The sequence below is a fragment of the Curtobacterium sp. MCBD17_013 genome (assembly GCF_003234565.1).
In the GTDB taxonomy this organism is placed as follows: domain Bacteria; phylum Actinomycetota; class Actinomycetes; order Actinomycetales; family Microbacteriaceae; genus Curtobacterium.
This window is the reverse complement of record NZ_QKTU01000011.1, coordinates 56,181-97,921: the sequence shown is the minus strand read 5'-3', so window position 1 is coordinate 97,921 and position 41,741 is coordinate 56,181. Positions and strand designations below refer to the sequence as shown.

38 protein-coding genes (1 of these 38 only partly in view) are annotated in these 41,741 nt (G+C 71.9%); 15 read left to right on the top strand and 23 right to left on the bottom strand.

Annotated elements, in window-relative coordinates:
* Positions 1-104 precede the first annotated feature (104 nt).
* Both DEI81_RS12260 and DEI81_RS12255 read right to left on the bottom strand, forming a co-directional pair.
* On the bottom strand, positions 105-1,466 hold the full coding sequence (locus tag DEI81_RS12260; protein ID WP_111010995.1) for an NtaA/DmoA family FMN-dependent monooxygenase: 1,362 nt from the start codon (positions 1,464-1,466) through the stop codon (positions 105-107).
* Positions 1,463-2,485, bottom strand: a complete 1,023-nt coding sequence (locus DEI81_RS12255) for a hypothetical protein (RefSeq protein WP_258368702.1) — start codon at positions 2,483-2,485, stop codon at positions 1,463-1,465. Before DEI81_RS12255 ends, DEI81_RS12260 begins: the two co-directional genes overlap by 4 nt.
* Before the next feature lie 182 nt (positions 2,486-2,667).
* Here DEI81_RS12255 and DEI81_RS12250 point away from each other — a divergent pair, with 182 nt between their 5' ends.
* Entirely contained in the window at positions 2,668-3,567 is a 900-nt protein-coding gene (locus DEI81_RS12250; protein ID WP_181435408.1) for a LysR family transcriptional regulator, read from the top strand.
* Between the two features lie 117 nt (positions 3,568-3,684).
* On the opposite strand, the gene DEI81_RS12245 is transcribed toward DEI81_RS12250, so the two are convergent.
* The 3 genes from DEI81_RS12245 to DEI81_RS12235 all read right to left on the bottom strand — a co-directional run bounded on the left by DEI81_RS12245 (position 3,685) and on the right by DEI81_RS12235 (position 5,402).
* A complete protein-coding gene (locus DEI81_RS12245; RefSeq protein WP_258368699.1) occupies positions 3,685-4,197 on the bottom strand; it encodes a gluconokinase in 513 nt (170 codons plus the stop codon).
* The gene (locus tag DEI81_RS12240) at positions 4,194-4,511 is read right to left on the bottom strand and encodes a putative quinol monooxygenase (RefSeq protein ID WP_111010992.1); all 318 of its coding nucleotides are present in this window, start codon (positions 4,509-4,511) and stop codon (positions 4,194-4,196) included. Before DEI81_RS12240 ends, DEI81_RS12245 begins: the two co-directional genes overlap by 4 nt.
* A gap of 222 nt (positions 4,512-4,733) precedes the next feature.
* Complete coding sequence (locus DEI81_RS12235) at positions 4,734-5,402, bottom strand: hypothetical protein (protein WP_111010991.1); 669 nt, start codon at positions 5,400-5,402, stop codon at positions 4,734-4,736.
* A 292-nt stretch (positions 5,403-5,694) separates the two neighbouring features.
* Between DEI81_RS12235 and DEI81_RS12230 the strand changes: the two genes are divergently transcribed.
* Positions 5,695-7,272 (top strand): molybdopterin-dependent oxidoreductase, encoded by a 1,578-nt coding sequence (locus DEI81_RS12230; RefSeq protein ID WP_111011009.1) that lies wholly within the window; start codon positions 5,695-5,697, stop codon positions 7,270-7,272.
* Here the strand turns inward: DEI81_RS12230 and DEI81_RS12225 are convergent.
* Positions 7,259-7,843 (bottom strand): TetR/AcrR family transcriptional regulator, encoded by a 585-nt coding sequence (locus tag DEI81_RS12225; protein ID WP_111010990.1) that lies wholly within the window; start codon positions 7,841-7,843, stop codon positions 7,259-7,261. The two genes, DEI81_RS12230 and DEI81_RS12225, sit on opposite strands and share 14 nt — an antisense overlap.
* 91 nt (positions 7,844-7,934) lie before the next feature.
* Between DEI81_RS12225 and DEI81_RS12220 the strand changes: the two genes are divergently transcribed.
* Entirely contained in the window at positions 7,935-9,038 is a 1,104-nt protein-coding gene (locus DEI81_RS12220; protein WP_111010989.1) for a hypothetical protein, read from the top strand.
* A 30-nt stretch (positions 9,039-9,068) separates the two neighbouring features.
* On the opposite strand, the gene DEI81_RS12215 is transcribed toward DEI81_RS12220, so the two are convergent.
* Positions 9,069-10,100 carry a zinc-dependent alcohol dehydrogenase family protein gene (locus DEI81_RS12215; RefSeq protein ID WP_111010988.1) on the bottom strand — a complete coding sequence of 344 codons (1,032 nt, stop codon included), beginning with the start codon at positions 10,098-10,100 and terminating at the stop codon, positions 9,069-9,071.
* 162 nt (positions 10,101-10,262) lie between these two features.
* On the opposite strand from DEI81_RS12215, the gene DEI81_RS12210 reads away from it, so the two are divergent.
* Positions 10,263-11,243 (top strand): aldo/keto reductase, encoded by a 981-nt coding sequence (locus DEI81_RS12210; RefSeq protein ID WP_111010987.1) that lies wholly within the window; start codon positions 10,263-10,265, stop codon positions 11,241-11,243.
* 85 nt (positions 11,244-11,328) lie between these two features.
* On the opposite strand, the gene DEI81_RS12205 is transcribed toward DEI81_RS12210, so the two are convergent.
* The 8 genes from DEI81_RS12205 to DEI81_RS12170 form a co-directional block, all read right to left on the bottom strand.
* A complete protein-coding gene (locus tag DEI81_RS12205; protein ID WP_111010986.1) occupies positions 11,329-12,117 on the bottom strand; it encodes a putative protein N(5)-glutamine methyltransferase in 789 nt (262 codons plus the stop codon).
* 6 nt (positions 12,118-12,123) lie between these two features.
* Positions 12,124-13,101 (bottom strand): ribose-phosphate diphosphokinase, encoded by a 978-nt coding sequence (locus DEI81_RS12200; RefSeq protein ID WP_111010985.1) that lies wholly within the window; start codon positions 13,099-13,101, stop codon positions 12,124-12,126.
* A gap of 8 nt (positions 13,102-13,109) precedes the next feature.
* The gene (glmU, locus tag DEI81_RS12195) at positions 13,110-14,585 is read right to left on the bottom strand and encodes a bifunctional UDP-N-acetylglucosamine diphosphorylase/glucosamine-1-phosphate N-acetyltransferase GlmU (protein ID WP_111010984.1); all 1,476 of its coding nucleotides are present in this window, start codon (positions 14,583-14,585) and stop codon (positions 13,110-13,112) included.
* A 93-nt stretch (positions 14,586-14,678) separates the two neighbouring features.
* Positions 14,679-15,890 (bottom strand): zinc-dependent alcohol dehydrogenase, encoded by a 1,212-nt coding sequence (locus tag DEI81_RS12190; protein ID WP_111011008.1) that lies wholly within the window; start codon positions 15,888-15,890, stop codon positions 14,679-14,681.
* A gap of 239 nt (positions 15,891-16,129) precedes the next feature.
* Entirely contained in the window at positions 16,130-17,674 is a 1,545-nt protein-coding gene (locus DEI81_RS12185; RefSeq protein WP_111010983.1) for a Mur ligase family protein, read from the bottom strand.
* 135 nt (positions 17,675-17,809) lie between these two features.
* Complete coding sequence (locus DEI81_RS12180) at positions 17,810-19,195, bottom strand: MFS transporter (protein ID WP_111011007.1); 1,386 nt, start codon at positions 19,193-19,195, stop codon at positions 17,810-17,812.
* A gap of 135 nt (positions 19,196-19,330) precedes the next feature.
* Positions 19,331-19,822: a DUF4126 family protein gene (locus DEI81_RS12175; protein WP_111010982.1), complete on the bottom strand. Its 492-nt coding sequence runs from the start codon at positions 19,820-19,822 to the stop codon at positions 19,331-19,333.
* 170 nt (positions 19,823-19,992) lie between these two features.
* Positions 19,993-20,787 carry an HpcH/HpaI aldolase/citrate lyase family protein gene (locus DEI81_RS12170; protein ID WP_146244090.1) on the bottom strand — a complete coding sequence of 265 codons (795 nt, stop codon included), beginning with the start codon at positions 20,785-20,787 and terminating at the stop codon, positions 19,993-19,995.
* Positions 20,788-20,867: 80 nt separating this feature from the next.
* Between DEI81_RS12170 and DEI81_RS12165 the strand changes: the two genes are divergently transcribed.
* The 10 genes from DEI81_RS12165 to DEI81_RS12120 all read left to right on the top strand — a co-directional run bounded on the left by DEI81_RS12165 (position 20,868) and on the right by DEI81_RS12120 (position 31,012).
* Entirely contained in the window at positions 20,868-21,836 is a 969-nt protein-coding gene (locus DEI81_RS12165) for an amidohydrolase (protein WP_111010980.1), read from the top strand.
* Between the two features lie 142 nt (positions 21,837-21,978).
* Positions 21,979-23,598: an ABC transporter substrate-binding protein gene (locus DEI81_RS12160; RefSeq protein WP_111010979.1), complete on the top strand. Its 1,620-nt coding sequence runs from the start codon at positions 21,979-21,981 to the stop codon at positions 23,596-23,598.
* Between the two features lie 51 nt (positions 23,599-23,649).
* On the top strand, positions 23,650-24,582 hold the full coding sequence (locus DEI81_RS12155) for an ABC transporter permease (protein ID WP_111010978.1): 933 nt from the start codon (positions 23,650-23,652) through the stop codon (positions 24,580-24,582).
* Positions 24,579-25,478 carry an ABC transporter permease gene (locus tag DEI81_RS12150; RefSeq protein WP_146244089.1) on the top strand — a complete coding sequence of 300 codons (900 nt, stop codon included), beginning with the start codon at positions 24,579-24,581 and terminating at the stop codon, positions 25,476-25,478. The genes DEI81_RS12155 and DEI81_RS12150 overlap by 4 nt, the downstream gene beginning before the upstream one ends.
* Entirely contained in the window at positions 25,475-26,227 is a 753-nt protein-coding gene (locus DEI81_RS12145) for an N-acyl homoserine lactonase family protein (protein ID WP_111010976.1), read from the top strand. Before DEI81_RS12150 ends, DEI81_RS12145 begins: the two co-directional genes overlap by 4 nt.
* A gap of 32 nt (positions 26,228-26,259) precedes the next feature.
* Positions 26,260-27,471 (top strand): amidohydrolase family protein, encoded by a 1,212-nt coding sequence (locus DEI81_RS12140; RefSeq protein WP_111010975.1) that lies wholly within the window; start codon positions 26,260-26,262, stop codon positions 27,469-27,471.
* Positions 27,468-28,274: an ABC transporter ATP-binding protein gene (locus DEI81_RS12135; RefSeq protein WP_111011006.1), complete on the top strand. Its 807-nt coding sequence runs from the start codon at positions 27,468-27,470 to the stop codon at positions 28,272-28,274. Before DEI81_RS12140 ends, DEI81_RS12135 begins: the two co-directional genes overlap by 4 nt.
* On the top strand, positions 28,274-29,113 hold the full coding sequence (locus DEI81_RS12130; RefSeq protein WP_111010974.1) for an ATP-binding cassette domain-containing protein: 840 nt from the start codon (positions 28,274-28,276) through the stop codon (positions 29,111-29,113). The genes DEI81_RS12135 and DEI81_RS12130 overlap by 1 nt, the downstream gene beginning before the upstream one ends.
* A gap of 44 nt (positions 29,114-29,157) precedes the next feature.
* On the top strand, positions 29,158-30,315 hold the full coding sequence (locus tag DEI81_RS12125) for a pyridoxal phosphate-dependent aminotransferase (RefSeq protein WP_111010973.1): 1,158 nt from the start codon (positions 29,158-29,160) through the stop codon (positions 30,313-30,315).
* 145 nt (positions 30,316-30,460) lie between these two features.
* Positions 30,461-31,012, top strand: a complete 552-nt coding sequence (locus tag DEI81_RS12120; protein WP_111010972.1) for an Lrp/AsnC family transcriptional regulator — start codon at positions 30,461-30,463, stop codon at positions 31,010-31,012.
* A 302-nt stretch (positions 31,013-31,314) separates the two neighbouring features.
* On the opposite strand, the gene DEI81_RS12115 is transcribed toward DEI81_RS12120, so the two are convergent.
* The 7 genes from DEI81_RS12115 to DEI81_RS12085 all read right to left on the bottom strand — a co-directional run bounded on the left by DEI81_RS12115 (position 31,315) and on the right by DEI81_RS12085 (position 38,471).
* The gene (locus tag DEI81_RS12115; protein ID WP_258368693.1) at positions 31,315-32,046 is read right to left on the bottom strand and encodes an OBAP family protein; all 732 of its coding nucleotides are present in this window, start codon (positions 32,044-32,046) and stop codon (positions 31,315-31,317) included.
* Positions 32,047-32,156: 110 nt separating this feature from the next.
* A complete protein-coding gene (locus DEI81_RS12110) occupies positions 32,157-33,686 on the bottom strand; it encodes an alpha-L-fucosidase (RefSeq protein ID WP_258368692.1) in 1,530 nt (509 codons plus the stop codon).
* Positions 33,683-33,862: a DUF6903 family protein gene (locus DEI81_RS12105; RefSeq protein WP_111010970.1), complete on the bottom strand. Its 180-nt coding sequence runs from the start codon at positions 33,860-33,862 to the stop codon at positions 33,683-33,685. Before DEI81_RS12105 ends, DEI81_RS12110 begins: the two co-directional genes overlap by 4 nt.
* Positions 33,863-33,899: 37 nt before the next feature.
* Entirely contained in the window at positions 33,900-34,778 is an 879-nt protein-coding gene (locus DEI81_RS12100; RefSeq protein ID WP_111010969.1) for a carbohydrate ABC transporter permease, read from the bottom strand.
* A gap of 10 nt (positions 34,779-34,788) precedes the next feature.
* Positions 34,789-35,796 (bottom strand): carbohydrate ABC transporter permease, encoded by a 1,008-nt coding sequence (locus tag DEI81_RS12095; protein ID WP_258368691.1) that lies wholly within the window; start codon positions 35,794-35,796, stop codon positions 34,789-34,791.
* Positions 35,797-35,894: 98 nt separating this feature from the next.
* Positions 35,895-37,220, bottom strand: coding sequence for a carbohydrate ABC transporter substrate-binding protein (locus DEI81_RS12090; protein WP_111010968.1), 1,326 nt, complete (start codon positions 37,218-37,220; stop codon positions 35,895-35,897).
* 228 nt (positions 37,221-37,448) lie between these two features.
* A complete protein-coding gene (locus DEI81_RS12085) occupies positions 37,449-38,471 on the bottom strand; it encodes a LacI family DNA-binding transcriptional regulator (protein ID WP_111010967.1) in 1,023 nt (340 codons plus the stop codon).
* Between the two features lie 108 nt (positions 38,472-38,579).
* On the opposite strand from DEI81_RS12085, the gene DEI81_RS12080 reads away from it, so the two are divergent.
* On the top strand, positions 38,580-40,484 hold the full coding sequence (locus tag DEI81_RS12080) for a beta-galactosidase (RefSeq protein WP_258368689.1): 1,905 nt from the start codon (positions 38,580-38,582) through the stop codon (positions 40,482-40,484).
* A gap of 93 nt (positions 40,485-40,577) precedes the next feature.
* Here the strand turns inward: DEI81_RS12080 and DEI81_RS12075 are convergent, their stop codons facing one another.
* A protein-coding gene (locus tag DEI81_RS12075; protein WP_258368688.1) for a glycoside hydrolase family 2 protein crosses the window boundary here: on the bottom strand, positions 40,578-41,741 show its 3' portion. 726 nt of this gene lie beyond the right edge of the window; only the last 1,164 of its 1,890 coding nucleotides appear in the window; its start codon lies beyond the right edge, outside the window; it ends in the stop codon at positions 40,578-40,580.

Below are 41,741 nucleotides of genomic sequence, written 5' to 3'. Positions count from 1 at the left end.
CCCCACCAGCCACCGGGCGGCACGGTTCCGGCACCAGCCGGCCACCGCCTGACCAGCCGGGAGGTGCGGAGGGTGTGGGGTCCGGCCCCGCACCTCCCGGCTGGTCAGGCGGTGGCCGGCTGGTGCCGGAACCGTGCCGCCCGGTGGCTGGTGGGGAGGTGCGGGCCGCGTCCCGAGAGTCGTTCGCGGAACGTGCCCGTGCGGGGCGTCTCGGGCAGCATGCCACGACGACGGAGTTCGGGCACGACGTCGGCGATGAACGACCGGTACGAACCCGGCGTGACGTAGGGCGTGTAGTTGAAGCCGTCGAGGTCGGTGTCGGTCACCAGGGCCTCGATGCGGTCGACGACCTCGGTCGGCGTGCCGGTCAGGACGAACTCGCGCATGCCGTTCCGGATGAAGTCCGCGGTGGCCTCGCGCACGGACGTGCCCTTGTACCGCTCGACCTGGGTCCGGCCGCCCTCGGTGGTGACGTCCGAGAACGAGCCCTCGGGGTCGAGCGCGGCGAGGTCGATGCCGGTCATGCTCGCGTAGTAGACGCGTGCGGCGTCCGGGTCGACGTAGGAGAGGTACTCCTCGAGCTGGTCCTCCGCCTGCGCGGTGGACGGTGCGGTGATGACCGACAGACCGGAGACGGTGCGGATGTCGGTCCCGGCCCTCCCGGCCTGCTCGGCGCGGGTGCGGATGTCGGTGACCTGCGCGGCCAACGAGGGCGCGTCCTTGCCCTGCAGGAACACGAGCTCCGCGTTGCCCGCGGCGAAGGCCCGACCCGATGACGACGCGCCGGCCTGGAACAGCACGGGCGTGCGCTGCGGCCCGGGCTCGGTGTTGGCGTAGCCCTCGACGTCGAAGTACCGGCCGTGGTGCACCACCTTGTGCACCTTGCTCGCGTCCGCGTACCGACGTGCGCCCTTGTCGGCGAGGACGGCGTCGTCCTCCCACGAGCCCTCGAGGAGCGCGTAGCTCAGCTCGAGGTACTCCTGCGCGATCGCGTACCGCTCGTCGTGCGGCACGTAGCGGTCCTTGCCGAACAGCTCCGTGACGACCGCGCTCGACGTCGTGACGACGTTCCAGGCGATGCGGCCGCGGGTCAGGTGGTCGAGCGTGGCGAAGCGGCGTGCGTTCGCGAACGGCGGCTCGAAGCTCGTCGACGACGTCACGCCGAAGCACAGGCGTGGGGCCGCCGCGGCCATGGCGGGGACGAGGAGCATCGGGTCGTTCTTCGGGATCTCGACGCCCTGCTCGAAGGCCACGTCGGGCACGACGCCGTCGATCACCGGGTACCCGTACGAGTCGGCGAGGAACATGAAGTCGAACCCGCCGTCGTCGAGCATGCGGGCCAGGTCGGTCCAGTGCTCGAGCTCCTTGTAGCGCCACGTCGTGTTGTCCGGGTGCGCCCAGAGCCCCTGGCTCGTGAGGTTCACGCCGTTGATCTCGAACGCGCCGAGGAACAGTTCCTTCGTCATGCTCGCCCTCCTGTGAGCCACGCGGTGAGCTCACGGTCGAATCGGTCGCGGGTGTCCGCGGACATCCCGGTGGCCCGCGTGCCGGTGCGCGCGAGGTCGGCCAGGGCCTGGTCGTCGAACCCCCACGTCGTGCGGGCGATCGCGTACTGGTCGGACACGGTGGCCCCGAACCAGAGCGGGTCGTCCGCGTTCAGGGTCACCGGCACCCCGCGCTCGACGAGGATCGGGGCGGGGTGCGACGCGAGGTCGGCGACGACGCCGAGCCGCACGTTCGACACCGGGCAGACGTCGCAGACGATCCCCTCGGTCGCCAGCCGATCGGTGACGCGGGCGTCCTCGACCGCTCGGAACCCGTGCGAGATCCGGGAGGCACCGAGCACGTCGAGCACGGCCGTCACGCGGTCCGGTCCGCCGGTCTGGCCCGCGTGGCTCACGACCGGGAGGCCCGCCGCCCGTGCGGCGCGCGCCGCACCGACGAACGGGGCCAGGTCGCCGTCCTCGTCGAAGCAGGCGGTGCCGAGCGCGGTGACGCCGCTGCCGGCGAACCGGGCGGCGAGCGCACCGAGCTCGTCGGCGAGGTCCGCGTCGGCGTCGGTGTTGAGCGTCAGGTCGGCACCGACCTCGACGGGCGTGCCCGCGGCGGCGGCGTCGGCGGCCGCCTCGGCGAAGGCCGCGAGGACGGTGCGGAGGACCTGCTCGTTCCCGCCGAGACGCTCGGCGTACAGCTGCGGCTCGACGGCGGGCTCGAGGTACCGGACGCCCTCGGCGGCCTCGGCGTGCACGAGTGCCCGGCAGAGTGCGGCGAGGTCCTCGTGCGTCGCGACGAGGGCCGGGACGGTGCCGTACGCGTCGAAGAACGCCCAGACGTCGGCGAACCGCTCCGGCCGGTGGAACGGGAGGCCGCGTCGCGTCGCGAGGGCGCGGACCGCGTCGACCGGGTAGCTGCCGTCGAGGTGCGCGTGGAGATGGGTCTTCGGCAGGGCGCGGAGCCGGTCGTCGGCGGTGGGGTGGACCGGCATCTGCACGTCCGGCAGCGTAGGGCGAGGGCACCACGGCTGTCGCATAGGATGCGCCACTGGGGCCATAAGCAGCGCTGATGTGCCCGCCGACACGGGGATCGGCGCGGTGCGGCGCCGCACTCGGGCCCGGATCCGTTACACGCCGGAAACGCGCGGAGCGCGCGAGCGAGGAGGACCACGCCGTGCCCGTCGACCTCGACCTCCGGCTCCTCCGCGCGTTCGTCGTGCTCGTCGCCGAGCAGGGGTTCACCGCCGCTGCCGCCGTGACCGGGGTGTCGCAGCCGGCCCTGAGTCAGGCCATCCGACGACTCGAGGACGTCCTCGGGGTCGAACTCGTCGACCGCCGGGGCCGGACGCCCGGGAGCGGTGTGCGGCTCACCCCGGCGGGGCACGCGTTCCACGCCGACGCCGTCGCCGTCCTGGCCGCCGCGGAGCGTGCGGTGGCCCGGGCTCGTCGGGTCGCCGCCCGGCCGCGCGTCGTCGTCGGGTTCGGCACGAGCGCGCCACGGGCCCTGACCGGTCTCGCCGTGCGCGAGGGCGAGGCCGCCGACGTCGAGGTCGTGCTCGAGCACGTCCCGTGGGGTAGCGAGCACCAGCGGCTCGCGGCGGGTGAGGTCGACGTGCTCGTGGCGCAGCTCTCCCCCGGGTTCGCGGAGGCCGACTGGGTCGCCACGGTCCTCGGCACGCGCGACCTCGTCGCCGTGTTCCGCGCCGACCACCCGCTCGCCGGACGCACGGCACTGGCGCTCGCGGACCTCGACGACGAGCCGATCGTCGACGCCGCCTCGGACCGGGACTTCTGGATCGCGGCGGCACGGCCGGACGGGTGGGCTCCCGTCGTCGTCGGACCCCCGGCGCGGACGGTCGAGGAGATGCTCGCGCAGGTGGCGGCCGGGCGGGGCATGGCGTTCACGAGCACGACGGTGGCCGAGAACGCCGGGGGCACGGGACTCGCGTTCGTGCCGATGGTGGGCCTCCCGGCGGTCACCGTCGCCATGGTCCGCCGACGCGACGACGACCGCGCGCACGTCCTGGACCTGGTCGAGCGCGTCCGCCGGTCCTGGGCCGACCCGGCCGTCTGACCGGCGCTGTGGCCCCGGCGCCGGCCCCCTCGGGCCTCGCCAGCGCCGCCCCCCTCGGGCCTGGCCGGTGCCGGGGCCTTCGGGCCTCGCCGGCTCCAGCCGGCTCCGGCTGGCCGGTCAGCGGGTGACGAGGGCGCTGTCGATGCTCTGGATCACGGACTCGAGGGTCTGGTCGATCCGGACGACGAGCCCGGCCTCGTCGGCCTGCAACGGCTCGAGCGTCGCGAGCTGCGAGCCGAGCAGCGAGTCGGGCATGTACTCGTGGTGCCGACGGCGCTGCCGTTCGGCGATGACGTCCTCGTCGCCGGTGAGGAACACGAAGAACAGGTCGGGGTTCGTCGAACGGAGGCGGTCCCGGTAGACCCGCTTCAGCGCGGAGTTCGCCATGACGCAGCGCTGCCCCTGGGCCTCGATCGCGGCGATGCGGGCCGCGCAGATGTCGAGCCACGGCCAGCGGTCCTCGTCGGTCAGGGGATGCCCGGACCGCATCTTCTCCTTGTTCGCCTGGGGGTGCAGGTCGTCGGCGTCGACGAACTGGGTGCCCTCCCAGTGGCGCGCGAGGGCGGAGCCGATGGTCGTCTTGCCCGAACCGGACACCCCCATGACGACGACGGGGCGATGACCGGTCACAGCGCGCCCTTGGCGTCGTCGCCGAGCGGCACCGGGCGGAGGACCCGGACCTCGAGCGGACTCGCGAGCAACGGCTGCACGCGCTGCGTGAAGGCGGTGAACTCGGGCGCGGCGCCGTGCTGCTCGAGGGCCTGCTGGTCGCTCCACTGCTCGATGAGCACGAGGACGCCCTCGCCGGCCTCGTGCAGCGCGTAGCGGAGGTTGCCCTCGTCCTGCTGTGCGACCGGCACGTACTCCTGCACGGCGGCGGTCAGGTCCGCGACGGACTCGGGCTTCGGACGGAAGGTCGCGACGACGACGATCGGATCGGTCATGGGCCCACAGTACGAACCGGTGGGTGCGCCGCTCCCAGGGCGTCCGGAGGCTCGCGCTCGCGGCGGCGAGAGGCAATGGGATCGGCCGTGGCGGGGCGCGGCGCGAGCGCGAGAGCGCAGGACATGTCGCTCACGTCACGAGCTGAGCGGCGCGTTGTGCGATCTCGCGAGCAGTGAGCGGCGCGTTGTGCGATCTCGCGAGCAGCGGTCGGCCGGGCGTGCCTACAGGACGACGCGCTCGGCGGCGAGGTCGGCACTGAGCCGGTCGAGCGCCGGCCCACGGCCGAGCAGCCGCAGCGACCCGAGCGCGCGGCGCACCGCGAACGTCGCGACCGCGGGCGTGCCGTCCGGACGGTGGAAGTGGATGGCGATGACCGCACGGTGGGGGGACGAGGAGCCGTCGGGAAGGTCCTCGACACCGACGTGCACGACCCGCGTCCACCGGACCACGAGCACCCGCAGGGCCTGGCGGCCGTCGAGTTGCCACAGGGACGCCTCGGTCGCGCCGAACCCCCAGACGACGTGGCGCCCGAGGGCGACCTCGGGATGCGCGCGCCCGACGAGGTCGCGGAGTTCGCTCGTCGGCACCGCTGGCACGAGCCGCACGGTCGGGTCGATGCTGCGGATCGCCCGTCCGAGCGACACGTCGGTCGTCCGGACGCGCTTCGACCATGACATGCCGACGCCGAGCGCCACGATGAGCACCCCCACGAGCGTCGCGAGGAACTGCACGACCCCGAGCACACGGAGGTCCGCGGCGGGATCCGTGGTCACCACCGTCACCCGCACGACGAGCAGCGCCACCCACACCACGACGACGCCCCACCGCACGATCGCCCAGCGGTCGACGCCGCGCGCGATGCGGCGGTCCGGGCCGAGGTGGGTGGTCACCGTCCGATCCTCGCACGCAGCGGTCCCCGGCGAAGCGCCGAGTTCGGGGGGTCCGGCGACCCGGGGAACCGCCAGAGGACCCGCCTACGATCGCCCCGTGAGCACCGAGGACCCGGACCAGCGCGACGCCGCTCGACACCACCGCCCGGCGCCCGGTGCCGACCGCCCCGCGCCCGGTGCGGATCGCACGGCAACCGGTGCCGACCGCCCCGCGCCCGGTGCCGACCGCCGCGCACCCGGTACTGCCGTCGCGGCGCCCCCTGCCGCGGAATCCGTCGACCGCCCGCCGCACCTGCCCGACCGCACACGGACGATCGCCGCCGCGGCCGTGGGGCTCGTGGCCGGGATCGTGTTCCTCGCCGTCGCCGAGATCGTCGCGCTCCTGCTCAACGGTGCCGGCAGTCCGCTCGTCGCGGTCGGCTCGGCCGCGATCGACCTCGCGCCGCGGTGGGTGAAGGACCTCATGGTGACGCTGTTCGGCACGGGCGACAAGGCGGCGTTGTTCGTCCTCATGGCAGTGCTCCTCGCCCTGATCACCGCGGCGGCGGGCGTCCTCGAGCGTCGTCGTCCGCCGTTCGGCACCGTCGTGTTCGCCATCGGCGGGGTGATCGCACTCGTCGCGGTGATGACCCGTTCCGGCAGCGGGAGCCTCGACGGTGCACCCTCGGTCGTCGGGGTCCTCGCGGCGGTCGTCACGCTCCGCCTGGGCATGCAGCGGTTCCGGCGGTGGGACGCCGCCGCCGAGCAGGACGCGACCCCGACCGCAGCGAGCACGATGACGGGCTCCCCCGCGGTGCAACGCCGGGCGTTCCTCGGGTGGACGCTGACCCTCGGCGTCACCGCGCTCGTCGTCGGGGCCGGCGCGCGCGTCGTCGACGCGGCGAGCTCCGCCGCAGCGGCCGTCAAGCGCGCCGTCCACCTGCCGACACCGACCGTGCACGAGCGCGCGGTCCCGGCCGGCGCGAGTCTCGGCGTGCACGGGATCACGCCGTACGTCACCCCGAACGCCGAGTTCTACCGGATCGACACCGCGCTGCGCGTGCCGTCGGTCGATCCCGACACCTGGAAGCTCCGGATCACCGGCATGGTCGACCACGACGTCGAGATCTCGTTCGCCGACCTGCTCGCCCGGCCGCTCGAAGAGCACATGGCCACCATGAGCTGCGTCTCGAACGAGGTCGGCGGCGACCTCATCGGCAACGCGCTCTGGCTCGGGTACCCGATCCGGCACCTGCTCGCCGAGGCCGGCCCGCACGCGTCGGCGGACATGGTGCTCTCGCGGAGCGTCGACGGGTTCACCGCGGGCACACCCCTCGACGTGCTGCAGGACGCCGGCACGGACGCGATCCTGGCGGTCGGCATGAACGGCGAGCCGCTGCCCGCCGAGCACGGGTTCCCGGTCCGCATGGTGGTCCCCGGCCTGTACGGCTACGTGTCCGCCACGAAGTGGGTGACCGAGCTCACCGTCACGCGGTTCGCCGACGCCGAGGGCTACTGGACACCCCGCGGGTGGAGCGCGCACGGGCCGGTCAAGCTCGAGTCGCGGATCGACACGCCACGGTCTGGAGGCACGGTGCGCGCGGGCGAGCGGGTCGCGGTCGCCGGGGTGGCGTGGCAGCCGCACACCGGCGTGCGGGGCGTGCAGGTCCGCGTCGACGACGGAGCATGGCGCGACGCCGAGCTCGCGGACTCGGTGTCCGCGGACACTTGGCGGCAGTGGGTGCTCCGCGACTGGACGCCGACGCACGGGCCGCACACCCTGACGGTCCGGGCGATCAGCGCGGACGGCACGGTGCAGACGAGCGTCGAGCGGGCGCCGGCACCGAACGGGGCGAGCGGCTGGCACTCGGTGGGCGTCACCGCGAGCTGAGGTCGCCGCCGCCCGTCATCGCGAGGAACCGCGCCATGGTCTCGCGGACGACCGCGACCAACGCGCGGTCACCGTCCTCGTCGAGCCACCGGTCGAGCGACACCCACCACACGGCACCGCTGACCTCGGCGGCGAGCGTGGCGGACAGGTCGTCCTCGCCGCGCTCGACGAACCCGGCACGGACGGCCCGGGCGAGCGCCGCATGCTTCGTCAGCTCGCGTTCGCGCAGGCGCTCGTCGCTCCGGACCACCGCACGGTGGGTGAGCAGGTACTCGCGCAGGGGTTGGAACCGGGTCTCGGCCAGGGTCTCCAGCCCCGCTGCGATGAGGGCGATCGGCGCGAGGTCCGGCGGCGCCTGGGCGAGCAGCTCGGCCACCACCGCGGGGAACTGGTCCTCGAACCCGAACAGGACCTCGCGCTTGTCGGCGAAGTGCCGGAAGAACGTCCGGGTGGTGAGGCCGGCGCGCGCGGTGATCTGCGGGACGGTGGTCGCGGCGAACCCCTGCTCACGGAACAGCTCGAGCGCGGCCTGCTCGAGGCGCGCTCGTGCATCCGGATCCCATCGAGCCACCCGTCGATCCTACTCACGACACGGCGTGTCATCACGTGTATCGTGACGACACGACGTGTCATCGAGGCACGCGGGACGGGCGGAGCACGACATGCACGACGAGGTCATGGTCCTCGGGGCCACGGGGCGCACCGGACGGGCGATCGCGGCGGAGCTCCACGCCCGCGGTGTCCCCGTGGTGCTCGCAGCGCGCGACCGAGCGCGGCTCGAGGAGGTCCGGGACGCCCTGTCCGCCGTCGCCTCCGAGCGACACGGCCCGGCCGCGCGCAGTCCCCGGATGGTCGTCGGCGGGTTCAGCGACCTCCTCGCGGCGATCGGACGGGAACGACCCGGGGTCGTCGTCAACACCGTGGGCCCCTTCACGCGGACCGCGCTCCCGGTCGTCCGGGCGCTCCCACGCGGCACGCACTACCTCGACCTGTCGAACGAGTACGCCGCGGTCGACGACGTCCTGCGGCAGGACCGTCGCGCGGCAGTCGCGGGACAGGTCCTCGTGCCGGGCGCCGGGTTCGGGGTGGTCGCGGTCGAGAGCGTCGTCGTGCGCCTGTGCGACGGCGAGCCCCGGCCGCGGCGCGTCCGGGTCGACGCGATCGCCTCGGTCGCGACCGAAGCCGGGACCCTCGGCAGTGCCCTGGCGGAGTCCATCGCCGACGTCGCGGCCTTCGGCGGAGCGCAGGTCCAGGACGGTCGACTCGTCCGCACGCGACGGGTCGTCACGGACTACCGGACCATCACGACGCCGGACGGGGACCGGGTCGGCACCGGCAGTGGCGCGAGCGGTGAACTGCTCGCGGCCTGGCTCGCGAGCGACGCGGACGACGTGGTCGCGGCCTCGGCCCTCGCCCCCGCGAACCCCGCGGTGCGCGCCGTCCTCCCGCTCGCGACCGCCCTGTTCCGGATCGCCCCCGTGCGGCGCTTCGTCGTCGGGCGCCTGTCCGCGATCCGCTTCGAGGACCGACCTCGCCCTCGGGCGTCGTCGTGGGGCCACGCACGGGTCGAGTGGCCGGACGGCCGCGTGCGCGAGGGCTGGCTGCGGCTCGGTGACGCGTCCGTGTTCACGACCGCAGCCGCCGTCGAGGTCGCGACACGGCTCCTCCAGGGCGAGGGCCGACCGGGCGCTGCGACGCCCGGCGTGGTGTTCGGCGCCGACCTGGCGGTCGCCGCTGGCGGCGTCGTCGTCGACGCGCCTGCGTGAGCGGGGTGTCGACGACACCGGCCGCCAGGGTCAGAGCACCGCCACGGTCATCCCCGGCACCGCGGCGGGTCCGTCGAGTCCGGTGAGCGCCGCGGGCAGCTCCTCGAACCCGATGGTCCGGCCGACCGTGGTGTCCGGCCGCAGGTGCCCCGACACGATCGCGGCGAGCATGGCCGCGTACTCCGAGACGGCGATCCCGTGGCTCCCGAGCAGCTCGAGCTCCTGGGCGATGACGCGGCCCATCGCGACGGCGGGCTCGGCCTCGGCGCCGAGCAGCAGCCCGACCTGGACGTGACGCCCCCGTGGGCGGAGGCTCTCGATCGCCGCGTTCGACGTGCTCCGGCTGCCGAACGCGTCGAAGGAAACGTGGACCCCGCCCCCGGCGAGCGCGCGCACCCGCTCGACGGCGTCGGGCCCGCTCGGCACGGTCACGGCGCCGAGCGCCTGGGCCCGTTCGAGCGCCGCGGGAGCGACGTCGACCGCGATCACCTGGGCCCCCGCCGCGAGCGCGACGACGATCGTGGACAGCCCGACCCCGCCGCAGCCGTACACGGCGACCCACTCCCCTGTCTGGACCCGCCCGCGCGCGTGGACGGCGTGGTAGGCCGTGCCGAACCGGCAACCGAGCCCCGCGGCCTCGACGAACCCGATCGCGTCGGGCAGCGGCACGAGGTTGAGGTCGGCGTGCGGCACCACGACCTGCTCGGCGAACGACCCGGGCAGCGTGAACCCAGGCTGCTCCTGACGCGTGCACACCTGCGTCGCCCCGGCGCGGCACTCGTCGCACGTGCCACAGGCGAACACGAACGGCGCCGTCACCCGGTCACCGACGCGGTGCTCGTGGACGTCCGGACCGACCTGGGCCACGACGCCCGCGAACTCGTGCCCGGGGACGTGCGGCAGGTGCACCGAGTCGTCGTGTCCGCGCCAGGCGTGCCAGTCGCTGCGGCACACGCCCGTCGCCGCCACTCGGACGACCACGCCGTCGGGCGGACAGGCGGGGGCGTCGACCTCGACGACGGAGGGCTGGGCACCGAAGGCGTCGTACCGGACTGCGCGCATGCGCCAATCCTCGCAGCCCCGACGGGCGGGCGGCGTGCCCCGTTGCGCGAGATCGCAGTCGTCGCCGCTCTGGAGGCCCGCAGAACGGCGACGACTGCGATCTCGCGGAGGGGTGCGGCGTGTACACAGGGGAGCACGACGACGACGTCAGGAGACGACCGCATGGAGTACACCCACCTCGGACCGACCGGCCTGCGGGTCAGCCGCATCACCCTCGGTTGCATGAGCTTCGGCAACGGCAACGAGCAGCAGACCTGGACGCTCGACGCCGCGGCGGCGGAGCCGATCTTCCGGAGGGCGGTGGAGCTCGGCATCGACTTCTGGGACACCGCGAACGTCTACGGGCGCGGCAGCTCGGAAGAGGTCACCGGCGCGGCGATCCGCGAGTACACCCGCCGCGAGGACGTCGTCCTGGCCACGAAGGTGTTCGGTGAGATGGGCCCGGGCCCCGGCGAGTCCGGACTGAGCCGTCGGGCGATCCTGGAGCAGGTCGACAAGTCGCTGCAGCGACTCGGCACCGACTGGATCGACCTCTACCAGATCCACCGGTTCGACCCGGACACCCCCGTCGAGGAGACGATGGAGGCCCTGCACGACGTCATCCAGGCGGGCAAGGTGCGCTACATCGGTGCGTCGAGCATGTGGGCGTGGCAGTTCGCCAAGCTGCAGGCCGCAGCGGACCTCGGTGGGTGGACGCGATTCGTGTCCATGCAGAACCAGTACAGCCTCGTGCAGCGCGAGGAGGAGCGCGAGATGTTCGGGCTCCTCGCGGACCAGGGCGTCGGGTCGATCCCGTGGGGTCCCCTGCAGGCCGGCAAGCTGGCACGCCCGTGGAGCGAGCAGAACACCGCCCGTGCCGGTGACGAGCCGGAACGCGACCCGAAGGGGAACCCCGTCCGACTCGACTCGGACGAGGGCATCGTCGACGCGGTGGCGCGGATCGCCGACGAGCGCGGGGTCAGCATGGCGCAGGTCGCGCTCGCGTGGGTGCTGCGCAACCCGGTCGTGGACGCGCCCATCGTCGGCGCCACCAAGGTGCACCACATCGAGGACGCCGCGGCTGCCCTCGACGTCCACCTGACCGACGACGAGGCAGCGGCGCTCGAGGAGCACTACGTGGGCCGGCAGCCGACGTTCTTCTGACCCGGGCCCATCCCGCGAGATCGCAGTCGTTGCCGCTCAGGCCACCCTGAGAACGGCATCGACTGCGATCTCGCGGGAATGACGGTCAGGCGGGGCGGACGGCGACGACGACCGTGGCGTCACGGTCCTCGTCTCGAGCGATCCGCGCCTCCAGGCCGGCGGCCGCGAAGAGCGCGGCGGATGCGTCGGCCTGTTCCTCGCTCACCTCGATGACGACGGCGCCGCCGGGGCGGAGCCACTCGCCGACGCCCGCGGCGATCCGCCGGTGCACGTCCAGCCCGTCGGCGCCGCCGTCGAGCGCGACGCGGCGCTCGTGCTCACGCGCCTCCGGCGGCATCAGCGCGATGGCGTCCGTCGGCACGTAGGGCGCGTTCACCGCCACGACCGTGACGGCGCCGCGGAGGCGGTCCGGCAGCGGCTCGAACAGGTCGCCGACGACGGCCACGGCACGGCCGGCCAGGTTCTCGGCCGCGACCTCGACCGCGTCCGGGTCGATGTCCACCGCGACGAGGTCCAGCAGCCCCACCGTCACGATCAGGCCGACGCTGATCGCGCCGACGCCGCAGCACAGGTCCACGACGCTGTCGCCGACCTGGAGGAACGGGGCGGCCTCCTCGACGACGAGCTCGGTCCGCCGACGGGGCACGAACACGCCGGGCACCACCCGGACCCGGTGCCCGCAGAACGACGCCCACCCGACGACGACCTCGAGCGGTTCGCCCGCGAGGCGCCGTTGCAGCAGGCTCCGCAGCCGGACCGCGTCGCCGTCCGCCTCGTCGAGGATGACCGTGGCCTCGTCCTCGGCGAACACGCTGCCGGCCGCGCGGAGTCGGGCGGTCAGGGCGCGGTGCGCGGCCGGGTCGTGGTCGGGCATGCGCCGCTACGCTGCGCCGTCGAACATCGAGGTCACGGAGCCGTCGTCGAAGACCTCGTGGATGGCGCGGGCGATGAGCGGCGCGATCGGCAGGATCGTCAGGCGGTCCCAGCGCTTGTCGGGCGCGAGCGGGAGGGTGTCGGTGACGACGACCTGGTCGATGAACTCGCTCTGCAGCAGCTCGGTCGCCGGGTCGGAGAACACCGCGTGCGTGGCCGCGACCACGACGCCGACCGCCCCGTTCGCCTTGAGGGCCTCGGCCGCCTTGGCGATCGTCCGGCCGGTGTCGATGAGGTCGTCGACGAGCAGGCACCAGCGGCCCGAGACGTCGCCGACGATCTCGTGGACGGTGACCTGGTTCGGCACGAGCGGGTCGCGGCGCTTGTGGATGATCGCCAGCGGCGCGCCGAGCTTCTCGCTCCAGATGTCGGCGACGCGGACGCGGCCCATGTCGGGCGACACGACCGTGAGCGTCGAGGGGTCGAGCAGCTGCCGGAAGTGCTCGAGCAGCACGGGCATCGCGAACAGGTGGTCGACCGGGCCGTCGAAGAACCCCTGGATCTGCGGTGCGTGCAGGTCGACGCTCATGATCCGGTGGGCGCCGGCGGCCTTGAACAGGTCGGCGACGAGGCGGGCCGAGATCGGCTCACGCCCGCGGCCCTTCTTGTCCTGACGGGCGTAGGGGTAGAACGGCGCGACGACCGTGATCCGCTTGGCCGACGCGCGCTTGAGGGCGTCCACGATGATGAGCTGCTCCATGAGCCACTCGTTGATCGGCGCGGTGTGGGACTGGATGACGAAGGCGTCGCAGCCGCGGACCGACTCGTCGAACCGCGCGTAGAGCTCGCCGTTCGCGAAGGTCCGGGCGTCCGTCGGGACGAGGTCGAGCCCGAGCTCGTCCGCGATCGACTCGGCGAGCTCCGGATGCGCTCGGCCCGACACCAGCACGAGTCGCTTCTGGCCGGTCATCTTGATTCCGGACACCTGTGTGCTCACTCCTCGACCCGCGGGGTCGCGCTCTGGGGGGATGGGGCGGACGCGCGTCGTGCCCCCGCGGCCGCAGCGGCCTCGGCAGCAGGGGTTCCGGGCCGATGTTCCTCGACCCAGCCCTCGGTGATGCGCTGCGGGGCGTAGCTGATGGCGAGCGAGCCGGCGGGGACGTCCTTGCGGACCGTCGTTCCCGCTCCCGTGTACGCCCCGTCCCCAATCCTAACCGGGGCGACGAAGACGTTGTGCGAGCCGGTGCGGACGTGGGAGCCCACCTCGGTGCGGTGCTTGTGCACGCCGTCGTAGTTCGCGGTGATCGTGTTCGCGCCGATGTTCGAGCCCTCGCCCACCTCGGCGTCCCCGATGTACGACAGGTGCGGCACCTTGCTGCCGCGGCCGATGCGGGCGTTCTTCGTCTCGACGAAGGTGCCGATCTTGCCGTCGTCGCCGAGGTACGTCCCGGCCCGGAGGTACGCGAACGGCCCGACGGTCGCCCCCGCACCGACGACCGCGAGCGTCGCATCGGTCCGGACGACGGTCGCCCCGGGCCCGACCTCGGTGTCGCGGAGCGTCGTGTCCGGCCCGACGACCGCGCCGGCCGCGATCGCCGTGGCACCCTCGAGCTGCGTGCCCGGCAGGATCTCGGCGTCGGGCTCGATCGTGACGTCGAGGTCGATCCACGTCGTCGCCGGGTCCTTGATCGTGACGCCGGCGAGCTGGTGCGCGCGGACGATCCGGGCGTTGAGCTCGCGCCCCGCGTCGGCGAGCTGGGCGCGGTCGTTCACGCCGGCGACCAGCCACGGGTCGGACAGGGTGAGGACGTCGATGCGACCACCCCGGGCGGCGATGAGGGCGGGCGCGTCGGTGATGTACTTCTCGCCCTGCGCGTTGTCGGTGCCGATCGACGGCAGGACGGCGCGGAGCTGCGCGACGTCGAACGCGTAGATGCCCGCGTTCGCCTCGGTGATCATGCGCTGCTCGTCGGTGGCGTCCTTGTGCTCGACGACCCCCGTGAACGCACCCCGCTCGTCGCGGAGGATCCGTCCGAGCCCGGTCGGGTCGGGCGCGATCGCGCTGACGAAGGTCACGGCGTCGCCCGCGGTGGTGTGCTGCTGCACGAGGGCCCGGACGCTCGCCGCGTCGAGCAGCGGCACGTCCGCGCTGAGCACGACGACGACGCCGTCGAAGTCGGCCGGGAGCGCGGCGACCGCCACCTCGACGGCACGGCCGGTGCCGGGGACGTCGTCCTGGTCGACGACGAGGGCGTCCGGCATGCGCTCGGTGACCTCGGCCGCGACGCGCTCGCGCTCGTGCCGGACGACGACCGCCACGTGCGCCGGTGCGAGGGACTCCGCGGTGCGGAGCACGTGGGCGATGAGCGGGAGTCCGGCGAGCCGGTGGAGCACCTTGGGGGTCGCGGACTTCATGCGGGTGCCCTGCCCGGCGGCGAGGACGACCACGGCGATCGGCTGGTCGGTCATGCTCCCATCCTGGCCCGGTTCGCGGCCGGGAGGGACGACACACGGGCCCGGCGTCGGGTCCGGTGCCGCGCCTCCCGGCCGACACGCCGTCGGTCAGCCGACGAGCGTCAGTTCCACCTTGGTCCAGCCGTCCTCGCGCCGGTCGAACGCCTCGTACGCCGCGATCGCGTCCGTCATGGCCTCGTGCTGGGTGATCAGGGTCGTCGGGTCGAACTGCCCGCTCGCGACGAGGTCGATGAGCGGCGGCGTGACGGAGTGGTGATCGCAGTTCCCCGCACGGATCGTGAGGTTCTTGTTCATGGCCTCGCCGATCGGGTAGGCGTCGACGGTCGGCGAGTACACGCCGATGATCCCGATGCGGCCGTACTTCGCGACGACCTGCACCGCCCAGCGCGCGACCTGCGAGGGTCCGTCGCCCGGCTTCCACTGGTCGCCCCGAGGCTGCGCGTCGGGAGCGATCGAGGCGACCTCGGCGTCGAACTGCTCGGCCTCGTCGGCGGAGACCGCGGCGGGTCCCTGCTTCGGGCGCTCGGCGTCGACCCCGACCGCGTCGATGACGCAGTCCGCGCCGATCCCGTTCGTCAGGTCCATGACCGCCTGGACGGGGTCCTCGCGGTTGAAGTCGACGACCTCGGCGTGCTGCGCCAGGGCCTGGGCCAACCGGGTCTCCTGGCCGTCCACGACGATCACGCGACCCGCGCCCTGCTTGAACGCCGAGGCGATCGCGAACTGCCCGACGATGCCCGCTCCGAACACGACGACCACGTCACCACGGCTGACACCGGCCAGCTCGGCGCCGAACCACCCGGTCGGGAAGATGTCGGACAGCAGGATCGCCTGCTCGTCGCTCACGTTCTCGGGCAACCCGTGCATGGTGTTCTGCGCCCAGGGGACGCGCACGTACTCGGCCTGGAGTCCGTCCACGGGACCGGTCGACACCGGGCCACCGAAGAAACTCGTGCCGGCCTGCGGACCGTTCGGGTTCGCCACGTCGCACTGCGCCGTCTTGCCCGTCCGGCAGTACCGACAGGCGCCGCACGAGATCGTGGAGTTGATGACGACGCGGTCGCCTGCGCTGAATCCGCGGACGGCGTCGCCGACCTGCGTGACGACGCCCACGGCCTCGTGACCGAGGATCGTGCCCTCCTGCATCGGGGCCATCGTCCCGCGGACGAAGTGCAGGTCGGTGCCGCAGATCGCGCTCCGGGTGACGCGGACGATCGCGTCGTGCGGGTCCTGGATCGTCGGCTCGGGGACCTCGTCGAGTCGGATGTCGCCGATGCCGTGCCAGACGACTGCCTTCATGAGCGTGCTCCTCACGTCCTGCCGCGCCTCGTGCACGAGCGTCGCGGATCCCCGGATCTCGGGGCGCGCTGGACGGTACGCGGATGCCGGTGCGAGCCCGGGGGACGGCACTGCCAGGGTCGGCGGTCCGGCCGGGAGGCACGGCGCACGTCGGCGACGTCGGACGCGGTGCCGGGCCTCCCGGACCCGCTGCCGGGCCTCCCGGACCCGGTCCTGGCCGCGCGGGCCGCGCCGCCGCCTCAGGCCTCGACGCCGACGCCCCAACCGGCCTCGGCGAGCGCCACCCCGGCGTCCTCGTACGACGAGTAGGGGACGTGCTCGTCGCCGATGATGCGGTAGTCGGTCAGCCCGGGGCCGGCCCAGTACACGGCCCCGTCCGCTCCCGCGTGGCGGAGGGCGGCGCGGATCGCGGTGGGCGGATCGGGGATCTCGAGGATGGTCGTGTCGGTGCCCGCCCCGCACGCGCCGGCGAGGATCGCCGCACGGATGGCGTCCGGGTCCTCGTGCCGGGGGTGGTGGTCCGCGACGATGACGACGTCGGCGTGCCGGGCCCCGACCTCGCCCATGCCCGCGCGCTTGGTCGGGTCCTTGTCCCCGTCGGCGCCGACGACCATGACGAGCGGCCCGGCCGTGAACGCCCGCATCGCGATGAGGCTCTTCTCGAACGCGTCGGGGGTGTGCGCGAAGTCGACGAAGACCCGGGGCCCGGTGGCCGCGGACGCGTCCGCCATGCGCCCGGGGACGTCGACGTCGAGCCGAGCGCCGACCGCGCGCACGAGGTCCGGGAACGGCACGCCCGAGGCGGCGAGCATGACGATCGCGAGTCCCGTGTTCGCCGCCATGTGCACGCCGAGCAGGGGCACCTCGGTGGTGACGGTCGCTCCCCCGGGGCCGTCGAGCCGGAACCGCGTGGCGTCCGGGCGCTGCTCGAGGACGGTGACGTGCCAGTCGGCGGCCGTGTCCGGGCGCGAGGTGATCGTCGTCAGGGGGACCTCGGCGGACGCCGCGATGCGCGCACCGGCGGCCGAGTCGAGCGACACGACCGCGCGCCGCGATCGGTCGGGGCGGAACAGGAGCGCCTTGGCCGCCAGGTACGCGTCGAGGTCGGCGTACTCGTCGAGGTGGTCGTGGCTGAGGTTCGTGAACCCGGCGACGTCGACGACGACCCCGTCCACCCGGTGCCGGGACAGGGCCTGCGCGCTGATCTCGAGGGCGACGCCGTCGGCACCGTGCTCCAGGGCCGCGGCGAGGAACCCGTGGAGCTCGCTCGCCTCGGGGGTCGTCAGCCGGCTCGCGATGACCCGGTCGCCCACGTGGCGCTCGGCGGTGGAGGTCAGCGCGGTCCGCCACCCGAGTCGGCGCATGACCGCGTCGAGCAGGTACACGCTCGACGTCTTGCCGTTCGTGCCGGTGACGCCGAACAGGGTCGCGGACGGCGCGGACGTCCCGAACACGACCGCCGCCGTCCGACCGAGCACGGCGCGGGGTGACGGCACGACGAGGATCGGCACGGTCGACGCCGCGAGCGCCTCGGCACCCGCTGCGTCGGTGAGGACCGCGACGGCCCCCGCCGACAACGCGGCCGGGACGAACCGGACGCCGTGCGTGTGGGCACCGGGCATCGCGACGAACAGGTCCCCGGGGCGGACCTCGCCGTCCTCGACGGCGACGCCGGTCACGCGCAGGTCGTCGGGGACGGCGGTCGGCGTGGTCGCGCCGACGACCTCGGCGACGGCACGGAGCGTGGTGCCCGTCGGGTTGCGGGGCCGGAACGCATCGGACACCGGTCGACTCCTCGTCGTCGTGGCTCAGGACAGCGCGACGCTACGCCGGAGAGGTGCGGGTCGGGGTACGTGCCGTTCAGGCGACGGCGAGGAGGGGGACGCGTGCTGCCCCGCGCACCCGACTGGGGCGTCGGCTCAGGCCCGCCCGAGGGATGCCGGCTGCGCGCGCTGCACCCGGACGAAGAGCATGAGCACGAGCCCGGCGAGCAGCACCGCGACGATGCCGAGGATGCCGAACCGCGTGGATCCGCCGATCGTCACGGCGAGTCCGAACAGCGCGGGTGCCAGGAAGCTCGCCGCCCGGCCCGTGGTGGCGTACAGACCGAAGAGCTCGCCCTCGCGCCCGGGGGTCGCGAGGCGCGCGAGGTAGGCGCGGCTCGACGACTGCACCGGGCCGACGAACAGACACAGCGCGAGGCCGAGCACCCAGAATCCCTGCTGCGCGGTGCCGATGAACAGGACGCCCGTGCCGCACGCGACGAGTCCGACGAGCGCGGCGAGGATGAGCGCGCGCGAGCCGAAGCGGTCGTCGAGCCGTCCGGACACGACGGTGGCGATGCCCGCGACGACGTTCGCCGCGATCGCGAACAGGATGACCTCGGACGACGAGAACTCGAACACCTGCGCGGCGATGATCGCCCCGAACGTGAACACGGCGGCGAGGCCGTCGCGGAACACGGCGCTCGCGACGAGGAACATGAGGAGGTCGCGCCGCTCCCGCCACAGTCGGGCGACGTCGCGGCCGAGGTCGGCGTAGGCGGTGAGGACGCCGCTGCGCCGCGCCGGTCCGCGGGTGGCCTCGGGCACGACGACGAACAGCGGCACCGACGAGGCCGCGAGCCACAGCGCGGCGATGCCGATCGCGACCCGGACGCTCCACTCCCCACCCGCCACGGTCGACGGCAGGCCGAGCAGTCCCGCGCGGTCGGGCGAGCCGAAGTCCTGGATGCACAGCACGAGCAGGACGACGAGCAGCACGATGCCCCCGAAGTACCCGGCGGCCCAGCCGATGCCGGACACCCGGCCGGTCCGGCCCTCGGGGGCGACCTGCCCGAGCATCGCGTTGTAGCCGACGCTGGCGATCTCGTACGCGACCGTGCCGATGCCGAGGAGGGACGCCCCGAGCACGAGGTACGGCTGGGCGGGCGCGACGAACACCATGCACCCGATGCTCAGCACGATGCCGATCGTCGCGAGCAGCACGGACCGCTTCCGGTGCCCGGACGCGTCGGCGAACCGGCCGATCGCCGGTGCGATGAGCGCGACGACGACGCCGGCGATCGTCAGCGCGACCGACACCACGGTCGCGTTGTGGGCGAGGGCTGCCTCGACCGCCCGCCGCCCGGCTGCACCGTGCTCGTGCGCGACGAGGGCGGGGTCGACGAACGCGCGACTGGCCAGGTAGGTGCTGAAGACGAACGTCGTGACGACGGCGTTGAACGCGGCCGATCCCCAGTCCCAGAGCGCCCACGCCACGAGGCCACGCCGGTCGGTGCGCTGCGGGGGCGCCGTTGCTGCCATGGGCGAACCGTAGCGGAGCCGGGTGTCGCGCGGGTCGCGGCGCTGGCGGTCGGCGGTGATCGCACACGCTGACACGGCCGACCGGAGCCGGACGGGAGGGGCGCAGCCGCTGGCCCCGCCCCTCCCGTCCGTCGGTCAGTCGGCGGTGACCACCGCGGTCGCCCCGGCGACCGTGATCGTGTCCTCGACGAGCGCGACGACCGGGTCCGGCAGGCCGCTGACCCAGCCGAGGGCAGTGCGGCCGAGGTAGCCCGCGTAGCTCCCGATCACCGCGCCGACGCCACCGAGCACCGCGGTCTGGAGGCGCGACACACTGCTGCCGCCCACGCTCCCGATGACGAGCCCGGCGATCGCACCGGCCGTGACGCGTCCGAGGAGCGCCCCGGGCTTCAGCCGACTGGGCGTGACGGGGAGCTTGTCGGCGACGAGCTCCCCGGCCGCCGAGGCGACGAGGGCGCCTCGGCCGACGGGCGAGCGGAACACGGGCCACTGCTGCCAGGCACCCTGGAGCGAGGGGCGATCGTGCTGCAGCGCGAGGACCGCGAGGGGCGTGGCGGACCGGGCGCCCGTGAACACGCCGAGCAGCAGTGCCCGGGCCGGGATGGACAGCGTGGTGGTGCTCGGCATGGTGGCCTCCTCGTGGTGGCGGATGTGGTTCTCGCGCGAGGCTACCGACCGCGGGTCGACGGGGACCCAGCCCGCCGACGGGTGACGTGGAACGCGGCGACCGAGCGGGCTGCGGCGGCACCATCCAGCGCCCGGCACGCGGTCACCGGGCGTCGGGGCCGTGTGGACCGTCAGCGGGCGCCGGTCGCTCCGCGCTCCTCCGCACCGGCCGCGAGTCCGGCGCGGATGCCGGCCCAGCCGTCGCGGAGGATCCCGTCGTCCGTCCCGGCGACGACGAGCCCGAACCCGTGGGCCGCGAGGACCCGCGCCCGCTCGGGCGTGCCGCCGTACGCCGCGGCGAGGATCCCCGCTCGACGGCAGGCCGCGGCGATCCGGACGAGCGGCGAGGACGACGAGTGGTCGGCGAGGAGGTCGTCGAGCGCGACGCCGAGGGCCAGCGCGAGGTCGAACGGCCCGACGAAGATCCCGTCGACGCCCTCCGTCTGGGCGATCTCCTCGACGTGGGTCAACGCGGCGGCGGACTCCACCATGACGAGACACTGCGGCTCGTCCTCGGGTGCGTGTCCGCCGTACGCCGCGTCCACGCCGAACGCACGGCGGGCGGGCCCGAAGCTCCTGGCTCCGAGCGGCGGGTAATGGCATGCACGGGCCGCACTCTGCGCCTGGGACGGGTCCTCCACCATCGGGACGATGATCCCGCTCGCGCCTGCGTCGAGCGCGCGGCCGATCAGCTCCGGCCGGTTCCAGGCGACACGGACGACCATCGTGACGTCACGTGCGAGCCCGGCGCCGATCGTCGCGGCGAGGTCGTCCGGCGGGTACCCGTGCTGCTCGTCGACGCAGATCCACGGGGCCCCGGAGGCCGCGAGCGAACCGACCACCCGCGGGCTCGCGTAGTTCGACCACAGACCCCAGAGCGGATCGTCCGACGTCATCGCGGCGCTGTGCATCGTCCTCGCTGTCACGCCATCAGCTTTCCAGATGGCATGTTTCCAGCGCGTGAAGACTTGCGGCTGGAATCCCGTACCGCCCCGATACTTGCCCCATGAAAATGCAGAACGCGGTGACGCCTGACGCTCAGGCGCTCTACGACGGTCCGGTCATCGACGCGCACTTCCACATGTGGGACCTCGCCGGGGACCACTACCCGTGGCTGATGCCCGGCGGGAGCTTCGGTCCGAAGGGCCTCTTCGACTCGCTCAAGCACGACTACGTGCTCGACGACTACCGCCGCGACATCGCTGGGCAGAACGTCGTGGCGTCGGTGCACATCGAGGCACTCTGGGACGCCGAGGACAGCCCGGTGAACGAGACGCGATGGCTGGAGTCGCTCGACAAGTCCGACAACCTCGCGATCCGGTACGTCGCCGCCGTGCCGTTCGAACGACCCGACACCGAGCAGCTCATCCGGGAGCAGGCCGCCTTCGAACGGGTCGTGTCGATCCGGCAGACGATCGCGTGGAACCCCGACCCGGAGAACACGATGATGGCGGAGGCGGAGATCAGTCGACGCCCCTCGTGGCGGGCAGCCCTTCCGGTGATCGCGGAACTCGGTCTGGCGCTCGACCTCCTCATCTACCCGTGGCAGGCGGACGAGGTCGTCGAGCTCGCGGCCGCGTACCCGTCGTTGACGATCGTGGTCAACCACATCGCGAGCCCGATCGACCAGAGCCCCGATGGCCTCGCGCGGTGGCGGGACGACGTCGCCCTGCTCGCGACCGCCGCGAACGTGGTGATCAAGGTCTCGTCGGTGCACGGCTACCTCCCTGAACCGACCTACGCGCACGCCGAACCGCTGATCCGCCACGTCCTCGACCGGTTCGGCGCGGGCCGCAGCATGATCGCGAGCGACTTCCCGGTCGGTGGGATCCGCGGGATCACCTACGCCGAGGCCTTCGACCAGTACCGCCGCGCAGCCGCGCACCTGAGCGCCGACGAGCAGTTCGCGCTGTTCTGCGGCACCGCCTCCCGCGTCTACCGGATCCCGCTCGCGTCCGTGGGCGTGCAGCCTTGAGCAATCGCAATGCGTAATTCGCCGGAAACAAAACGTTCGAAAAGCGAAACGCGCTGCTACTTGCCGAACACAACTACTCCCACTTGACTCGCTTACGAAACGTCACCTCCCGCTGAGCACCACCCGACCTCAAGGAGCACCCATGTCCTCCCACCCCTCGAAACGACGCGGTGCGCGAATCGCGAGCGTGGGCGTCGCAGCCCTCGGCGTCGGTGCCCTGCTCGCCGGCTGGACGGCGGGCGGCACCGCCGTCGCGAACGCGAGCACCTCGTCGAAGACGCCGAAGGCGCTCACCGTCGCGCTCAGCCAGAACCCGGACACGCTCGACCCCGGGCAGACGGGCCTCGTCGGTTCGGTCAAGGTGGACGCGCAGATCTTCGACCCGCTGATCTGGCGGTTCTCGGGTTCGAAGAAGTACGAGCCCGGGCTGGCGACCTCGTACACGGCGAACGCCGATGCCACGGAGTACACGTTCCACCTCCGGCACGGCGTGACGTTCCAGGACGGCACCCGGTTCGACGCGAACGCCGTCAAGGCCACCTTCGACCACATCGCGGACCCCGCGACGAAGTCGGCCAGCGCGGTCACCTCGCTCGGCCCGTACAAGGGCACGACGGTCGTCGACCCGTACACCGTGAAGGTCGACTTCACCAGCTCCTACCCGGCGTTCAACACGCTCGTCGCGAGTGAGCAGTTCGGCATCGACTCCCCGACGGCGCTGAAGAAGTACGGGGCGGACTACGGGCAGCACCCGGTCGGCACCGGGCCCTTCACGTTCCAGAGCTTCACCAGCGGGTCGTCGGTCAAGCTCACGCGGAACGCGAAGTACGACTGGGGTCCCAAGCGGTTCGGCTCCGGGGCGGCGAAGCTGTCCTCGCTGACGTTCCGCATCCTGACGAGCCCGACGTCGCAGAACAACGCACTGAAGACGGGCGAGGTGCAGGTCGCCGACGGACTGGATCCGCAGGACGTGGCGAGCGCGAAGAAGGCCGGCAAGCGGACCACCACCGTCGCCGCGGCCGGGATGCCCTACGGGTGGCTCCTCAACGTCGACAAGGCACCGACGAACGACCCGCTCGTCCGCCAGGCGATCGCCCACGCCATCGACCGGAAGTCGATCATCTCGACGCTGTTCGCCGGCGAGTTCAAGCTCGCGACGAGCGTGGTCACCCGCGCCACCCCGGGGTACGCGAGTGCGGGCAGCGCGTTCTCGTACAACCAGAAGAAGGCCGGCAAGCTGCTCGACCGCGCCGGCTGGAAGATGGTCGACGGGAAGCGCCAGAAGCACGGCAAGACCCTGACGATCTCGATGATCAACATCGCGAACTTCGGCTTCGACGACATGTCGACGCTCGTCCAGTCCCAGCTCGCGTCGGTGGGCATCACGGCCAAGCTGAGCGACCAGGCGTTCCCCACCGTGGGACAGACGTACAACAACGGCGGCTCGAACACCGCCAGCTGGTTCTTCTGGTCCCTCGACCCGAACATGATCAAGTCGGTGTTCACCTGCGCGCAGGTGAAGAGCGGGTTCAACTGGTCCCACTCCTGCAGTGCGTCGCTCGACAAGCAGATCGACGCGGCCGACGCGACCACGAGCACGACCGCCCGGAACGCCGCATTCGCCTCCGTGTTCAGGAAGATCAACAAGCAGGCCGCCTTCATCCCGGTCTACGACCTCAAGGCGATCTACGTCACCAACGGGATCACGGGGCTGGCGTCCACGCCCGACGGCGACGCCTACTACGCCGGAGTCGGCAAGTGAGCGCCGCGGCGGTCGCGTCCGTCGCACCGGACGCGAGGGATCGGAGCTGACATGGCGCGGTTCCTCGGACGACGGGTCCTCGTCGCGATCCCGGTGCTCTTCGGCGTCGTCGTCCTGGTGTTCCTCATCCTGCGACTGATCCCGGGTGACCCGGCGCAGATCGTGCTCATGGGGACGAACGCCTCGCCCGCCCGGGTGGCGCAGGTGCGGCACCAGATGGGCCTCGACCGGTCGTGGATCGCACAGTTCGGGATCTACGTCGGTGGCCTCCTCCGTGGTGACCTCGGGTACTCCTACGTGTCGCACGGCACGGTGGCGGCGCAGATCGGCAGCCGCCTCCCGTCGACGCTCGTCCTCGCGGGCTCGGCGCTCGCCGTCGCGCTCGTGGTCGGGATCCCGACGGGCGTCGTCGGCGGCCTCTGGCCCGGGTCGATCGGCGACCGGCTGGCGACCGGGTTCTCGGTGCTCGGTCTCGCGGTCCCGTACTTCTGGTTGGCCCAGCTGCTCATCCTGCTGTTCGCCGTGCGGCTGCAGTGGCTCCCCGCACTCGGGGTCGGCGGTCCGCAGGCCCTCGTCCTGCCCGCGCTGTCGCTCGGACTCGGGTTCGCCGCGATCATCACGCGGATGCTGCGGAGCGCGCTCATCGACGTGTACCAGCAGCCCTACGTCATCGTGGCGCGGAGCAAGGGCCTCTCGAGCTGGCAGCTGCTCTCACGGCACGCGTTCCGCAACGCGATCTCGGCGGTGACCACCATCATCGGCCTGCAGATCGGCAACCTGCTCGCGGGCGCCGTGGCCACCGAGGTGATCTTCGGTCGGCCGGGGATCGGGAACTACCTCGTCTCGCAGATCCAGCTCAAGGACATCCCGAGCATCCAGGGCATCGTCCTGTTCATCGCCGTCTGCTACATCGTGATCAACATCCTCGTCGACGTGAGCCACGGCCTCCTCGACCCGCGTGTCCGGAAGGCGTGGACGGCATGACGACGTCAGCAGTGGAGAACGTCACGGAAGCGGCAACCCCGACCCCGGGTCGGCCCCGGCCACGACGGGTCGACGTCGGCGGCGCGGTCGTCTGCGGAGCGGCGGCGCTGCTCGTGCTCCTCGTGCTCCTCGCCCCGGTCCTCGCGGCGGCGTCCCCGACGACCGCGGTGGGGCTGGCGCGGAGCGCGCCGACCCTGGCGCATCCGTTCGGCATCGACCACCTCGGTCGCGACGTCCTGTCGCGCACGCTGTGGGGCGGACGGCTGACCCTGCTGATGGCCGCGCTCTCCACCCTGCTCGCCGCGGTCGTCGGGGTCCCCATCGGGCTCTTCGCGGGATACGTCGGGGGGATCCGGGGCGGGATCTCGATGCGGGTCATGGACGTGTTGCTCGCGTTCCCGGGCCTGCTCCTCGCGCTCATCATCATCACGATCGGCGGCACGGGCGTCCCGAGCACGATCCTCGCGGTCGGGGTCTCGTTCATCCCCGTGTTCGCCCGTGTCGTGTACGGCTCGACGCAGCGGATCCGGTCCGAGGAGTACATCGCGGCGTCGATCGTCGTCGGCGCGTCGCCGCTGCGGGTCATGATGCGCAACGTGCTCCCGGTCGTGCTGGTCGAGGTCGTCGTGCTCGTCTCGAGCGCGATCGGGTGGACGACCCTCCTCACCGCCGCCCTCAACTTCCTCGGGTTCGGGGTCGCCCCGCCGACGCCGGAGTGGGGAGCCGACCTGGGGGCCGGCACCCAGTACCTCGACCAGGCGTGGTGGATCTCTGCAGCACCGGGCCTCGCGATCACGCTGACGATCCTCATCGCCAACTTCCTCGGGGACTTCTTCGCCAAGCGCCTGTCCGCGGCCCGGGCCGACCTGCAGCCGAGCACGGAGCCCGTCGCATGAACCTCGTGATCCTCCCCCTCGGGACCTGCTGGTGCGCCCACGGCGTCGTGACACCGGGCCACCTGCACGACGAGAAGTTCTCGATCCCGGTGTCGTCGTACCTCGTCGAACTCGACGACGGACGGCTGCTCCTCATCGACACCGGGATGAGCCGCGACCACGTCACCGACCCGGACCTCACCTGGGCGGGAACCGATTTCGCGCGCATGCTGACGCCGGTCATGGCGCCCGAGGACGACATCGGCGCGCGACTCCGGGCGCTCGGCATCGAGCCGGAGCAGATCGACGTCGTGATCAACACGCACCTGCACTTCGACCACGCCGGCAACAACCACCAGTTCCGCAACGCGACGTTCCTCGCCCAGCGCGAGCACCACGCGTACGCCCTCGACAACCCGAGCTTCCCGAACCAGTACTGGAACCTCCCGGAGCTCCACTACGAGCTGCTGGACGGCGGCGGCGAGGTCCTGCCGGGCGTCGAGATCGTGGTGACGTCCGGCCACGCGCCCGGGCACCAGTCGGTGATCGTGCACCTGCCCGAGGAGGGCGACCTCGTCATCTGCGGTGACGCGATCTACCTGCAGGACAACCTCGACCTCGACAACTGGGAGGCCATGGCCGACCCGGACCAGGCGCGTGCCAGCGCCGCGCGCCTCCGCGACCTGGAGGCCGGCGGTGCGCGCCTCCTGTACGGACACGACCCCGACCAGGTCGCCGACTTCCCGCGTGCCCCGTACCGGCACCGGTGACCGCCACCCGCCCTCGACCGCAAGGACCCGCCATGACCAGCCACCTCCTCGTCTCCGACGTCACCGTCTTCGACCCGCGCGCCGCCGGCGTCGTCGAGCACCAATCCGTCCTCGTGCGGGACGACACGATCGACTGGGTCGGCCCCGCCGACCAGGCGCCCGCCCCCGGCGACGGGTGGGTGGTGCGTGACGGGCGGGGACGCACGCTCCTCCCGGGCCTGTTCAACGGCCACGTGCACCTCATGGGCGACGGCGTCCACGACGGGGGCACCCTGACCGGCTCCTCGACGTACGGCACGGTCCAGGCGGTGGTGAACCTCGCCGAGACGCTGCAGACCGGCGTCACCAACGTGCGCGACTGCGGGTCCATCGACGGGATCGCGATCGAGCTGCGCGACATCGTGGCGTCGGGCTACGTTCCGGGGCCGCGGGTGAAGGCCGCCGGCCGGGTGATCACGATGACCGGTGGCCACGGGCACTCCATCGGACGTCAGGCTGACGGCCCGTGGGGCGTCGCGCAGGCGACGCGGGCCGAGCTGCACGCCGGAGCCGACTTCATCAAGATCATGGCCACCGGTGGGGTGCTCACCGAGGGCGTCACGCCGCTGCAGACGGCACTCCACGTCGACGAGCTGCGTGCGGCGGTGGACGAGGCGCACAACGCCGGCAAGCGGATCACGAGCCACGCGATCGGCGGCCCCGGCGTCAAGAACGCGATCCGGGCGGGACTCGACTCGATCGAACACGCCTGCTTCTTCGACGACGAGGCGATCGAGCTCGCCCTGGAGCGCGGCACGATCATCGTCCCGACCCTGGTGGCCGTGAACCGGATCGTCACGAACCCCGAGACCGTCTCCGCATCGGTGTACCGGAAAGCACGGATGGAGTCCGACGCATCGGTCGCAGGGTTCCGGGCGATGGTCGAGGCCGGTGTCCGAGTCGCGTGCGGGACCGACGCGGGGACGCCCCACAACCCGCACACCGAGGTGCCGGTCGAGCTCGGGCTCATGGTGGAGTACGGGATGACCCCCGTGCAGGCGCTCGTCGCCGCGACCCTGACCTCTGCCGAGAACTTCGACGTGCTCGACACCCTCGGCACCATCGAGGTCGGCAAGACCGCCGACCTGCTCCTCGTCGAGGGCGACCCCACGGCGGACATCGGGGCGATCCGGGACGTGCTGCTCGTCGCCAAGGCCGGCGCGGTGGTCCGTGACGAGCTCGCGCTCGACTCCGTGCGCGCATGAGCGACACCGAGCCCCTGCTGTCCGTCCGCGACCTGCGCGTCGTGTTCCCCGGGACCGCCGAGGGGAACGCAGCGGTGGCGGGGATCGACTTCGACCTGTTCCCGGGCCAGACGCTCGGACTCGTCGGCGAGTCGGGTTCCGGCAAGAGCACGGTGTGCCTCGCGATCCTGGGCCTGCTTCCCCGCGGCACACGGGTCACCGGGCAGATCCTGTTCCGCGGTCGCGACCTCGTCACGCTCGGCGACCGGGCCATGCGGCCGATCCGCGGGCGGGAGATCGGTCTCGTCTACCAGGACCCGCTCGGCGCCCTGAACCCGACGCGGACGATCGGCTCGCAGCTCCGCGAGTCGCTCCGGCTGCACCTCGGACTCTCCGGGGCAGCAGCGGACGACCGTGCGGTCGACCTGCTCGAGCGGGTCGGGATCCAGTCGGCGCGGGCGAAGCTGACCGCGTACCCGCACGAGTTCTCCGGCGGGATGCGCCAGCGGGTGGTGATCGCGATGGCGATCTCCTGCAACCCCGTGCTGCTCCTGGCGGACGAACCGACCACAGCGCTCGACGTGAGTGTGCAGGCCCAGGTGCTGGAACTCCTCCAGGACCTCAGCGCGGAACTCGGCCTCGCACTCATGCTCGTCAGCCACGACCTCAGCGTCGTCGCCGGCCTGTCCGACGTCACCGCGGTGATGCGGTACGGCGAGATCGTCGAACAGGGCGAGGTCGACGACGTGTTCTCGAGGCCGCAGCACCCGTACACCCGCGCACTGCTCGACACGGTGCGGGCACTCGAACGAGAGGACGCCTGATGAGCGACCCACTGCTCCGGGTCGACGACCTCGTCGTCACCTTCACGCCCCGCGGCCTGTTCCGGCGCGGCGAGGGGGTGCAGGCGGTCCGGGGCGTCTCACTGTCCGTGGAGGCCGGGACCACCGTGGGCATCGTCGGCCAGTCGGGCAGCGGGAAGTCCACCGTGGCGCGGACGATCGTCGGCCTGGAACGACCGACGTCCGGCCGCATCGTCCTGGGCGGCAGGACCGTGGACCAGAGCGCGGAGTCGCTCGCGGAACTCCGCCGCAGCGTGCAGATGGTGTTCCAGGACTCGCTCAGTTCCCTGAACCCGAGGCGGACGATCGGTGCGATCCTCGCGGAACCGCTGGTCGTCCACGGCATCGTCCCGCGCGCCCGGATCGCCGACCGCGTGTCCGAGCTCCTCGAGGACGTCGGGCTGCCCGCGTCCCACGCCCGGCGTCGGCCGATGCAGCTCTCCGGCGGGCAGCGCCAACGCGTGAACATCGCACGCGCCCTCGCCAGCTCGCCGCAGCTGATCATCGCCGACGAGCCGACGAGCGCCCTCGACGTCTCGATCCGCGCGCAGATCCTCGAACTGCTGAAGCGTCTGCAGGCTGAGCACGGGCTGGCGTACCTGTTCATCAGCCACGACCTCCACGTCGTGCGGTACATGAGCGACACGGTCGTCGTCATGCGGCACGGTGAGATCGTGGAGGTCGCCGACAAGACGTCCATCTACCGGGCGCCCCAGCACGAGTACACGAAGGAACTGCTCGCCGCCGCACCGACCACCGACACGGCCCTGGCGAAGGCACGAGCACGCCGTGCGGACCGCCCGGTCGGGTCGGCCTCCTGACTCGCTCCCCGCGACGAACCGACCGAAGGAACAGCGCTCCACCCATGCAGATCCCAGCCAGCACCAGCACCATGCCCAGATCGGGGATCCGCGAGATCATGGACCTCGCGCTCGCCCGACCGGACACCATCCGACTCGAGCTCGGCGAGCCCGACTTCCCCACACCACCGAACGTCGTGGAGGCCGCCGCCCGCGCCGCCACCGCCGGTGCCACCAAGTACTCGGTCACGCCGGGGATCCCGCAGCTGCGCGAGGCGCTCGCCGAGAAGATCCGGACGCGGAACGGATTCGAGACCCGCGCCGAGCAGGTGCTCGTCACGTCCGGCGCGGTGCAGGGCATCTACGTGGCACTCGTCGGGCTGGTCGACCCGGGCGACGAGGTCCTCGTCCCGAGCCCCGGGTGGCCGAACTACCAGATGATGTGTCGGCTCCTCCGCGCGACGAGCGTCGGCTACCGACTGCGCGCCGAGGACGACTACCTGCCCACCGTCGCCGACCTGGAGGCGCGGGTCACGCCGCGGACCAGGGCGATCGTGCTGAACGCACCCTCGAACCCGCTCGGCTCCGTGTTCGACGCCGATCGGCTCGCCGAGGTGGTCGCCTGGGCGAACGGCCACGGTCTCTGGATCGTCTCGGATGAGTGCTACGACGAGCTCACCTTCGACCGCCCGCACGTCTCCACCGCGGTGTTCGACGAGACCGACTCCGTGATATCGGTCTACAGCTTCTCGAAGACGTACGCGATGACCGGATGGCGCATCGGGTACCTCGCCCTGCCGCAGGCGGTCGTCTCGACGCTGTCGAACGCGCACGAGGCGATGCTGTCGTGCGTCGCGATGCCGACGCAGTACGCCGCCCTGGAGGCCGTGACCGGTCCGCAGGACGTGGTCACGACGATGCGCGCCGCCTACCGGATGCGACGGGACACCGCGCTCGCCGCGCTCGAGGAACGCGGTATCCCCGCGTTCCGGCCGGAGGGGGCGTTCTACCTCTGGGTCGACGTGTCGGCGTCCGGCCTCCGGAGCGACGCGTTCGCGCGCGCACTCGTCGCGGACGCGGGCGTCGCCGTCGCCCCCGGCACCGCCTTCGGCAGCGGCGGCGAGGGGCACGTCCGGATCTCGATCGCCAACGGCGTCGACGCGGTCGTCGAGGCGATCGACCGGATCGGGGCCGCCATCGCCCAGTCGGTCACCGCGCGGTGACCGTGGGGATCGGCGTCCGGGGCCGGACGGGGCTTCGGGCGCACCGGTCGGGCTGCGAGGATCCCCGGCCGGGCCGCAGTGCGCCCCGGCTAGGCTGCCGGTCTCCCCGGTTAGGCTGCCGGGGGACGCGAGGAGAAGAGAGCGGATGAGCACCTCGAGCACCGAAGCGACCGGCCCGGACGACGACGAGGCCCCCGCCGGCTCGAAGCTCGCGCAGCTCATCCAGCGCCCGACGGCGAAGGTCCCGCTCGACGAGCTCGACCACGCCCTCCTCCGGGCGCTCGCCGACGACTCGCGGCGCTCCCAGCGCGCCCTGTCCCGCGAGGTCGCGCTCTCCGCCCCCGCGATCGGCGAGCGGATCGCCCGACTGGAACGCCTCGGCGTCATCCGCGCCTACACGCTCGACATCGACTGGGCGACCCTCGGCTACTCCATGTCAGTGCACATCCCGATGACCGCCGCCGCCGGTGCCGACCTCGGTGCGATCATCGAGCGCCTCGTCGAGATGCCGGAGCTCGAGGACCTCGACATCGTCACGGGCCAGTGGGACCTCATCGCCAAGTTCCGCCTGCGTGACCACGCCCACCTGCAGGAGGTCCTCCTCGTTCGGATCTGGCAGATCCCCGGCGTGCAGCGGGTCGAAACGTTCCTCGGACTCGGGAACTACCGCGGGGCCGGGGTGCTGCGCGACGAGTGACGAGCGCCGAGCCGGGCCACCGGCGACGAACGCGCCCCGGCCCCAGCGGGCGACGCGCTCCGGCACATCATGAGCCCGGCCACGTCGCCGACGTCGTTGCCCCCGACGGTCATCGTCACCAGTCGCGTGGTCGACACGACGGTCCGGTTCTGCGCCGGGCGCTCCCGCCGGTGATGAGGTCCGCGGGTGTGGCCCGGAGAACGACACGTCGGTGAGCCAGGGCACGCAGGCGGACATGCCGCGGTCGGTGACGTCGTTGCTCCTCGCCACACCGGCGCAGCAGGGGCAGCGCGGCCAGCGGGTCAGGGGCGCCCGTCCTGCGCATCGACCACGCCGGGAGTCGGACTCGTCCCGCTGAAGGCGTCGCGCATCGTCGCGACCCCCTGCTGCGGATGCGCCCGGTCGAGGTACTTCGCCCGGGACGCCTTCCGCGGCTCGGGGTCCGTGTGCATCGCGGCGTTGCGGTCCCGACGCAGGGCCTCGTCGACCTCGCCCTCGCGGTTGAACGACCACATGAGCATCGGGTCGCCGAGGGGCAACGGCTGCGGCGGGTGCTCCCCCATCGGCGTGCTGTGCCAGGTGTGCCAGGTCTTGCCGTACGAGTTCACGAGGTGCCCCATCAGCTCCGTCTCGATGGCGACCGGCAGTCCGGGCGCGACGAGTTCCCCGGAGAACACCTCGTGGTTGTGCGGGTGCCACGCGGCCCGTTCCTCCTCGGGGAGCGTTCCGTACAACGCCTCGGAGACGATGTACTCGATGCCGATCAGGTTCGCGTCGCGCGTGTTGCCGTCGAAGAGGACGCACTGGAGCATGTCCGCGTTCACCACCTTGCAGAAGTGGTGCGCCTCCATCTGCAGGTCCGGCTCCCCCTTGACGCAGTGGAAACCGACGACGTAGACGTCGAACCCGGCCAACGGTGCGGTGGTCTGCAGGACGTCGGCGCCGCGGTCGAGCAGGGCGAGTTCGAACCCGCCGGGCCGGCCGGGAGGCACGACACCGGTCGAGCGGTTCGCGACAGCTGGATTCAGGGGCACGATGCATCTCCTCGGGCTCGGAACTCCTGCTCATCGCACTCCGCGCTGCCTGCCAGCCGCCTCAGGACCCGGGGCGCCGGACACCACCCTCGCGGGCACACGCCCCCCGCTCATCCGCCGGGTGTCACCGCCGCCCTGACCACTGCGACGCCCGCGATCACCGGGACGGCGCGGGAGAGCCGGATCTCGATCGTCACGGTGTCGACGAGTTCGGGGGCGAGCGGGACGATGCGCTGGTAGCCGACCGCACCGAACTCAGCGCGCAGGACGAGTGCACCCCGAAGGGCCGCCGTCACGACAGCGCGCTCGATGCGCTGCCCGACGGCGATCTCCTCCTTGATGACGACGGCCTCGACGACCGTCGGCTCGGCCAGTCGCAGGGTGAGGTGCGGCGACGCATCGCCCGGCTCGGGCTCCCACCGACCGGTGCCGTTGGCGAGGTCGAGCGCCGGACCCGCGGGCGAGCCGATGTCGGGGCGCGGCCAGCCATCGCCGCCAGTCCGGACCACACCGCTCGACGGCTCGACGTCCGCCTCGACGACACGCCGACGCTGGTCCGCGATCCGTTCGCCGAGCTCGGCGAGCACCGCGACGTCGGGCTCCGCGATCCGACCGGCTCGTGTCGGCGGGACGTTCAGCAGGAACCCCGCGTTGCCGCCCACCGCCGACCGGTGGATCGCGAACAGCTCGTCGACGCTGCGGACCGCGTCGTCCTCGGCCGGGTGGTGGAACCAACCGGGGCGGATCGACGTGTTCACCTCGGCCGGGTACCAGATCAGGTCGTCCTCGTGCCCGGCGAGGGCGGCTCGGCTGCCCAGATCCTCCTCGTCGCTCCGCACCAGCGTGGTGAAGGTGCCGTCGTCGACCTGCTGGGATCGTTCGGCGATGCGCTCGGCGTCCTGCAGCGCACGCGGCACGACGCTCCACTCGTCGGCGCGGGTGTGCCCGGCCTCGTTCCCACACCAGCGGACGTCCGGGCCGCAGACGTTGATGACCGCGCCCGGTTGGAGTTCGCGGATGACGGCGTAGTAGCGATCCCAGTCGTACACCTGGCGTCGACCGTTCGGTCCCTCGCCGTTGGCACCGTCGAACCACACCGAGAACACGTCGCCGTACCCGGTGAGCAGCTCCGTGAGCTGGGCCACGTAGAAGTCGTCGTACGCGCGGCCCGAACCGTAGGACGCCTCGGTCCGGTCCCACGGCGACAGGTAGACGCCGAACCGGAGACCGTGGCGCCGGGCGGCGTCCGCGACCTCGCCGACCAGGTCGCCGTGCCCCCCGCGCCAGGGCGATGCGGCCACGGAGTGGCGGGTCACGGCGCTCGGCCAGAGACAGAAGCCGTCGTGGTGCTTGGCGGTCAGGATCACCCCGGTCATGCCGGCGCTCGCGACCGCTGCCATCCACTGGTCCGTGTCGACGTCCTCGGGATCGAAGAGCGCCGGGTCCTCGTGTCCCGCACCCCATTCACGGTCGGTCATCGTGTTCATGCCGAAGTGGACGAACGCGGTGAACTCCATCGCCTGCCACGCCAACTGCCGCTGGGAGGGGCGCACTGCGACCATCGCCGCCAACGCGGGATCCAGTGGGGTGACGGCACTCGTGGCGGCCGCTCCGGGACTCCCGGCCGCTGCTCCGCTCACCGGAACCGCCGGTTGTAGCTCCAGAGCACGGCGATGAGTCCGGCGAGCCCGACGAGCATGAGCAGCAGGCTCGGCCAGCCGACGTGGGTCCGCGCGACCACGACGAGGACGACGCAGACGAGCACCGCCACGACGCGGGCCACGATCACGAGTGCCGCTGCGGTCGATTCCTTCACTGTCCGGATCCCTTCATGACGTCGAACACTGCCGCGCTCATCCCTTGACCCCGCCGGACGCCATGCCCTCGATGAGCCGACGTTGGATGAGCGCGTACACGATGAGCACGGGGACGATGACGATGACCATGCCGGCGTAGAGACGTCCGTAATCGGCAGCGGCCTTCTCGGCGGTCATCAGGTTGAGGAGACCGACCTGGACCGTCTTGTGCGACCCGGTCAGCAGGGTCATCGAGATGATGAAGTCGTTCCAGTAGGCGAGGAAGTTGAACAGGATCACGGTGGTCACCGCGGGGCGCGCCATCGGGAGCATGATCCGGGTCATCACGCCGAACCGGCTCGCGCCGTCGAGCGACGCGGCCTCCTCGTAGTCCACCGGGATCGTGCGGAAGAACGCGGTGAGCAGGTAGATCGTGAACGGGATGCTCGTCGCCGCGTAGACGAGGGAGAGCATCACGGGGTCGTTGAGGAACAGCCCGTTCGGCGCGATCGAGCTGATCGCCCGGTCCCAGCCGACGAGCATGAGGAAGATCGGCACGACGATGTAGTTGACGTTGACGAACAGGCCCGCGAGCAGCGCGAGTTCGATGATCCGCTTGCCCGGGAACTCGTAGCGCGCGATGACGTAGGCGGCGGGAATCGAGACCGCGAGGACGAAAGCGAGCCCGAGCAGCGTCACGAGCACGCTCGTCAGGAAGTACTGGCCCATCTGGGCGTCGACGAACGCGGCGACGTAGTTCTGCCAGTGGAAACCCTGCGGCAGCGCCCATGGGCTGCCGTAGAACTCGCTCTTCTTCTTGACGGACGCGAAGATCACCCACGCGACCGGGACCGCGGTGGCGAGCGAGGCGATGATGACGAGGACGTAGGTGAGGGTGCGGCCGACGCGGGGGCGGCGAGTGGTGATGGTGGTCATGGTCGACTCCTCAGAACTGCAGCGGCTCGCGCTTGGTGGCCCGGCTCACCAGGAGCGAGACGAGGAACGAGAACGCGAAGATGACGACCCCGATCGCCATCCCGTAGCCGTATGACCCGTTCGTGTAGGCCTGCTTGTACATGTAGGACAGGAGCACCTCGCTCGAGCCGTCGGGCCCACCGCCGGTCATCGCGTGCACGAGGACGAAGCTGAGGTTGACCGCGCTCATGATGAAGAAGGTCAGCGTGGTGCGGAGGTTCTGCCAGATGAGCGGCAGCGTGATCGTGAAGAACTGGCGACCGTTGCTCGCGCCGTCGAGCGACGAGGCCTCGTAGAGCTCCTCGGGGACGCTCGCCATGCTCGACATGTACATGACCATGTAGTAGCCGAGCGACTGCCAGACCATGGCGATGCCGACGGAGTAGACGACGATGTGCTGGTCGCCGAGCCAGACCTGACGGAGCCCGTCGAGCGACAGCAGGTGGAGCGAGCCGTTGATGAGCCCGTTGTCCTGGTCGTAGATCGCGGAGAAGATCGCCGCGATCACGACGACCGACAGGATGTTCGGGATGTAGAGGATGAACCGGTAGAGGTTCTTCGCGCGGAGCGACTGCCGGGTCATGATCGCCGCCAGGAACAGTGCCATCCCCATGGTGACGACGGTGACGACGACGAGCAGCGCGACCGTGTTCTCGAACGCCCGGATGAACTGCTGGTCCTGGAACAGCGCCTCGAAGTTCTGGAGCCCGACGAACTGCGCGGTCGGCGAGAAACCGCTCCAGGTGAACAACGACATGCGGAACACGCTGATCGTCGGCCACACCATGAACACGGCGAACAGGACGAGCGCCGGGGCGAGGCAGGCGATGACGAAGCCCCGACCGCCGCGACGGCCACCGCTCCCTTGGCGTGCGACGCCCGGCTGGATCCGCCGGATCCGGCGCTCACGGGAGGGCGCGACCGGTGCCGGGGTACCGGCGACCGTGGTCGGTGCCGGTGGTGTGGAGGTTGAGGTCACGATTGACGTCCTTCGCTTGGTTCCTCGTGTGGTCCCTCGTGGGGCCCGGCGGTCCCGGGATCAGCGGGACCGCCGGGGCGGGTGTGCGATGCTTCCGGTCAATCCTTCGCAGCGTGGAGCTTGTTGCTCGCGGCGTTCAGGGCGCTCCGCCACTGGGCCTCGGTCTTGTCGCCGGTGATGATGCTGTTGGCGGTGCCGAAGAGGGTGTCCTGGATGCTGACGCCCTGGACCGTCCCGGTACTGGCGAAGCCGCCGACGATCGGCTTGACGCCCGACTCGTCGTAGACCTTGTAGAACGACTTGTTGTCGCCGGTCAGGAGCGAGGACACGCCCTTGATGGGCTGGATCGCCCCGGAGGCGGCGAACAGCTTGGCGGCCTTCTTCGAGTACATGAACGCGATGAAGTCCTTCGCCGCGTCCTTGTGCTTCGCCGCGCTCGGCACCCACACGGCCTCGGTCTGCGTCGCGATGTACCGTTCGTCACCGGCGGAGACCGCCGGCAGCGGCATGAGTCCCCACTCGAACCCGGAGGCCCGCGGTGCGCTCGCCATCTCCGTCGAGACCCACGTCCCGTTCGGCATGAAGAGCGCCTTGTCGTCCATGACGCTCTGCTGGTTCTTCAGGTAGTCCTGCTCGTTCGCGTAGCCGACGGTGGTCGGGGCGGCGTAGCTCAACAGCTTCGTCGCGATGTCGAGGACCTTCTTGCCCTTCGCGGTCTCCCAGATCCCGGGCTTGTAGTTCATGACGTCGTCGTAGAACGCCTTGCCGCCGACGTCAGCCGTGAGCGCGTAGAAGAACGAGTCGAGGTAGCCGGTCGTCGGGTAGGTGAACAGCGACATGCCCTGCGCCTTGGCCTCGTCGCCGAGCTGGAACATCTGCTTCCAGGTCGTCGGGACCGCCCAGCCCTTCTCGGCGAACAGGTGCTTGTCGTAGACCAGGCCGGTCGGCGCGTAGTAGACGGGCATCAGGTAGGTCTTGTCGGTGCCGTATGGGTTGGTCGCCAGGTTGCCGACGATGCCCCCGGTCAACTGTGATGAGACCGTGCCGCCCTGACCCGGGATCTTCTCCTTGAGCACCGAGGTGAGGTCCTCGAGCGCCTTGTCCTTGACCATCGTCTCGGTGAGGCCGGCCGCGCGTCCCTCGCCGAGCTCGACGAGGTCCGGGTAGTTCCCGGCCTTCATCTGCGGGGTGATCTCGTCCTCGATGTCCTTCGACAGCGTGAGCTTGATGTGGACATTGGGGTGGAGCTTCTCGTACGCGTCGATGACCTTGTGGTACATCGCGGTGCCATAGCCGCCCTGGAGCGCGGCGAAGTCCAGCGTGGTGGAGCCGCTGGACGACGAGCCGGAGTTCGTCGTCGAGCAGCCGGCGAGCAGTCCGAGCGCCGCGACGGCGGCCCCGATCATGACGAGCGGTCTCTTCATCGTTGTGGGTCCTTCCGTGGGCGCGTTGCCCGGACGGGTCGAAGTGGGGGTGGTGGTTCCGGTCCGCCAGCCCGGGCACGGATCGGCGTCGTCGTCGTCCGCGTGCCGGTCGGGGTGCTCCTGGTTCGCGGATGTCAACACTGTGGCATCGATAACACGGACGCGCAAGCAGGTTAACGAGCCGGAAACAAACGGCACGGCGCTCGCCCGGCCGGCCGCTCCCTCGACTCAGCGAACGGCGGGAGCGGCGGTCGTGGCCCGGACGACGAGCTCCGGGGCCCCGTCGTCGGTCAGCGGGCGGCCGGCACCGGGCGCGAGCAACAGGTCGACGGCTGCCGCACCGACACGGTGGAAGTCCTGCCGGACCGTGGTGAGCGGCGGCGAGCAGTAGGCCGCGAGCGCGATGTCGTCGACGCTCACGATCGAGACGTCGTCGGGCACCCGCCGCCCGTGCTCGCGCAGGGCGCGGATGACCCCGAAGGCCATCTCGTCACTCGCGACGAACACCGCGGACACGTCGGGGATCATGGCGAGGATCTGCCCCTGCCGGTGACCCGAGGCAGGCGACCAGTCCCCTTCGAGCGGCGGCGGCGGTTCGATCCCCACGGCCACCAGGGCGTCCTCCCAGCCCTGCCGACGCTGTCGGGCCTCGATCCACTCGTCCGGTCCGCCCACGTGCCACACCTGACCGTGCCCGAGTGTCAGCAGGTGCTCCGTCGCGAGCCGCCCGGCGGCGCGCTGGTCGATCCCGACCACGGCCGCGCCGGCCGTGCGCGAACCGTCGACGGTGACGGTCGGGATCTCGCGGGTGATCTCCTCCATCTTGCGGGTGACCGAGATGAGCGGGACCGCGATGACGATGCCCTCGACCCCCTGGTCGGCGAGCTTCGACAAGGACCGCTCCATCTGGCCCGTGTCGAGGGACGCGATGGTCGCGATGCTCACGGCGAGTCCGGCGGCCTCGGCCGCCGACTCGACACCCGCCGTCACCGCCGAGCGCGAGTAGTACCCGCCGGACTGCAGCAGCACGAGTCCGAGCGTGCGGGACCGGCCGGACGACAGCATCCGGGCCGCGTTGTTGAGTCGGTACCCCAGCTGCTCGACCGCCAGGAGGACGCGTCGACGCGTCTCGGGGTTGACGTTCGGGGAGTCGCGCAGGGTCCGCGAGACGGTCTGCGCGGACACCCCGGCGGCCCGCGCGACGTCGGTCATGCTCGGACCGCGGACGGCGTGGATGTCGGTCTCGGTCATGTGCCTACTGTGGCAGTGCGGTCGGCATCGATGCCATCGCGACCGCTGCTCGGCGAGCCGTTCCCGGCGATGTTGGCAGAGATGGCATCGATAACATACGATCGCGGCGTGACGGATCTGCCCTCGACCGGCGTCGCGCCGGTGCGCTCGACCCTGCTCGAACCGACCGGATCGATGATCCCCGACGCGGACCCGACGAGGACCAGTGGGACGACGACCCGCTCCGGAGCGACCCTCACGTGGGCGGACCGCCGCCTGTACCGCGAGGGCGCACCCCACCGGATCCTCTCGGGAGCCCTCCACTACTTCCGCGTCCATCCCGACCTGTGGCGGGACCGTGTCCGGCGGCTCGCAGACCTCGGGCTCAACACGGTGGACACGTACGTGCCCTGGAACTTCCACCAGCCGCACGAGCAGCGCGCTCCCCGGTTCGACGGTTGGCGGGACCTCGAGCGGTTCCTGACCGTCGTCGGCGAGGAAGGCCTCGACGCCGTCGTCCGCCCCGGACCGTACATCTGCGCCGAGTGGTCGAACGGGGGCCTCCCGAGCTGGCTCACCGCCCGCGGGGTCGCGCTCCGCAGCTCCGACCCGGGTTTCACGGGCCCGGTCGGGTCGTGGTTCGACGAGCTGGTCCCCCGGGTGCGGGACCTGCAGGCGAACCGTGGCGGCCCCGTCGTCGCACTCCAGGTCGAGAACGAGTTCGGCAGCTACGGCGACGACCATGCCTACCTGCTCTGGAACCGCGAGGCCCTCGTGTCACGCGGGATCGACGAGCTGCTCTTCACGGCCGACGGCCCCACGGACCTCATGCTCGACGGGGGGAGCGTCCCGGGGACCCTCGCCGCCGTCACGATGGGCTCCGGGCCGGCGGCGGCGCGGCGGCTGCAGGCGGACCGCCGACCCGAGGAGCCGTTCGTCGTCGCCGAGTACTGGAATGGATGGTTCGACCACTGGGGCGAGCCACATCACGTCCGCTCCGTCGCGAGCGCGACGTCGACGCTGTCGGGCATCCTCGACGACCACGGCAGCGTCAGCGTGTACATGGCGCATGGCGGCACGAACTTCGGCCTCTGGGCGGGCGCGAACGAACTCGACGGCGTCCTGCAGCCCACCGTCACCAGCTACGACTCCGACGCGCCGATCGCCGAGGACGGCACGCTGACCCCCAAGTTCCACGCCATGCGCGCCGAGCTCGGTGTCGACGGTTCGGTGCCGCTCCGCGTCGCAGCGCAACCATCACACCTGCCACCGCGGACGATCGCGCTGCAGCGCCGTGCGGACCTGCTCCCCGGCCTCCGGGCGGTCGGCGAGCGGTCGGTGTTCCGGCCGCTGCCCGCCGCCTACGAGGACCTCGGACTCGACGCGGGTCTCGTCGTCCACGTCGCGTTCCCTCGGATCCCCGCAGGCGTCCACGAACTCACCCTGACGGAGGTACGCGACCGCGCGGTGGTCCTGGTCGACGGGGCGCCGGTCGGCGTCATCGACGGCCCAAGCGGTTCCGTGACGGTCACCGGCACCGGTGACGCGATCCGTCTGGAGGTCGTGGTCGAGTCCCTGGGACGGGTGAACTACGGTCCGCTCCTCGGCGGCCGCAAGGGGTTGCTCGGGCCGGTGCTCGTCGACCGGAGGATGGTCCAGGGCTGGGAGAGCGTGGCAGTACCACTCCAGGACCTCGGCCCGGACCAGCTCGACGCCGCGACGAGCGCTCCCGTCACCCGAGCCACGACCGCACCGGCTTCCGGCTTTGCCACCGCGACCCTCGACGTCGACGAGCCCGCCGACACGTTCCTCGCCCTGCCTGGTTCGACCAAGGGCTTCGTGTGGGTCAACGGGTTCCTGCTCGGCCGCTACTGGGAGATCGGTCCGCAGGTCACCCTGTACTGCCCCGCCCCGCTCCTCCGTCCAGGCGCCAACACCGTCACCGTGCTCGATCTCGAACGCCTCGGCACCGTGCTCGAACTCCGGGACGGACCGGAACTCGGCCCAGCCGAGGAGTACGTCGAGGAGTTCTGACCTCCTCCCCCCGAACGGGAACGGGCGACTTCCCCGGTGTCGTCCGACCGCCGACCTGTCGGAACCAGGCGGTTTCCGGGGGGCGAGGGGCGCTCAGCCGCGCCCGGTGACCGCGCGGCGGATCCGCTCGATCGGCACCTTCGGCTCGCGTTCCGCGGTGAGCAGCCCGTTCGTCTCCTGCAGCGTGTCCGTCAGCTGCGTGTAGCACGAGCCCGCCAGGAACGTGCTCGCTCGGATGGCGTCGTACAGCGCCGTGATCCGGTCGAGGTAGTCGTCGCCGTCGGTCGCGGCCGTGTAGCCCCAGCCGTCCTCGCGCCGTGCGCCCGGCTGGTACTGGACGCCACCGAACTCGGTGAGCATGACGGGCTGGCCCTGGTCCTCCACCCCGTCGACGAGGATCCGTCGGGTGGCGGGTCCCATCCCGGACAGCACCGCGGTCCGGGCGGCCGCGTCGGCGTAGGTGCGGGCGAGGACGGCACCGTCACCCTCGTAGTCGTGCACGGTCAGGATGTCCGACGCGGTGTGCTCCCAGCCGTCGTTCGAGATGACCGGCCGTGACGGGTCGAGCGCCCGGGTCACGTCGGCGAGGGCGCGCGAGTACGCCTGCTGGGCGCAGTCCTGCGGCACGTGCTGGATGCCCCAGCTCTCGTTGAGCGGAACCCACGTCACGATGCACGGATGGGACACGTCGCGCTCGACGGCGTCCATCCACTCCCGCATGAGCCGCTGCACCGCCGTCGGGGTGAACGCGTACGCACCCGGGGCCTCGCCCCAGACGAGGAGGCCGAGGCGGTCCGCCCAGAACAGGAACCGCGGGTCCTCGATCTTCTGGTGGATCCGGGTCGCCGTGAACCCGAGCTCCTTGATGAGCTCGACCTCACGCCGGAAGGCCTCCGGCGAGGGCGCCGTGAGGTTCGAGTCCGGCCAGTAGCCCTGGTTGAGCACGCTCCGGACGTCGTACGGGCGGTCGTTGAGCAGGAACGCCCCCCGGTCGACCGCGACGGTCCGGAGCCCGAGGTACGAGGACACCGCGTCGAGCACCGCGCCGGCGGGGTCGAGCAGGGTGACCGTCGCGTCGACGAGCCTGGGGTGTTCCGGGCTCCAGCGGATCTCGTCCTCGGCCTGCCCGTTCACCTGCCGGGCGATCGGCAGGACGAGGTCGACCGTGTCGGTGGCGGTGGGCAGCGTGACCTCGGTCGTCCCCAGGTCCTCGCCACGGTCCTCCCAGCGGAGTGCCACGCGCACCCGTGCGCCGGC

What these genes read in the sequence shown, in the direction of transcription:
- DEI81_RS12215 (WP_111010988.1), bottom strand. Translation starts at nt 10,100, where the DNA reads ATGCGCGCAGTCCGGTACGACGCCTTCGGTGCCCAGCCCTCCGTCGTC.
- DEI81_RS12175 (WP_111010982.1), bottom strand. Translation starts at nt 19,822, where the DNA reads ATGCCGAGCACCACCACGCTGTCCATCCCGGCCCGGGCACTGCTGCTC.
- DEI81_RS12220 (WP_111010989.1), top strand. Translation starts at nt 7,935, where the DNA reads ATGCACGACGAGGTCATGGTCCTCGGGGCCACGGGGCGCACCGGACGG.
- DEI81_RS12205 (WP_111010986.1), bottom strand. Translation starts at nt 12,117, where the DNA reads ATGCCCGACCACGACCCGGCCGCGCACCGCGCCCTGACCGCCCGACTC.
- DEI81_RS12210 (WP_111010987.1), top strand. Translation starts at nt 10,263, where the DNA reads ATGGAGTACACCCACCTCGGACCGACCGGCCTGCGGGTCAGCCGCATC.
- DEI81_RS12120 (WP_111010972.1), top strand. Translation starts at nt 30,461, where the DNA reads ATGAGCACCTCGAGCACCGAAGCGACCGGCCCGGACGACGACGAGGCC.
- DEI81_RS12160 (WP_111010979.1), top strand. Translation starts at nt 21,979, where the DNA reads ATGTCCTCCCACCCCTCGAAACGACGCGGTGCGCGAATCGCGAGCGTG.
- DEI81_RS12240 (WP_111010992.1), bottom strand. Translation starts at nt 4,511, where the DNA reads ATGACCGATCCGATCGTCGTCGTCGCGACCTTCCGTCCGAAGCCCGAG.
- DEI81_RS12260 (WP_111010995.1), bottom strand. Translation starts at nt 1,466, where the DNA reads ATGACGAAGGAACTGTTCCTCGGCGCGTTCGAGATCAACGGCGTGAAC.
- DEI81_RS12100 (WP_111010969.1), bottom strand. Translation starts at nt 34,778, where the DNA reads ATGACCACCATCACCACTCGCCGCCCCCGCGTCGGCCGCACCCTCACC.
- DEI81_RS12145 (WP_111010976.1), top strand. Translation starts at nt 25,475, where the DNA reads ATGAACCTCGTGATCCTCCCCCTCGGGACCTGCTGGTGCGCCCACGGC.
- DEI81_RS12125 (WP_111010973.1), top strand. Translation starts at nt 29,158, where the DNA reads ATGCAGATCCCAGCCAGCACCAGCACCATGCCCAGATCGGGGATCCGC.
- DEI81_RS12135 (WP_111011006.1), top strand. Translation starts at nt 27,468, where the DNA reads ATGAGCGACACCGAGCCCCTGCTGTCCGTCCGCGACCTGCGCGTCGTG.
- DEI81_RS12150 (WP_146244089.1), top strand. Translation starts at nt 24,579, where the DNA reads ATGACGACGTCAGCAGTGGAGAACGTCACGGAAGCGGCAACCCCGACC.
- DEI81_RS12180 (WP_111011007.1), bottom strand. Translation starts at nt 19,195, where the DNA reads ATGGCAGCAACGGCGCCCCCGCAGCGCACCGACCGGCGTGGCCTCGTG.
- DEI81_RS12090 (WP_111010968.1), bottom strand. Translation starts at nt 37,220, where the DNA reads ATGAAGAGACCGCTCGTCATGATCGGGGCCGCCGTCGCGGCGCTCGGA.
- DEI81_RS12190 (WP_111011008.1), bottom strand. Translation starts at nt 15,890, where the DNA reads ATGAAGGCAGTCGTCTGGCACGGCATCGGCGACATCCGACTCGACGAG.
- glmU (WP_111010984.1), bottom strand. Translation starts at nt 14,585, where the DNA reads ATGACCGACCAGCCGATCGCCGTGGTCGTCCTCGCCGCCGGGCAGGGC.
- DEI81_RS12165 (WP_111010980.1), top strand. Translation starts at nt 20,868, where the DNA reads ATGAAAATGCAGAACGCGGTGACGCCTGACGCTCAGGCGCTCTACGAC.
- DEI81_RS12140 (WP_111010975.1), top strand. Translation starts at nt 26,260, where the DNA reads ATGACCAGCCACCTCCTCGTCTCCGACGTCACCGTCTTCGACCCGCGC.
- DEI81_RS12155 (WP_111010978.1), top strand. Translation starts at nt 23,650, where the DNA reads ATGGCGCGGTTCCTCGGACGACGGGTCCTCGTCGCGATCCCGGTGCTC.
- DEI81_RS12255 (WP_258368702.1), bottom strand. Translation starts at nt 2,485, where the DNA reads ATGCCGGTCCACCCCACCGCCGACGACCGGCTCCGCGCCCTGCCGAAG.
- DEI81_RS12085 (WP_111010967.1), bottom strand. Translation starts at nt 38,471, where the DNA reads ATGACCGAGACCGACATCCACGCCGTCCGCGGTCCGAGCATGACCGAC.
- DEI81_RS12130 (WP_111010974.1), top strand. Translation starts at nt 28,274, where the DNA reads ATGAGCGACCCACTGCTCCGGGTCGACGACCTCGTCGTCACCTTCACG.